Here is a 54374-nt window from a genome sequence, read left to right on the forward strand (position 1 = left end):
GTGCCGAAAGGAGGGGGACCATGCTGCAATCGCGGGGCGACCGGCTGTTCGGCGGGATCAATTATTTCGTGCTTGGCGTTGTCGCCTTGCTGACCTTTTTTCCGATCTATTACGTGCTGGTCATTTCCTTTACGGACTCGACCGAATATTTAACGAAGGATTTTATTCTGTTTCCGGAGAAGCTGTCAGTGGACGCCTATCGCTATCTGCTGTCCACCCCGGCCTTCATTCGCTCGCTGGGCAACAGCGCTTTTCTGGCCGGCGTCGGAACCGTCTGCAGTCTGGCGGTGACCGCATCGCTCGCTTACGCGCTTTCCCGCAAGCGGCTGCGCGGACGCAGGGTGATGCTGCTGCTCATTTTGTTTACGGTTCTGTTCAACCCGGGCATCATCCCGAACTATTTGCTCGTCCGCGAGCTGGGGCTCATCAACAACATTTGGTCGCTCATCTTTCCCGCGCTGGCCAGCGGCTGGAACGTCATTCTGATGAAGGGCTTCTACGACAGCATTCCGGCGGAGCTGGAGGAGTCGGCGGCGATCGACGGCTGCAACGATCTGGGCATCTGGTTCCGCATCATTTTGCCGCTGTCGCTGCCTTCCATCGCGGCGTTCGGCCTGTTCTACGCGGTCGGCTACTGGAACCAGTTTTTCAACGCGCTGCTGTACTTGAACGACGCCGCCAAATGGCCGATTCAGGTGCTGCTGCAAAATCTGCTGATCTCTTCGTCCAACAGCGAGCTGGCCACCTCGTCCTACACGGTGAAGCCGCCGACGGAGATGCTGAAAATGGCGGCGGTCATGATTTCGACGGTTCCGATATTAGGCGTCTACCCGTTCCTGCAAAAATATTTTGCCAAAGGGGCCATGGTCGGCTCGGTGAAAGGGTAACGCGCGATTTTTTCAACTTTCAAAACGGATAAGGAGCGGGGTATACTATGAAAATCGGGAAAACGGGACTGGCGGCGGCATTGGCGTCGCTCGTCCTGCTGTCGGCATGCGGCGGCGGAAACTCGGCGAACGCGCCGAGCGGGACGGCTCAGGGGAGCGCGTCCGCGGACAAGGGAGCCGGGCAGAGCACGGGAGACAAGCCGGCGCCGGTGGAATTCACGGTGATGACCAACTTCTTCAGCCAGCAGCCGATGGCCGACGACAATCCGGTCAAGGCGGCGGTCGAGGAAGCGACGAACTCCCGCATGGACATCCAGTGGGTGTCCTCCAACAATTACACGGACAAATTAAACGTTACGCTCGTCTCGGGGGACATTCCGGATCTGATCTATATCAACGATCCGTTCTCGACCGTCTTCCGCAGCATGACGTCGCAGGGGGCGTTCTGGGATTTGGGGCCGTACATCGGCGAATATCCGAACTTGTCTAGCGGAATCAGCGAGACGGCATGGGAGCTGACGAAGATGGCCGACGGCAAAAATTACGCGGTTCCGCGTCCCCGTCCTTCCGAGGCCGACACCTTCTTCATCGTGCGCAAGGACTGGCTGGACCGGGTCGGCCTGCAGGCGCCGACGACGACCGACGAGCTGTACGCGGTTATGAAAGCGTTTGTAGAACGGGACCCGGACGGCAACGGCAAGCCGGACACCGAAGGCTTCGCCGCTTATATCGAGCCGACGCGAGTCGATCTGCCCTATGGCTCTCTCAGCTATATCGAGCACAGCTTCACCGGCGTGAACGGAAGCTGGAAGTGGGACGGCGAGAAGATGATCCATACCTCGCTGCTTCCGGAGGTGCGCGAATCGCTCGTCTATATTACGAAGGCGTACGCGGAGAAGCTCATTCCCGCCGACTTCGCCTCGCTTAAGCCGACGCAGCTGCGCGACATGTTCCGGGCCGGCCGGCTCGGGCTGATGACCGAGAAGGCGGGCACGCAGCGGGACTACATGGAAGAGCTGAAGAAAATCGATCCGAATGTGAAGGATACCGACTTCTATCCAGTGACGAACCTGAACGGCTACAATCCGAAGGGACCCGGCTACAACGGCGTGATGGCCATTCCGAAGTCGGTTCCGGAGGAGAAAATGAAGCGCATCCTCCAGGTGATGGACACGTGGATGAATCCGGAGGTGTTCAAGCTGAACACGTACGGGCTCGAAGGCATTCACCACAAGCTGGAAAACGGCGAGCCGGTCGTCGACACGGAGAAGATGCTGGCCGACAGCGTGGCCGATCTGAACCAGATTTTGTACGTCGCCGATCCGTACGCCAGCTCGACGAAGCCGTTTTTCTCGCCGGAGTCCAATGAGCTGTACGCGCAGGTGCAGGACGAACGCGCCAAGACAAGCGTCGCCGACATCTCCATCGGGCTGTATTCGGAGACCGCCCAGAAGGCGCTTCCGGAAATCGAGAAGAAAATTATCGACCTGAAGACGAAGGTGATTTTGGGGCTTCAGCCGATCGAAGCCTGGGACGACCTCGCGGCCAAGCTGCGGGACGATCCGGATATGATCAAGATGAGCGGGGAAATGACCGAAGCTTACAAGCGGCGCGCGGGGCTGTAACGTCCAGAACGTCCGCGTTCGCCGCGCCGGCCGCCGCGGCTAACGCGAATCGCGCAGAGAGAGGATGGAGCGGGAATGGGTCTGGGATGGGGGAACCTGGGAAGCGGGTGGATCAGCGGTCTTGCGGCCAGGAAGAAGCGTTCGCGCAGCTTTTATTGGAAAAGCCTCGTGCTTCTTCTTACGGTGACCTCGATTCCCGGACTCGTCACCGGAGGCATCATCTATTGGACGTCTACGAAGCAGATCGCGACCGAGCTTCGGCAGCTTCACGTCAACCGGATTCAGCAGCGGGCCGAGAATATCGGCGACCAGTTCTCGTATTTGGAGATGCTGTTCTCCCGCTGGTCGTTCGACACCCAGTTCGACAACAAGCTGCTGAAGCTCGATTTCGTCTACAACTACGAGCAGATTCACGACATTTACCGCACGCTGCTCATTATGGAAGGCTCGCACCCGCTCGTGTCCGGCGTGGAGCTTTACCTGGACAGGCCGGAGCCGCGCGTGTTCCGCAAGGACATCTATCTCAATCTCGACGCCTCGGAGGCGGACAACCGCTACGCTCCGTGGCTGGAGCACGCGAAGTACGAGTTTTGGACCGACGAGTTTCAGTCGTACAACGGCAAGACGTGGAGCTCGCCCGGCATGACACTCGTGAGCAAGGTGCCCGGAGGCGGCGTCGAATCGTTCGGCTACATCGCGGCGGTCATTAACTACGACTGGCTGAACCGGCTGCTGAACACGCTGACGCCGTACGAGGGCGGAACGACCGTCCTGCTGGGCGGGACCGATTACCGCTTCCTGAACGGGGAAGGGCGGGCGGGGCCGCTGGAGCGGGCTTTGCGCGAAGCATATCTTGGCCGCGAGGATCGGGAAAGCTCGTTCCTGTTCGCTTACGAGGGCGCCGACTACCTGGTGTTCACCGGGACGTTCTCCCGGCTGGGCTCCGACTGGACCTACGTGTCGGCGGCGCCGGTCTCGGCAATTACCGCTCCGCTGCTGTTCGCGTCCCGGCTGATGCTGTGGATCAGCGGCTGCGGGCTCGTGCTGGCGCTGCTGCTGTCGTGGGGCGCTTCGCTGCGCCTCTACTCCCCGATCGGCAGGCTGATGGGCATTCTGTCCAAGGATTCGGCCTATGCGCGGGCCTCCTCGGACAATCGCGACGAATTCGAGCTGATCGAGCGCCAGTGGCGTCATCTGACCAGCGAGCGCGAGGAGCTGACGAACCGGCTCGAGGCGCACGTTCCGCAGATGCGGGAGAGCTTCCTGCTGCAGGTCGTTCAGGGCAGGCTGTTTTCCCGCAACGAGCCGGAGCTGCGCGAGCGGCTGCGGCAGTACGGCTGGGAGGCGGAGGGCAAGCAGCTTGTTGTCGTCGTCGTTCAACTGACGCGCTTCTCCCAGCTGGAGGGGCGCTTCTCGCCCGGAGACGAGGATCTCGTCACCTTCGCGGCGGTCAACATCGTCTCGGAGCTGCTGGAGGCGCAGGCGCTGCCGTTCCAGACGCTGAACTTTCACGACCTGACGCTCGGGCTGCTGCTGGCCTTCCCCGGCGAGCTGGCGGAGAAGGAGCTCAGAGGCGAGCTGAACCGGCTGTCCGGGGAATGGATCGCGGCCGTGGAGAAGGTGCTCAAGCTGCAGATGACCGTCTCGGCCAGCCGGCCGTCCCCACAGGTCAGGCAGCTTCCGATGCTGTTCGAGGAGGCCCGCCGCGTCCAGAACTACGAGGACGTCAGAGGCGGGAGCCAGATCATCCACGCGGGCGACGAAGAGAAGCGCCGTTCGGCGGAAGGCGAATTCCGCTACCCGTTCGCGCTGGAGAAGGAGATTATTCACGCCGTAAGAATCGGCTCGGAGGAAGAAGCCTCGGAGCTGATCGAGCGCTTCCTCGAGACGCTCTCCGAGAGCGGAGCCAAGCTGGTCGTGCAGCAGGGCATGCTTCAGCTGCTGGGCAGTCTGCAGCACGCGATGCTGCATTCCGGCGCCAATCCGATCCGGCTGTTCGGAGGCGGCAATCTGTACGAGCAGCTTGCGGCCTGCGTCAATCCCGAAGGGATTCCGCAATGGTTTCGCCAGAAGGTCGTGGGCCCGTACGTCAAGGAGCTGATCGACAGGCAGGACTATCATATGAAGCAGATGGTGGAGAAAACGCTGCTGCTGATCGGCGACGGCTATATGAGCTTCGAGCTGTCGCTGGAGCGCTGCGCCGACCAGTTCGGCACGAGCGCCTATACGCTGAGCCGGGCGTTCAAGCAGATTACCGGCATCACGTTTATCGATTACTTGACCCATCTGCGGCTGGAGAAGGCGAAGACGGCGCTGCGCGAGACCGACGGGAAAATCAACGATATCGCGATCGGCGTCGGCTACCAGCATACGTATTTCAACCGGATTTTCAAAAAGTACGAGGGGATCACCCCCAGCCAATACAGGGAGATGAACCGCGGCGGGTGACCGCACGGGGCGCGAAGAGAGTCGAGCCGAACCGTTGAGCCGCTCCGGACCGACGGCCGGGGAAGGCGAGCGGGACCGGCTGCTCGTATGTACAACCTGAGGCCGCGTTTTCGGGGCTTGCTCAAACAAACAGTTGTATTCCAAGGCGAATTCCCCTAAAATGAAAGGGCGAACATGTACGTACAAGTAGTTCATTACCATTCCTGTTAGGGGGATTCGCGCAATGTTGAAGCTGCAATCTTATGAATTTTGGTTTGTGACCGGTAGTCAGCACTTGTACGGACCGGAGACGCTGGAGGAGGTCGCCGCGCATTCCCGGGAAATCGCGGAGTCGCTGACCGGAGATGCCGGCATCCCGTATCCGATCGTATTCAAGCCGGTCGTGAAGACGCCGGAGGAAATCCGCCAGCTGTGCGCGGACGCGAACGCGGACGACGCCTGCGCGGGCATCGTAACGTGGATGCACACGTTCTCGCCGGCGAAGATGTGGATCGCCGGGCTGTCGGAGCTGCGCAAGCCGCTGCTTCATCTGCACACGCAGTACAACCGCGACATTCCGTGGGATACGATCGATATGGATTTCATGAATACGAACCAGGCCGCTCACGGGGATCGCGAGTACGGCTTTATCGGAGCGCGCCTGGGCATCTCCCGCAAGGTCGTCGTCGGCCACTGGCAGGACCCGCAGGTGCGGGCGCGGATCGGCGGCTGGGAGCGGACAGCGGTTGCCGGCGTGGAGAGCCGGAAGCTTAAGGTTGCCCGGTTCGGAGACAATATGAGGCAGGTCGCGGTTACGGAAGGCGACAAGGTCGAGGCGCAAATCCGCTTCGGCTGGTCGGTGAACGGCTACGGCGTCGGCGATCTTGTCGAGCGGGTGAACGCGGTGTCCGCGGAAGCGGTCGAACGGCTGCTGGAGGAATACGACGCGGCCTACGAGATCGTCGAGGCGGGGCGCAGGCCGGGACCGGTCAGAGACGCGATCGCCTATCAGGCGAAGCTGGAGATCGCGCTGAAGTCGTTCCTGGAGGAAGGCGGATTCACCGCGTTCACGACGACGTTCGAGGATCTGCACGGGCTGGAGCAGCTTCCGGGCCTCGCCGTGCAGCGGCTGATGGAGCAGGGCTACGGCTTCGCGGGCGAAGGGGACTGGAAGACCGCCGCGCTGACCCGGCTGGTAAAGATTATCGCGGGCGGCGTCGACACGTCCTTCATGGAGGACTACACGTACCATTTCGAGCCCGGCAACGAGTTGGTGCTCGGCGCGCACATGCTGGAGGTATGTCCGACGCTGGCGGCCTCCAAGCCGCGCATCGAAGTGCATCCGCTCGGCATCGGCGGCAAGGCCGACCCGGCCCGGATCGTGTTCGACGGCAAGGGCGGCTCCGCGATCAACGTATCGGTCGTCGACATGGGCAGCCGCTTCCGCATGATCGTGAACGAAGTGGAGGGCGTCGCCGTGAACAAGCCGATGCCGAAGCTTCCGGTCGCCCGCGTGCTTTGGAAGCCGAAGCCTTCGCTGCAGTTGGGCGCCGAAGCCTGGATTTTGGCCGGCGGCGCGCACCACACCGTCTATTCGTTCGCGGCGACGACCGAGCAGATGCTCGATTTCGCCGACCTCTTCGGCATCGAATGCGTCGTCATCGACGAGCAGACGAGCGCCGCCCGGCTCCGCAACGAGCTGCGCTGGAGCCAGGCCGCCTGGAAATAGACCGTTAACGACAGCGGCGGCGAATGCCGCTGCGCCGAAGCGGCGCGGAAAGACTCCTGATTTCTCATACGCGAGGAAACAAGTAGAGGCTTGTCCTGTTAAGGACGGGCCTCTACTTTTGCTTTAAAGGATTTCTTGCGGTTGGCGAAGAGAGGGCGGGAGGACGGGCGTTGATGCCCAAAAGTGAATTCAATTGTATCAACTGTATTATTTTATAGGTTATTATTATTATATTATTGACTTATAACAGCGCTTTAACTAGTATTATCGATATAAAAGTAACACAGTATTTATTATATTGTATCATTTTAGTGATACAATAAAGCCGAAGATTGTAAGCGCTGCCCTTCGGATCGCGCGACGAAGCGGGGCGCTGCAATACATGAAGAGACGCCCAAGGCGTTTCGACGATACCCGTGAACAACGGGTTGATCAGAACGAAACGGGGGAACTGCCAAATGACAAAATCGAACTGGGCCAAACGCATGCTGGCAATCGGCTTGTCCGTCCTGCTCGCCGCCGAAAGCGCGGCGGCATGGGGAGCGTCAACGCCCGCAGCCGCGGCGTCCGCTGACGCCGAAGCCCGGCAGGAGGCCGATTGGAGCAAGCTGCAAAGCGTTATCTCCAGATATTACGGCGAATGGACCGATACTTCTTACGAAGGGTTGTTTGTGCCGACGATGCCGAAGACGGCGCTGCTCGGCAACGGCGATACGGGCGTGACGTCCGGCGGGGATGCGGAATCGAAAACCTTTTACATTTCCAAAGGGGACTTCTGGGCCTACAACGGCTCCCCGCTGCCGATCGGCGGCGTGACGGTTCGGCAGGCGACGTATTCGCCGCCGGATCCGCAGACGACTTCGCTCGCTTATCGGAAAGCGGTTACGGCAAGCGGCGAGCACGGCGGTTATCCCGCCTCGCGCGCCGTGAACGGCGAATGGTCGCAGGGCTACGAGGGCTGGGTTTCGCCGGTCGGCAATCCGCAATGGATGGCGGTCGATTTGGGCGGGGAAACGACGTTTAACCGGTTTGTCATCCGGCACGACGCGGCCGCCCGTCCGAACGAGACGGCCAATGTGACGCAAAGCTTCAAGCTGCAGACGAGCTCCGACGGCGACGCATGGACGGATGTTTATACCGTAACGGGCAATCGGGAGGCGCTGTCGGATATTGTGCTGCCGCTGCCCGTGACGGCGCGTTACGTGCGGCTGTACATTACCCAAGGGACGCAGGAGACGACAAGCGATTCGGCGCAAAATCCGCGCGCGAGAATCGGTCAGTTCGAGGTTTACTACGAGTCCGATCTGGTCGACCAGGGGGAGCTTCCCGACTTTCCGGAGGAGCCGACAGCTTCGCTGACGCTGAACAAACCGGCGACGGCAAGCGGCTCGCACTATACGCTGACGCCGGATCGCGCGGTCAACGGAGCGTGGAGCGAAAATTCCGGCTACGAGGGCTGGACCAGCGGGTATCACGGCGACGGGCAGCCGGGCCCGTGGTGGCTGGAGGTCGATCTCGGTGCGACGGAAACGTTCAACCGTTTCGTCGTGCGGCATGACGGGGCGGGCCGTCCCTCGGAAAGCGAGAACAATACGAAGGATTTCGAGCTGCAGGCGAGAAACGGGCCCGACGAGGAGTGGGAAACGGTGTACGCCGTCGTCGGCAACTCGAGCTCGACGACGGACGTGACTTTGGAGCGGTCTGTCTCGGCCCGCTACGTCAGGCTGTTTATTACCGCGGCAACGCAGGGCAATACCGAGGATTCGCGAGACAATCCGCGGGCCCGCATCGGCCAGTTCGAGCTGTACAACGTCGCCGCCGGGGCGGATGAAGACGAGGACGGCGCAGAGGGCGCGGGAGACGTGTCGAAAATATACGACCTGGGCGGCAGCTTCGACATTTCGCGTTATATCGTGCGGCTGGCCCGGACGCAGGACGTGACGGTGGAGGCGAGCGACGACGGCTTGAGCTGGCGAACCGTCGATGCGACGTCGGCCAATTCGAGCAGGCTGATCGACGTGACGACGGACGCTTTTGCGGCCCGCTACGTCAAAGTGACGGCCGACTCGGCGGACGCGATTTTGCAGCTGTCGCTGTTCGCGGCGCCGGGCCTGGTTCGCCCCAAGCCGCAAGGCAGGCTGCACGAGATCCAGGATATCCTGAACGCCGAAATTCGGACCGCGACGGACATCGCGAAGACGCCGCTGGCTATGCGCACGTGGATGTCGGCGACGAGCAACGTAATGGTCACCGAGCTTGCGTCGGAGGGGGATTCGCCGGTCGCTCTGCAGGCGCAGGTGTGGGCGAAATCCGGCAATCCGCAGCTTCCCGTCGCGGCGTCGGACGAGGGAGAGAGCATCGTCGTCACTCGCGAGACGACCATTGACGGCAGGGATGCCGGAGATCCGCGCGCCCATACGTCCAAAGCGGCGCTGGCGACCCGCTTGATCGGCGCGCCGGACGCGCAGATCGCTGCGGATGGAGGGGACGGAAGCGGAACGTTCGATTTTGTTCTCGTTCCCGGACAGACCGTATATCTCGTCACGGCGATCGGGGGAGGCGGGCGCACCTACGATTATGCCGGAGCGCTGCTGCAGGACGCGGAGCCGGAGACGCAGGCGTTGAGCTTGCTGAGCGATCTGACGGAGCCCGAAGACATTCTGCGCCTGGAGGAAGCGCATCGGGCGTGGTGGAAGGAGTTCTGGACAACGTCCTACGTGCTTATGGATACCGGCGATCCGAAGCTGGACGCGCTGATGAAATATTATTATGCGGCCCAATACATTCTGGGCAGCAGCGTTCGGGAGGGCAAGGTGGCGCCGGGCCTGTACGGCATCTGGCATACGACCGACGGCTCGCAGTGGAGCTCGGATTACCATCTGAACTACAATTTTATTTCCACGTTCTACGGCGTCAATTCCAGCAACCGCGCCTGGATGGGCCTGCCGGCCATCGAAGCGATTCTGGATTACGCCGACGAAGGGGGCGCCAACGCCGGATCGACCGATCATCTGCTGCATATCGGCGAAGGGGCGCAGGGAGCGAAGGTCCGGGAGTTCGTCGAAGCGAAAATCGCCAAGGGCGACATCGACGAGACGAACGGCATCGCCGGCGCGCTGCTGTACCCGGTCAGCATCGGTCCTTGGGGAATGAAGCTGGAACGGGGCTACAGCTATTACGGACAATTGCTGGACGCCATTTTCAGCGCTTATCCGCTGATCGAGTATTACGATTACACGCAGGACGAGAGCTTCCTGCCGGTTTTATACGACTATCTGAAAAAATGCATCGCGCTGTACGAGGCGTGGCTGGAGGAAGAGGACGGCAAGTTTGTGCTGTACAGCGCCTATAACGAAGGCTCGTGGGGCGTCAATTCGGCGGTCGAGCTGGCCTTGCTCAAAAATGCGCTGTCCCATGCCGTCCAAGCCGGCGCCAAGCTGGATGTCGACGCGGACAAGCGGGCGGAATGGCAGCGTATTCTCGACCATCTGGCGCCGCAGCCGACCGCTCAATACGCCGGCAAGACGATCTATTCTCTCGCCGAGAAGCATTGGAGCAACGATCGGTGGGAGGAGCTGTCGCGGCCGATCCCGTGGGACGGCAACATTCTGCCGCTGGAAAGCGTCATTCCCGGCGACCAGCTCGGTTATTATTCGTCGGAGGAGGAGCTGCGGATTGCCCGCGACACGCTGTCCGTCTTCGTCGACGAAGCGATCGGCGGCGGGCGCAACGGGGCTTGGAGCCAGTACAACAATTTCCCGAAAATTTTCGCGCAGGCGGTTAACGTCAGGTATCCGGCGCAGGAAATCGTGGACAACTTCGCGTTGACCATCGAGGAGCAAATGCAGCGCAACTTGACGATCAAGGACGACGCCGATTTCCACGGCTCCGAGAAGAGCGGGGCCACCGAAGCGATTAACGGCATGATGCTGGTGAGCGATCGGGACGTCCTTAAAGTGTTTCCCAACTGGCTCCCGGACAGGGACGCGGAATTTGCCAACCTGCGGGCCAAAGGCGCGTTTGTCGTATCGTCCGCCTATGACGGAGCCGCGCGCAAGGCGGAATATGTCGAAGTGCTCAGCGAAGCCGGACGAACGGCGACCGTCGCTTCGCCCTGGACGGCGGGGATGAAGGTGACGGATGCGAACGGCCGCGTCGTCCCGACCGTACGCGGAACGGCGCCCGATCATCCGGAAGAGCCGACGTATACGTTCGAGACGGTTCCCGGAATGAAGTATCGTCTGACGCCGCCCGATGCCTCAAGCGGCGGCGGGAACGGAGGGAATGGAGGAAACGGTGGAAACGGAGGGAACGCCGGCAGCGGCGGGAATTCCGGGACAACAACGCCGCCCGCCGAGAACGGAGCGCCGAATCGCATCGTAACGCCGACGCCGCAGCCGGATGCGTCGGGGGTTGCGTCCGTTGCAGTCGACATCGACACCTGGAACAGGGCGGCGGCCTACGCGAAAGACGTGCGTATTGAAGTGCCGCACGTGGAAGGGGCGAACGCTTATGTCGTCACCGTTCCGGCACAGGATTTGGCTTCGGGCGAGCCGTCGGCCGGCGTCGAGATCGCAACCGGGCTCGGTACGGTAAAGGCCACCTCGTCCATGCTGGGCGGGACGATCGCACAGGGCGCGCAAACCGTCTCGATCGTCTTCGCGGCGGCGGACAAAAACCGGTTAAGCCCGGCGCTGCGGACGGAAATCGGCGACCGGCCCGCCGTTGAATTCGGATTGCGGGCAGACGGAGCCGACACGCCTTGGAGCAACCCCGACGCGCCGGTCGTGCTGGCGATTCCGTATACGCCGACAGCGGAGGAGTTGGCCGATCCCGAGCATATCGTCGTCCGGCGCATCGACGAAGCGGGCGGCGCGGAGGCGGTAGCTACCGGAAAATACGACGCGGCGAGCGGTCAAGTCGTCTTTACGGCGACCCGATCCGGGCTGTATGCCGTGGCGTACGTTCAAAAAACGTTTAACGACCTTGGCCGGGCGGAATGGGCCAGGAAAGCGATCGAGGTGCTGGCATCCAAAGGCATCGTCTCCGGCACCTCCGCCGATACGTATCGTCCGGGGGCGGACATCAAGCGAGCGGATTTCCTGCTGCTGCTCGTCAGAGCGCTGGGCATCAGCGCGACGGCGGAAGAAAATTTCTCCGACGTCAGCGGGACGGCGTATTACGCGGAAGCGCTGGCTGCAGCCAAAAAGCTGGGCATCGCCGCCGGAACGGGCGATAATCGCTTCCATCCCGACGACCCGATCTCGCGGCAGGATATGATGGTTCTGATCGACAGGGCGATGGCGATTGCCGGCAAGCCTCTGTCGGCCGGGACGGAGGCGGACATCGCTCCGTTCACCGACCGCGGCGGCATCGCCTCCTATGCGGAGCGGAGCGTCGCCGCGCTCGTGAGCAGCGGCATTGTGCAGGGCAGCCATTCGGCCGTCAATCCGCAAGGTCATGCGACGCGAGCGGAAACGGCGGCATTGATTTACCGCATCTACAACAAATAGCGCGGAAGCGCAAGCTTATTGCCGCATCTTCGGCGGCCGGGAATCCGGCTCGTCGCCGGTGCGGCTTTGTTGATTGTAATGGTAGACGCGAAGCGCGACGATCTTGACGATCGCGTACGCCGGGACGACGATGATCATGCCGACCGGACCGACGATGGCCCCGGCGCCGATGATCAGCAGCATGATCGTCAGCGGGTGGACGTTCATCTGCTTGCCCATGATTTTCGGCGCGACGAGATTCGATTCGATCTGATTGGAAATGACGATGACGACGCACACCTCCAGCGCGGCGACGGGAGAGATCGTCAAGGCGACGATGACGGCCGGAATGCCGGCAAGCAGCGGGCCCAGATAGGGGATCACGTTCGTGACGGCGGCGACCAGTCCGAGCAGCAGCGGATAAGGCAGATCGATGATCAAATAGCCGCAGAACGTCAGCGTGCCCATGACGATCGACGTAATCACCTTGCCGAGAATGAACGAGCCGATCGAGGCGTCGATTTCGCTGATCGCCTCCAGCGCTTCCCGATGATAGCGGGCGGGCAGAAGCCGCGTTGCGAGCTTCGGGAACTTGTGGTCCTCCTTGAGCATGTAGTAGATGATGAAAGGCACGAGCCCGAGCAGCAGGAAGAAGTTCATGACGATGTTGAACAGGCTGCGCACGCTTCCGACGATCGAATTCAGCAGATCGCCCAAGGCGTTGGAGAGCTGGGAGGCGAGATTGGCCGTCGAGAACGCTTCGTCCTTCCCGATGTTTTGCAGCCACTGATGCTCCTGGAGCGACATGAGCCAGCGGCGGATTTGCTCCAGAATTTCGGGGAAATTTTCCACGAGCGTAAACGATTGCTGGCGGATAAAAGGCCAGACCAGCCAGGAGAAGAGGAAGATCAGGCCGACCGCGACGAGGTAGACGAGCAGGATCGACAGGGACAGCGGCAGGCGCTTCGCCAGCAGCCTTACCGCCGGTCGCAGCGCGTAATAGAACATGCCCGACAGCACGACCGGCACGAACAGGGCGGCCAGGACGTCGCCGAGGGGATTGAACAGGTAGTCCACTTTCGACGCCAAATAAGCGATGAGCAGGACAACGATGATGCCATAACCGATGCGAAACCATTTTCCTTGCGGCATAGGATGACCTCTTTCTGCGATTTTGAAATGTTCGCTTTCATCTTATTATAAAATTAACTTTTCTCGTTGGAAAATAAACGTCGGCAGGAAACGGACGCGAGGAATGCGAATTATTCAGGAGGCATAAAAATATAGTCCCACGTGGAGATAGAGTCGCGAATTTGTAGAAAATGGGGGTGATTATTGTCAGAATTTTCGTTATAATGGATGTAAATTTCGTGTAAGATGTAAGGAAGTTTTACATTGAGTTAACAAAAGAAAGCCGAAGTTCGTATCGGTTCCGAAAAAGCCGTTGGGGAGGTGACGCAGCATGCAGGCATCGTCGGCTCTTGTGTCATCGGACGACCTGTACTTGTTCAATACCGGCCAGCTGTTTCGAGCCTACCTTACCTTCGGCGCGCATGCGATGGAAGCGGCGGGGCAGAGGGGCGTACGGTTCGTCCTCTGGGCGCCGAACGCGCGCGAAGCGTTCGTCGTCGGAGATTTCTGCGATTGGAGCAGCTTCGACCGGTCCCGCGCGATCGCGCTCGAACGGATCGGAACGACCGGGGTGTGGGCCGGCTTCGGCCGCGGTCTGGACGAAGGCTGCCGCTACAAGTACGAGCTGGTCGACGCCCGCGGAGAGCGCCGCTTGAAGAGCGACCCGTTCGGCTTTCGCTCCGAGCTGCGCCCGAACACGGCCTCCGTCGTAACGTCGCTCTCCCGTTACGAATGGCGGGACGGCGACTGGATGGAACGGAAAAAGCGGAGCGCACCCTACGACAAGCCGATGCTCATCTACGAAGCGCATCTCGGCTCCTGGAGAATGGATGCGCCGGAGCCATTCCGCGGCTACGGACAATTGGCCCGCGAGCTTGTCGACTATGTCCGGGACATGGGCTATACGCATATCGAGGTGCTGCCGCTTGCCGAGCATCCGCTCGACCGCTCGTGGGGCTACCAGACGACGGGCTACTATGCCGCGACCAGCCGTTACGGACCGCCGGAAGGCTTGATGGAGCTTGTCGATTGCGCGCATCGGAGCGGGATCGGCGTGCTGCTCGACTGGGTCGGCGGCCATTTCTGCAAGGACGAGCACGGCCTGAGGCTGTTCGACGGAACGCCGCTGTACGAGCCCGCCGATTACCGCCGCGCGGAGAAGCCGCTGTGGGGGACGCTCGCCTTCGATTTCGGCAAGCCCCAGGTGCAGAGCTTCCTGATCTCCAACGCGCTGTTCTGGCTGGACGCGTACCATATCGACGGCCTGCGCGTGGATGCGGTGGCCAGCATGATCGACCTGAATTTCGATAAACCCGATTCGATGCGCACGGCGAACCGTTACGGCGGTTCCGAGGATATCGAAGCGCTCGCCTTTTTGCGCAAGCTGAACGAAACCGTCTTTCTCTATTATCCCGAGAGCCTGATGATGGCCGAAGATTCTTCCTCCTACCCGGCCGTCACCTCGCCCACTTACTTGGGAGGCCTCGGATTCAACTACAAGTGGAACATGGGCTGGATGAACGATATGCTCCGCTACATGGAGACCGATCCCGCCCGCCGACCCGCCTGCCATTCTCTCGTTACGTTTTCCATGCATTACGCCTATTCCGAAAATTACATTTTGCCTCTGTCGCACGACGAGGTCGTTCACGGCAAACGTTCGCTGCTGAACAAGATGCCGGGAAGCTACGAGGAGAAATTCTCGAATCTCCGGTTGTTTTACGGGTACTGGATGACGCATCCCGGCAAGAAGCTGCTGTTCATGGGCGGCGAATTCGGGCAGTTCGACGAATGGAAGGACGCCGCCGGGCTCGATTGGGACCTGCTGCGCTACCCGCTGCACGACAGCATGCGCCGGTACGTCCGCGACTTGAACCGAATCTACCTGGAGCGGTCCGCGCTGTGGGAGAACGACCACCGGGCCTCCGGCTTCGAGTGGATCGACGTCAACAACGCCGCCCAGTCCGTGCTCTCGTTCCTGCGCGTCGACAAACAGGGCGAACGCTCCGTCGTCGCCGCGTGCAATTTTTCCCGACAAAGCTATCCCGTCTACCGGCTCGGCGTCAGTCGTCCCGGGACGTACCGGCTGCTGCTGAACAGCGATCGCGAAGATTACGGGGGCGCCGGCACGCCGATTCCCGATTGCGTCCATGCTGCAGACGTTCCGATGCACGGCAAAGCTTACAGTATCGAAATCCCGATGCCCGCTCTGGCCGTCCTGCTATGGGCGGCGGACAACGAGGGCCCGGACGCCGGATAGGCGGCGGGCGCGCGAACGTCCGGCTTAACGGGTCAGGGAAGGGTTCCGCTTGGCAACTAACCAGAGGAGGATTGATCGCATGCGCAAGAACGAATGCATCGCCATGCTGCTCGCCGGAGGCGAAGGCCGCCGCCTGGGCGTGCTCACGAAGGATCTGGCCAAACCGGCCGTGCCGTTCGGAGGCAAGTACCGGATTATCGATTTTACGCTCAGCAACTGCGTGCATTCCGGCATCGAGACGGTCGGGGTGCTGACGCAGTACCAGCCGCTCGTGCTGACCCGGCATCTGGGAATCGGTTCTCCTTGGGGGCTCGACCGGCGCGAGGGAGGCATGCACGTCCTGCCGCCTTACGTGCGCCAGAAGGGCGGCACCTGGTACAAGGGCACGGCCAACGCGATCTATCAAAATCTCGGTTTCATCGAAAGCTACGATCCCGAGTATGTGCTGATCATTTCGGGCGATCACATCTATAAAATGGATTACGACCTGCTGCTCGACGCGCACAAGAAAAACAACGCGGACGCGACGATCGCCGTGATCAGCGTGCCGTGGGCGGACGCCAGCCGCTTCGGCATCATGAAGGTGAACGAGGAGGGACGCGTCGTCGAATTTGCGGAGAAGCCGAAGAAGCCGACGAGCAACCTGGCCTCGATGGGCGTCTATATGTTCAACTGGTCGGTGCTGAAGGAATCGCTGATCCGCGACGAAGCGAACGCGCAATCGTCCAACGACTTCGGCAAGGACATCATTCCGACGCTGCTGGCGGAGGACGCGCGGCTGTTCTCCTACCACTTCGACGATTACTGGAAGGACGTCGGCACGATCGACAGCCTGTGGGAGGCGAACATGGATCTGCTGGAGGAGCGTCCGTCGCTGCAGCTGAACGACCGCTCGTGGCGAATTTTCACCGCCAATCCGAACCAGCCGGCGCAGTATGTGGCGCCGTCCGCCAAGGTGCAAAGCTCGCTGATTAACGAAGGCTGCGTCGTCGAAGGCGCGATCAACCGCTCGGTGCTGTTTAACGGCGCGAGAGTCGGAGAGGGCAGCCTCGTCGAGGATTCGATTCTGCTGCCGGGCGCGGTCGTCGGCCGCAACGCGCAAATCATTCGCGCGATCGTCGGCGAAGGCGCGGTGGTGGGAGACGGCTGCCAGGTCGGCAGCTTCGATTCGGAGGACATCGCGGTGGTCGGAAGCGGAGAGACGATCGCGCCGACGACGGAAGACAAGGAGGCTGAAACGGTATGAAGCTGCCGATGATGGGCGTGATCAACCTGATTCACGAAGCGGACGAGATGGAGTCGCTGACGGCCAACCGCTGTCTGGCGTCGGTGCCGTTCGGCGGCCGATACCGTCTGATCGACTTCGCGCTGTCCTCCATGGTCAACTCGGGCATTCCCAATGTCGCCGTGTTCGCGCACCGGAAGTTCCGGCCGCTGATGGACCATCTCGGCTCCGGGGCGAACTGGGATTTGCACCGCAAGATGAGCGGCCTGTTCGTGCTGCCGCCGTCGATGGAGGATCAGACCGATTTCGGCAAGGGCGACCTGTATCACTTCTACCGACATCGCGATTTCTTCACCCGCACGCCGCTGGAATACGTCGTCATCGCGCGCAGCCATATGGTGTGCAACGTCGACTTCGCGAAGGTGCTGGACCAGCACCGGGAGTCCGGGGCGGACGTGACCGTCGTCTGCAAGCGGACGCCGGAGGGCACGCCCGGCCTCGCGCGCAAAGCGAAGCTGGACGACACGGGACGAATCGCGGAAATGCAGGATCATTTCGGCCGTCTGGACAGCGACATCGTGTCGATGGAGATGTACGTCCTGAGCAAGGAGCTGCTGCTGGACCTGGTGGAGACGTCGCTGGCCCAGGGGCGCGATCATTTCGTCAGGCACGCGATTCTGACGCGGCTGCACCAGCTGAACGTTCGCGCCTATATGCACGAAGGGGTGCTGGGCGTCGTCAACAACATCGCCGCTTATTATCAGCACAGCATGGAGCTGCTGCGGCCGGAGGTATGGCGGGAGCTGTTCTTCAAGCCGGGCTCGATCTATACGAAGGTCAAGGACGAACCGCCTACGCATTACAGAAGCGGAGCAGACGTGTCGAATTCGCTGATCGCCAACGGCTGCGACATCGAGGGCGCGGTGACCGGCAGCATCCTGTTCCGCGGAGTGAAGGTCGCCAAGGGCGCGCTTGTGCGCAACAGCATCGTCATGCAGAACGGCATTATCGGAGAGAACGGCGTGCTGGATAACTGCATTCTCGACAAAGAGGTGGAAATCCGGCCGCAGGTGCAGCTCAGAGGCTCGTCGGAAGTGCCGTTTATCGCGCTGAAGCGCAAAGTGATTTAAGCCATTCGGAGCAAACAATGGAGGTAGGCGAATGAGAGTGATGTTCGCGGCGTCGGAGGCGATGCCGCTCGTCAAGACCGGAGGGCTGGCCGACGTCGTCGGCGCCCTCCCCAAGGCGCTCGCCAAGCAGGGGGCGGAGGTGACGGTCGTCCTGCCCAAGTACGGGGCGATCCCGCCGGAGATCGCGGACGCCGCCGAGACGATCGCCGTCACGGAGGTGCGGCTCGGGTGGCGGAGGCAGTATTGCGGCATTCAGGAGGTCGTCGTCGACGGAGTCCGCTTCATTCTGATCGACAACGAATTTTACTTTAAGCGGGGGCAGCTGTACGGCTATGGCGACGAGGCGGAGCGGTTCGTCTTCTTCAGCCTTGCCGTGCTGGAGCTGCTGGACAAGCTGGAGCGAATGCCGGACATTCTGCACTGCCATGACTGGCAGACGGGGCTGATCCCGTTCCTGCTGAAGACCCGCTATGCGAATCGACCGGGATACCGGAACATACGAACGGTGTACACGATTCATAATCTGCAATATCAGGGGGTGTTCTCCCGCGAGCTGCTGCAGGATCTGCTGGCCACCGGCGACGATTCGTTCACGCAGGACAGCCTGGAGTTCTACGGCGCGGCCAGCTGCATGAAGGCGGGGCTGCGCTTCGCGGACAAGCTGTCCACGGTGAGCTTCACATACGCGCACGAAATCCAGACGGAGGAATACGGCGAGAAGCTGGACGGCGTCATCCGCCAGCGCTCGAACGACCTGTGGGGCATCCTGAACGGCATCGACACGGAGGTGTACGATCCGCTGAGCGATCCGAACCTGGCGGTCAATTACCGCGATTCCCTGGAGGACAAGCGCGGGAACAAGCTGGCGCTGCAGCGCGAACTGGGACTTCCCGAGGACGCCGGCGCGCCGTTGATCGGCATCGTGTCGCGATTGACGCAGCAGAAGGGCTTCGATCTGATCGCCGAGGCGCTGCCGGAGCTGATGAAGATGAAGGTGCAGCTCGTCGTTCTCGGCTCCGGCGAGCCGGACATCGAGGCGATGCTGCGGTCGGCGCTGGCGGCCAATCGGGACAAGCTGGCGCTGTGGTTCGGGTTTAACGAAGGCTTGGCGAGGCGCATCTACGCCGCCTCGGACCTGTATTTGATGCCTTCGCGTTTTGAGCCGTGCGGACTCAGCCAATTGCTCGCCTTGCGTTACCGGTCGGTGCCGATCGTGCGCGAGACGGGCGGGCTGAAAGACACGGTCGCGCCGTATAACGAATATACCGGAACGGGGAACGGTTTTACGTTCGGCCCGCCGACGGCGCACGACATGCTGTACACGATCCGCCGCGCCTTGTCGTTCTACGGGGACGACAAGCACTGGGCGCGCATCGTGGCTAACGGCGCGAGCAAGGATTACGGATGGGAGTCATCGGCAAAGCTGTATTGCCAACTATACCGCGAGCTTGTCAGCTAAGAAGGAGAGGATAGCATGGCGCGTCATCTGGTCATCGGAAATGGAAAAATGTTAGTGAATCTGGATCGCAGCTGCTTCATTCGGGACGTTTATTTTCCGTATGTGGGACAGCTGAATCACGTCGGCGGACACGCCTGCCGGTTCGGCGTATGGTGCGACGGAGGGTTCGCCTGGCTGGACGATCCGGAGTGGAAAGTCGAGCTCGGCTACGTCGAAGACTCGCTTGTCACGAACGTCACGGCCCGCCACGAGGGGTTGGGACTGGAGCTGCAGCTGAACGACGGCATCCATCAACGGGAGAGCATCTACTTAAAACGCGTCGTCGTACGGAATTTGCGGGAATACGAACGGGATGTCCGGGTATTTTTCCACCATGACCTGATGATCGACGGCAACGAGGTCGGGGATACGGCCGCTTTTTATCCGGATAACCGCACCGTTTTTCACTACAAGAGATCGTCGTATTTCATGTTTAACGGCAGGTCGGACGAGGGCGGCATCTACCAGTTCTCCACCGGGATCAAAAGATTTCATTCCGCGGAGGGCACGTGGCGGGACGCCGAGGACGGGGAGCTGATGGGCAACGCGATCTCGCAGGGGTCGGTCGACAGCACGATCAGCTTCCGCACGTCGGTGCCCGCGGGCGGCGACCGTTCCGTCTATTACTGGATGTCCGTCGGGGAGAAGATGGAGGAGGTCAAGCGGCTCGATCAGTACGTGCAGGACAGCCACCCGGAGAAGCTGCTCAGCCGCATCGTCATCTACTGGAACCAGTGGCTGTCGCGGGCCGGCGGCAGCTTCGGGGACCTGCCGGCGGAGGTGGTCCGCCAGTTCAAGCACAGCCTGCTCCTCGTCAAGACGCAGACCGACGAACGCGGCGCGATTATCGCGGCGAACGATACGGACATTCTGCAGTACAACCGCGATCACTACAGCTATATGTGGCCGCGCGACGGCGCGCTGATCGCGGACGCGATGTCGCTGGCCGGCTATCACAGGACGATCGCCTCCTTCTTCCGTTTCTGCGATCGCCACCTGTCGCCGGAAGGTTATCTGCATCACAAATACAATCCGGACGGCACGGTCGGGTCGAGCTGGCATCCTTACGTAGTGGAAGGCGTGCCGCGGCTGCCGATTCAGGAGGACGAGACGGCGCTTGTGCTGTACGCGCTCTGGAAAGATTACGCGCGTCACGGAGAGATCGAGCTGGCCCAGTCGCTGTACGGCACGCTCATTCGCAAATCGTCCGCCTTCCTGTGCGACTATATGGAGCCCGAGCTGGGCCTGCCGAAGCCGAGCTACGATCTGTGGGAGGAGCGCTACGGCATCTGGACGTACACGGTGGCGTCGGTATACGGCGGGCTGATGGCGGCCGCCTATTTCGCCGACCTGTTCGGGGATTACGACCGCAGCGACCAATACCGCGAAGTGGCCGAACGCGTCAAGCATGGCATCGAGGAACGGCTGTGGGACGAGGAGGCGGGAAGGTACGCGCGGGGGCTTGTGCAGCAGGACGGCCGCTGGGTGAAGGATATGACGGTGGAGAGCAGCCTGTTCGGCCTGTTCGAGTTCGGCGTGTTCCCGGCGGACGACGAGCGGGTCGCCAAGACGATGAGCGCGATCTCGGAGAAGCTGCGAATCAATACCGATATCGGCGGCATTGCCCGTTATACGAACGACTACTACTTCCGCCAGTCGGACGATATCGAACGGATTCCCGGCAATCCGTGGATTATCTGCACGCTGTGGGTCGCAAGCTTCCAGATCGAGACGGCGCAGCATCCGTCCGCGCTGGAGGCGCCGCGCCGCACGCTGGAGAAGGTCGCCGGCTTTGCGCTTGAGGGCGGCAACCTGCCGGAGCAGCTCCATCCGGAGACGGGCGAGCCGCTGTCGGTCGCTCCGCTCACCTGGTCGCACGCCACCTATGTGGCGACAGTGTGCAAATATGTGCGCAAGCTGGAGCGGCTAAACGCAGCCGTTGCGGGCGTCTAAACGCGGCCGGAGCGGGGGCGGCCTAACCGCCCAAGGGAGGGCATCTTCAAGGACGTGAGCGCGCCGGAGGTTCTTCTGTCCGGATAGTCGCGGAGAATGATTACGAAAAGAAGCCGATTCTTGGTAGAATGGTAGTCGTAAGCTGCCGTTCGCCCGAGGGTCGGTTTTTTCCTGTCCGGAAGGCGTGAACGAGCGGCTAATCTTATCGAACCGTCCATGGAGGAAGCATGATCCCTTTTCTATACGAACTGATTGAGGCGCGGCGGGTGACCGACCGGGAATATCCGCTTCGCGCCTTCCCGCATGCGCTGGCGCTGCTCGTTCCGTCCGAGGCCGTGCAGGTGAAGCTAAACGACCGAACGTGCGAGCTTCGCCGCAAACAGATTATGCTGCTCAGCGATCCCGACTGCGACTTTCGCCTGCTTCCGGCGGCGGAGCCGGGGGAGTCTGGAGAGCCTGGAGAGCTCCAGGCCGTCGTTTTCAGGTGTTACCGGCTGACCGCGAAGGAGGACGATCGGCTGCGGTATTCGGCCGACCGCGAGCATCTGCCCGAGCACGGACGCCTGATGAACTTGACCCGCCATACGGCGGAGCTGCTGCAAAGCGTGCTTCGCTCGGCAGGTCAAGGCGCTTATCCTCCGGATTCCCGTCCTAAACACGAGAATTTGCGCGGCTTTATGGAGGCGCTGCTGGCCAACGACTTGACCGGAGCGGGTTTCCCCGAGCGGGATGTTGCGATTCGGCAGGCGGTCGAGTATATCGAAAGCCGCAGCGACAAGCCGCTCTCCCGTTCGATGGTCGCCGGGATGACCGGCTTTAACGAAAGCTATTTTTCGTCCCTGTTCCGCAAGGAAACGGGATGGAGCTTCGGCGACTATGTCAGCCGGGTGCGAATCGACGAAGCGAAGCGCCGTCTGCTCGGCACGTCGGAGGTTGCCGGGGATGTGGCGTATCGGGTCGGCTTCTCGGACAGCTCGTATTTCGGCAAGGCGTTCAAGAAGTACGCAGGGATGTCGCCCGGGCAGTTCAGGAGGCTGCGGGGAACGACCCGAATAGCGGCCATGCAATTTTACGGAGCGCTGCTGGCGCTTGATATCGTGCCCTTGGCGGGCACGCGGGAGGTGCTGCGCTCGAGTCTCCTGCTGCGCGAGGAATTGGCGGGGATGGCGGTCATGGAGGAGCTGGGGCAGATGGAATCGCTGACGGCTCTGAAGCCGGAGCTTATTCTCGCGCCCTCCTACTATTACAACATGCCCGACGTTCTGCAAGCGCTGGAATCCGTCGCGCCCGTCGTTTCTTTTCCGTGGGGGAAGCGGGACAAGCTTGAGGAAGTGGAGGAGCTCGGAAAGCTGCTGGACAGATCGGCTCAGGCGAAAAGGTGGATCGAGAGGTACCGGAAGCAGGCGAGAAACGCGAAGGAAAGGGTGGGGAGGATCGCGGACGCGGGGGAGACGGTCGGATTATACGAGCTGTGGAACGGAAATCGCTGGATGCTTCCGCATTGGCCCGTCCGCTCGGCGCACAACGTGTATTCGTCGCTCGGACTAAGCCCGCAGACTCGCATCCGCGAGGAAGTGCTGGAGCCGAACGAGCCGGGGCTTATATCGGATAACGAGCTTGCAGGCTATGCCGCCGATCATATGTTTGCCATTGTGCCGTCGGACGAGCCGGAGAGCTGGCGGGAACGGCTCATGCAGCGCGACGTCTGGAGAGAGCTCGTCGAAGGCCGCGGCTGTCGTCTCTACCTGCTAAGCCTAAACGAATTTTGGATGGACGACGGCGTGTCCCTGTCGAAACAATTGGATGCGCTCGTCTCGCTGATGGAGCGACGCGGCGAAATCCAACCATTTTACCATACGGATATCCAATAGAATGACATCGACTTTCCCGAAGCCCAACCGTTACAATGATTTCATTCGAGAATGATTATCATTATTGATGGAGGGTCCAGATTTTGAAACGTTATTCGGGATGGAAATGGATTGCAGGATGGATGTTGGTTGTATTATTCGTTACGGCATGCGGCAACGGCGCGAACGAAGGCCATGCGAAGGCGGACGCATCGGCGCCGGCTCCGGAGCAAGCGGCGACCGCCGCGTCCCCGGCCGCTCCGAGCGAGAGCTCGGCTGCCGAAGCGGCCACGAAGAAGGTGGCCGCGCCTCTGGGCGAGGTCGAAATTCCGACGCACCCGGTAAAAATCGTGACCGACGGCTATTTGCCGGAACTGCTCGTTCTCGGCGTGAAACCGGCAGGAGCCACGCAGTGGGAGCTGGAGAACAAAGTCATTCAAGACCAGATCGACGGAATCGCCAATACGGGAGAACGTTCCCTGGAAGCCATACTGGCGTTGGAGCCGGATTTGATCGTCACGTGGGTGTCCGATAAGGCGATTTTGGAGCAGTACGAGAAAATCGCTCCGACGCTGGCGATTCCGTATGGTCATTTCTCAACCATTCACGAGACGTTGACGTTCCTTGGCGACGCCTTGGGCAAGCAGGAGGAAGCGAAGACGTGGCTGGCCGGACTGGACCAGACCGCGGCGGACGCGCGGGCCAAGCTGGAGAAGGCGATCGATCCCGCCGCAACCTTCTCCTTGATGGGCGTGTTCGTGGTGGACAAAGGGTTTTACGTTTACGGCGACGGCGGGTACCGCGGCGGCGAAGCGATCTACACCCATCTGAAGCTGGAGCCTCCTGCGAAGCAGAAAGAAGAGATGATCGGCAAGGAAGCGTACAGACAAATTTCCTACGAATTGGTCGACGAATACGCCGGCGATTACATTTTCCTGGATCAGGGCGAGATGATCTCGGAGGTTTGGGGAAGCGACGAAGGGTTGTGGAAGTCGCTGGACGCGGTGAAAAACGATCGCGTATTCCAACTGGACCCCGATTTGTTCTGGGGGAACGATCCGATCTCCCTCAAACTGCAAATCGAGGAAATCGCCCGGATGCTGCTGGAGAAAGCCGGCTCGTAAACGGGACGGCGCGGAGGACGGCGTTAGGCTTGCAAACTTGCAGGCTTAACGTCGTTTTTGCGTTGGCGGAATCCTGGACAGACGCTCGAGGGCGCAGGTTGGAAATCGTTTTCCGATCGGCGGCGGTCATTGGGCAAGGCGTATTATTTTTGGTACAATTGGGAACAGATGCGCGATGGACGCGCGTTCATAGATTGAAGGCAAAGGAGAGAGCCTTGGAGATGAAATATCGGCCGCTTGGCAAAACGGGATTAACCGTGAGCGAAATCAGCTTCGGAACGTGGGCGATCGGAGGATCGTGGGGACAGACGGACGAGAAGGAGTCGCTGCGGGCGCTGGACAAGGCGATGGACGAAGGGGTCAACTTCTTCGACACCGCCGACGTGTATGGCGACGGGCGCAGCGAGCGGCTGCTGGCGCAGGCGACGAAGGGCAAGGAGGATCGCATCCATATTGCGACGAAGTTCTGCCGCGCCGGCGACATCCACGACCTTGCTTCCTATTCGGAGGCCCGCGTTCGCGAGTGGTGCGAAGGCAGTCTGAAGCGTCTGGGGCGCGAGACGATCGATCTCTATCAGATTCATTGCCCGCCTCTGGCGATTCTGCAGGAGGGCTCGGTGTTCGAAGTGCTCGACAAGCTGCAGCGGGAAGGAAAAATCCGCGCTTACGGAGTCAGTGTCGAGAGCGTCGAAGAAGGCTTGTTCTGTCTGCGGCAGCCGGGCGTTCAGGCGCTGCAGATCATTTTCAACCTGTTCCGCCGGAAACCGCTGGAGCAATTGCTGCCCCAAGCGGCCGAGCGTGAGGTTGGCCTGCTTGTCCGGCTGCCGCTTGCGAGCGGATTGTTGACGGGCAAATTCACGAACGACAGCCGGTTCGAGAGCGAGGATCACCGGAATTTCAACCGCGACGGCCAGCACTTCAACGTGGGCGAGACTTTCGCGGGACTGCCGTTCGGCAAAGGGGTCGAGCTGGCCAAGGAGCTGGCGTGGATCGCCGAAGGACGCGACAGCATGACCCGCGCTTCGCTGCGCTGGATTCTCGATCAGCCGCAAATCTCGTGCGTCATTCCGGGCTTCAAGAACGTGGCGCAGGTCGAGGACAACCTTGCCGCGCAAGCCGTTCCTTCTTTTACGGAGGAAGAGAAAGCGCGACTGGCGTCGTTCTACGCGGACAAAGTCCACGAACATATTCGCGGCTCCTACTAGAGACTATTCGGGAACGAGGAGGAGGGGGAATGAGGAAAAAGGGCAAACCGCAATTCGCGCCCCGGATCGTCGAGCCGCTGTTTTACGTGCTGGCGGCGACGTCGGTGCTGTGCGCGGCGCTGATCGCCATCAGGGCGCAGCGGATGGAGGATGTGCAGTATCGTTTTCTGCTGTGGAATTTGTTTCTGGCCTGGCTGCCGCTGATCGTCTCGATGGCCGCGATGACGCTCGTTCGCGCCGCCAAGGGAGCGCTCATGGGCGCGGGGCTGGCGCTGCTGGGCGTCGCCTGGCTGCTGCTGTATCCGAACGCGCCTTATTTGACAACTGATTTTATCCACCTTATCTTCGATTCGTTCTACATCCGATACGATCGGGACGGCTTGCTGCTGTGGTACGATCTTGTGCTCTTTTTCCTGTTCTCCTGGTGCGGGCTGCTGCTCGGTTACTTGTCGATGCGGCATTTCCATGAAATTGTGGCCCATTACTTCGGACGGCTGATGGGGTGGGCGTTTATTTTGACGGTGTCCTTCCTCGGCGGCTTCGGCGTCTATTTGGGCAGAGTCGTCCGGTTGAACAGCTGGGACGTGCTGTTCAGCCCGTTCCGTCTGATCGAAGGCGTGCTGGAAGGAATCAACAAGCAGGCGGTCGGATTCACGCTGCTGTTCGGCATGCTCATTCTGATCGTCTACATCTCGTTGTTCCTTATCCGGAACCGGAGCGCCTCCTCCTCGTCCGGCGGGATTGGCGAAGGGCCGTGAAGCCTGCGGTACTGCTCGGGCGTCAGCCCTTCCTTCTGGCGGAAGGTGGCGACAAAATGGCTCGCGTCGCGAAAACCGACCGCCTCCCCGATCCGCCGCACGCTCCAGTCCGGCCGCGAGGGCAGCCATTCCTTCGCTTTGCGCAGGCGCAGCTGGATCAAATACGCGTAGGCGGTCTGTCCGAACGACTGCCGGAAGCGCTCGTTGAGCTGCCGCTGGCCGATCCCCAATATTTCCGCCATCGCCGCCAGCCCCAGATCGGGGTTGGCGTATTCTTTTTCCAGCCATTGCAGCAGCTCCTGCATTCTCTCCAAACGGCGGTTAAGGGACGGCAGGTGGTTGCGCCTGCCGTTCGTCCTCAGCAGCGTCAGAAAACGGTACAATTCCGCGGAGCTTTGCCACCCCGACGCATCCGTCCCGACCTCCGCAAGCCTCAGCATTTTTTCCAACTGGTCCGTAATCGCATCGTCGCCGTCATCCCAGTGAAGCTTGCCGGGCAGCGCTCCGACCAGCTCTGCGGCGAGCGCGGCGGCCGAGGTTCCCGTGAAGGTAACGTAATAGGTTTTCCAGACCGGACTTCTGGCAAAATACGCATGGCGCGACGTCGGGGGCAGCAGAACGCCGGAGCGCTCCGGAAGTCGGAAGCTCAGGCCGTCCGCAAGCAGCTCGCCTTCTCCCTCGATCGTCTGCAGCCAGTGAAAGCAGGGATAGCCCTCCGGCCGCCGGATCGGCTCCTGCTCCGGGTTGAGGCCGATCGTCTCCATCTGCAGCGGCAGAGCTTCCGCCGGAACGGGGTGCACGACTCTCCTCAGCATTTCGAAAACCTCCGTTTTCTTATATCGTTTGTCATTTATATTATATGGGACAAGGGGCGGATCGGCTATATAATCGGATTAGAAACGACATTTTACGATACGATGAGGTGTGCCTTCGATGATTAACGCACGCAAGCCGAAAATCTGGTACGGCGGGGACTACAACCCGGATCAGTGGGAAAAGCCGGTCTGGGACGAGGATCTGAGAATGTTTAAGCTGGCCGGCATCGATGTCGCGACGCTGAACGTGTTCGCATGGGCGCGCAACCAGCCGGACGAGGAGACGTACGAATTCGGCTGGCTGGACGAGATGATGGACAGGCTGCACGCAGACGGCGTCGGCGTATGCCTGGCGACGAGCACGGCGGCTCATCCGGCCTGGATGGCCAGGAAATATCCGGACGTGCTGAGGGTCGATTTCGACGGGCGCAAGCGCAAGTTCGGCGGCCGCCATAACTCCTGTCCGAACAGCCCGACGTATCGGAAATACGCGGTGCGGATGGCGGAGAAGCTGACCGAGCGTTACAAGGATCACCCGGGGCTGCTCATCTGGCATATTTCCAACGAATACGGCGGTTACTGCTACTGCGACAATTGCGCGGAAGCGTTCCGGGAGTGGCTGCGCAGCCGCTACGGAACGATCGAGGAGGTGAACCGGGCCTGGAACGCGGCGTTCTGGGGGCATACGTTCTACGACTGGGAGGATATCGTGCCTCCGAGCGCGCTGAGCGAGGAGTGGCGCGGACCGAACGGCCGGACGGCGTCCAACTTCCAGGGCATCTCCCTCGATTATTGCCGCTTCCAATCGGATAGCCTGCTGGAGTGCTACAAGCTGGAATACGCGGCGGTGAAGAAGCATACGCCGGACATCCCGGTGACGACGAACCTGATGGGCGCTTTTAAACAGCTGGATTACCAGAAGTGGGCCAAGGAGCTGGACGTCGTTTCATGGGACAACTATCCCGGCCTCGATACGCCGCACAGCTATACGGCGATGATGCACGATCTGATGCGCGGACTGAAGGACGGCCAGCCGTTCATGCTGATGGAGCAGACGCCGAGCCAGCAAAATTGGCAGCCGTACAATTCGCTTAAGCGTCCCGGCGTGATGCGGCTGTGGAGCTACCAGGCGGTGGCGCGCGGCGCGGACACGGTTATGTTCTTCCAGCTGCGCCGCTCGATCGGGGCGTGCGAGAAGTATCACGGCGCGGTTATCGAACACGTCGGCCACGAGCATACGCGGGTATTCCGGGAGTGCGCCGCGCTGGGGCAGGAGCTGCATGGGCTGGGAGATTCCTTGCTGGACGCGCGCGTGCAGGCGAAGGTCGCCATCCTGTTCGACTGGGAGAACTGGTGGGCGGTCGAACTGTCCAGCGGTCCGACCGTCGCCTTGAGCTACGTCGCGGAAGCGCATAAAATATATGACGCGCTGTACCAGGCGAATATCGCGGCGGACGTCGTATCCGTGGAAGCGGATCTGAGCAGCTACGATCTGGTCATCGCTCCGGTTCTTTATATGGTCAAGCCTGGGGTTGCTCGGAGGCTGGAAGAGTATGTGGAGGCGGGCGGGGCTTTCGTTACGACGTTCTTCAGCGGCATCGTGAACGAGAGCGATCTCGTCACGCCCGGGGGATATCCGGGAGAGCTGCGCAAGCTGCTCGGCATCTGGGCCGAGGAGATCGACGCGCTGCTGCCGAGCCAGAGCAATAGGCTCATCGTGCGGGCTCCGGGAGACGGGCTGAAAGAGAGCTACGCCTGCGGGATGCTCTGCGACCTCGTTCATTCGGAAGGAGCCGAGGTTGTCGCCGAATACGGCGAGGATTTCTACGCGGGGATGCCGGCGCTGACGGTCAACCGGTTCGGAGCCGGGGAGGCCTGGTACTTGGCGACAAGTCCGGAGGCGGCGTTCCTGCAGGACTGGCTGCCGAAGCTGTGCGCATCCCAAGGCATCGCGCCGCTGGTCGCCGCCGCTCCGGAAGGCGTCGAGACGACGTTGCGGGAGAAGGATGGAACGAGCTATTTGTTCGTTCTGAACCATAACGCGGAGGCCGCTTCCGTATCGCTGGGAGCGCGAACGGGCACGGACGTGCTGAGCGGCCGCAAGCTGGGCGGAGCAGCCGAGCTGCCGGGCCGGGACTTGTGGATCGTACGGCTGGACGGCTAGGCGTATGGATCGGTACTGCTGGGCTTTATAAGTAGCGGTAGTGTTGGCAGTCGGTAGTGTCGGCGGCGCTCGTTGTACCGATCATGTCGATCGTGTTGGCGGTGCGGGTGGAGTCGGTGGTGTTTCTAAGTTGCCCGATAGTGAGAGGGACCTGGAAGTTGCGGGGAGCGGTCTGCGCCCCTTCCGGTTGGAGCATGGGGGTTTCCCGTCTTTTGGCGGTGGAAAACCCATGCTCTTTTCCTATTTTTCACGGATGCTGGCGAATTTGAATAAGCGGTTGGAACCATGTGAAATTGTCGACGTATGAGATAATATATAGATTAACCGTCCTTTCGGAAGGGAACGAGCTTCTTCGTTCACAGGGTTCAATTTATGCGAGCATAGAGAGGAGAGTTCGGATGAGCTTTTTCAAAAAAATTACGGATTCGGTCAGCAAAGGGGTAACGACGGCAACCGAGAAGGCGCAGCAGACCGTGGAAATCACCAAGTTGAACAATCAAATCTCCGGCAAACGCAAGGATATCGATAAATTGTACGCCGCCATCGGCGAAGCCGTCTATGACGCTCACTTGGCGAACGATCTGTCCACCGCGGAAGCGTTAGTGACGCCGAAGTGCGAGGAGATTACCGCGATCCGCGAGGAAATCGCCGTGCTGGACGCCAGAATCAAGGCGATTCGCAACGAGAAGGACTGCGAAGCGTGCGGCAAGCGGGTGCCCGAGGATACGAGATTCTGCCCGTCCTGCGGCTACGCCTTCCCGGCGCCTGTCGTCGAGAAGGAACCGATCCAAGTCGATCTTCATGTGCCGGAGGAATCGGAAGAGGAATCGGGCGCTCGGCAAGAGGCGGATGGAGCGATCGAAGCGGAACAGGCGGAGGCCGAATCGGCCCGCGTCGATCTGCGTCAAATCTGCAACAGCTGCGGTACTCCGCTGTACGCGGACAGTCATTTCTGCCCGGCCTGCGGACAATCGACCCGCGCGTAAGCTCTCATCGCATGTGCGTTGGCACCAGCGGCCGGCGCGGGAGAGAGAGCGTAACCTGAATCGGCTCACGATACTCGAAAAAATCGAACATCGTGCCCGCGAATGGCCTGAATCGGCTCGCAATACTCGAAAAAATCGAACATTGCGCTCACAAATGCCCCAAATTGGCTCACGATACTCGAAAAAATCGAACATTGCGCCAGCAAAGGGCCCAAATCGGCTCGCAATACTCGAAAAAATCGAACATCGCGCCCACAGATGGCCCAAATCGGCTCGCGATACTCGAAAAAATCGAATATTGCGCCAGCAAATGGCCCAAATTGACTCGCGATACTCGAAAAATCGAATATTGCGCTCATAAAAAGTCGGCAGCTGGCCGGTTTTCGCAGAAACAAGTCTCCGTCGGAGTTGATCCGGACGCGGACTTGTTTTTTTATTGGGGCCGCCTCGGGCCATAAAGAGAAGAGAACTGTCCGCCCAGCCAACGAACTCCTCATACGTCAACTAATGTAACCTTGACGAACGATGCCTGCCTGAAATGGTCAAGCATATCCCGAAACCTCCAGCCTTTTAATCAAATTCGCTAAAGACATTTCAATAATTATGTTATAATATATAACATATAAAGTCATTCGAGCTGTCGGGAGATAGGTTTCGGGTATATTCCGGGTATATTCTGAGTGTATATATTACATGGTTGGCGGTTTTGCATAGAAGGAGGCAAGTTTCATGACCATCATGCCGCGCGAAGAAACGCATATCGATTCTCCTGAGGAAGAGGCGCTGTTTACGGTAGCCGATTTGCTGTTATTGCCGATCATGAAGTCCGCGAGACTGCTTGCCGGCGAACGCAGCGCGCAAAGTCGGCCGATCGCGCGAGTGCATGCCTCGGAGTCCATAGAAGCCTTTGCCAGGGCGAAGGCCGATGATTTGCTTGTCGTCGCGGGAAGCGAGTTCCGCAAGAAAGCCGATGCGTTCAAGCGGATTATCCCCGAATTGGCGAAGCGCGGGATCGCGGGTCTGGTCATTTACGATTTTCCCGCCGAATCTCGCGGAGGCTTGCTTCCCGAAATGCTGGCGGAAGCGGAGAAATACGGCGTGCCCCTGATCCGTTTTTCCGGGGAGCTGCGCGTGTCCGAACTGTCGTCCGTCGTTACGGAACGGACGGTATTGCGGGAGAACGCGATGTTGGCCGAGCTTAACGGCCGTTTGAAAAAGCTGACGGCGCTGCTGCTGGAAGGACGAGGATTGTACGCGATATTGGACGAGATGGAGACGATGCTCGGCAATCCGGTCGCCGTCGTCCGCGAGCGTGACAACGCCTGGCTATCCCAAAGCCTCAGAGACAAGGAAACGGCGGAAATATGGCCGCTGCTGCAATCGCTGACTTATCGGCAGATCGACCGGGGGGCGAGCGACGGGTACGTTCCGCTGCCGAATGCTTCCTGCCGCGTCTATGTCAAATCGATTCCGGAGCAGAAGACGAAGCAGTCGTATTTGGCGGCGCTCGAGCATCGCCGGAAGCTGAGAACGCTCGACAAGCTCAGCATCGACAGGCTGTCGCTGCTGGTCGGCTTGGAATTGGCCAACGTCGAAGCGGTGCGTGAGGTGGAAGACGAATATCTGGACCGGTTTCTGCACGACTGGCTGACGGGGAAAATCGTCTCGGATGCGGATTGGAGGCTGAGGGCCGATGTGTGCGGCTGCCTGATTCCGGACGGGACGGCGCTCGTTGCCGCGTTGATCGGATTGCCCGCAAGCGGAGGCTCGCCGGATCGTCTCCGGGAGGCGTGCCGGCTTCTTCGTTCGGAACGGGGGCGCGCGGGCGAAGGGCTGCTTGTCGCACAAGTCGGCGAGGATCTGGCCGCCGTGCTGCCGATTTCGCCGGAGAAGCTCGCCGGTGACGAACGGGATTCCGCGCTGACCGCCGCGTTAACCGAGCTGTCGGAGCAATTAAGGGAGCATCTGGGCGAGCCCGGGCTGAAGCTGTACGCGGGAAGAGCGGTTCAGCGCCCGAGCGGGCTGCAGAGCAGCTGGACGCAGGCCAAGTATGCCCGCCAGGTGGCCGAAGTGTGCGGGCTGCCGGGAGAGATTGTCGCTTACGATAAGCTGGGGGTGTATTCCCTGCTGTACTTGATTCCTTCCGGAGAGGAGCGGGAGCAGTTCTTGAACCGTTATTCCCTGCCGCTCCAGTTGGCGGACCGCAAGGGAGGCGGAAGGCTGACGGAGACGCTGGAAATGTTCTTTCGCTGCAACGGGAATATCAAGCTCACCTCCGAAAAGCTGTTCGCCCACTACAACACGGTCGTCTACCGCCTGGAGAGAATTCAAACGATACTGGGCGTTTCGTTCGACGATCCCGAGGATCGGCTGCAGCTTCATTTGGCGTTAAAGCTGGGCCAGATTACGCCGGGTTCCGCGCAGGATTGAGCGATTGGGCGGCAATCAAAACACGTCTCCGCATCTTTGCGGAGACGTGTTTGGGTTTGGCGATTGCCGAGGCCGGATTAGTAGCCTGCACGCAGGATGATGACCAGCAAAATAAACAGAACGAGGGCGAACGCAGCCGTTCCGAAGTAACCTCCGCCTGTCGGTCCGTAACCGCAACCGGCCGCGCCGGCCGCACCTGCTACCGGATAACCCATAGTTGAAAACCTCCCGTATTCATGTGTTTGTGACGGCGAATCACAATCCCAGCATATGACGGGGGGCGGGCGAAATCCTGTACGTTTGTACCCTTAGGGGGATTCATCCCCGTTTTTCAGCGGATACCCGGGTTGATTGAAATGGCGGATATGCTTGATCCGGGAGACGCCTTCAACCGGGCCGCTGCATCCGACGCGAAGGGTGGAGGAGCTGGAGACGCCGAGCGATCGAACGCAGCCGACGTGCTGGGTGGGCCAAGGCGATTCGCTCTTGAAGCTGACGGGGACTTCGGCCGCCGGAACAAGCTTCGGCAGATAGAAGATCGGATAAGATTCGAAAAAAAACTCGTCATCCTCGAAGTTCGCGACCGCTCGCTGCACCGCGATTGCCCACGACGACATTTCGGTGTTCCCTCCGTCGCCGAGCTGTACGATGCCCGACGAACTGACGGTGTTTACGAACAGACGGAGCAGCGTCGTGTTTCTGCAGTCATAGCTCATTTTCTTCGGCCTCGCCTTCGTTTGGGGTCTCGCTTTCGTTCACGGCTCCGACTTCGTTTGGGGCTTCGCTTTCGCTTGCGGCCTGCGGCAGAGGCAGCGGAGCCAGCGGCGAGACGAGCACCGACTCGGGCGGCGTGTCGAAGTAGGAGAACAGCGTAATCGATTCGGTATCGCCGAGCAGCAGCGCCGACGAGCTGGACACGCCGAGCAGATCGATGCAGCCGACCGACACGGGTCCGTTCGTTACGTTCAGAGACAATGGAGCTGTCATGTTTCGCTTACCCCCTTTCCGCGGTCTTTCGAATTTGCTGCTGTTTGCTCAAATAAGCGACGAAGGCGCCTTGAACGTCGCGCATCGTTTTCTCCTTGATCGCTTCCCGCCATTTGCGCTGCTCCTCCCTCGTTCCTTGGACCGGGTAAGCTTCGGAGCGAACGTAGTAATGAACCCGCTCGTTCAGCTGCCGCTTGACGTCGGAGACAATCTGACTGCGAAGCTCTTCGCCGAGAGAAATGCCGAACTGCCGCTCGAGTCCGATCAGCGCCTCGTACGCTTCCCCGTCCATATATGCCGCCATTTCCTGCTGCAGCTCGCGCATCGGCTCGCGCGCGTCGTCGTTGCTGTCGGGAGCGGCCTTCCAGCCGGCAAATCCGGGCGTCTCCAGGGATTCGATATCCGGAGCGCCCTGGGGGGCAATGCCTACGTTCAGCGTTCCTTCCAGACGGTTCACCTTCAATTGATCGAAATGGTATTCGACGTGCAAGGGAGGCTTGCTCTTTATTTCATCCAATTGCTGCTGCAGGGACGTAAGCTGGTCCGTCATCTGTTTGAGCCGGTTTTCCGCAAGGCACAGACGCTGCGTCATCTCGCTCCAGGAATTCGGGGCCGGGCCAGTCGGCGCGGCGTTCGGATACGTACCGGGCTGGGGCGACTGGTAGACGCCGCTCCACATGTTGGGCTGCGGGGACTGCCGCATCTTCATTGCCCCTTTCTTAGGTCGGATTGGGCAAAGGCACAAGCGAGAGGGCGGAGAGCTCTTCGCCCAGCTCGGGAGCCGGCTCCGTGAAACCGCCGGTATTGTACAGCTGGGACAGAGACTGGATGCTGCCCGCGCTGCCGATCTGCAGAACGGAGGAATTCGTAATGCCGTCGATTCGGAGCTGGCCGATCGTTATCGTTTGCTGCACGTTCCAGGTCATGTCAGACAACCCCCGAGTTTCCGACGTTGTTTTCGCTGGAATCCTGCACGTCGGGATCGTTCGTATTCGTGGCGCTGATTGCGTTGTTGCTGCGGGACAGATCGCCCGTCAGGAATGAGCCGGCGCCGGCATAGGTTTTGTTCGTGCTTGAAGGAGAGATCTGAATCGCATCGCCGAACTGGACGACGCCGCTGCTGCCGATGCTGAGGATTTTGACATTGCCGATGATGGAGGGCATGGGCATGACGACTCCTTCCGGGTAAGCTCATAGACAGTGTATGAAGGCATCAGCCCAGAGGTTCTCCGCGGCGGCGGGAACGGCGGGGACGCCGGGTTCATAGAATGAAGGGAAGGTGTCTGGGCGGGCGGCCCGGTTATCGGACTTATCAGGCGGGGAGGAGACGGCGTTGGTTTCTTTTTTTGACAGCGGGCCGCTTCCGGATTGGAAGGAGCTCCGGAAATGGCTCGGCAAGGATATTCCGTGGGAGATGGCGGAGAACTGGGACCGGACGGGAGACTCCGGCTGGATGAACGATTATGTAAAGAAGATTCTGCAGAGCGCCAAGGTCGGCACGCATACCGCGGACCGTCCGGTGGTCCGGGCAGAAACGAAACAGGGCGAGAAATACGTCAACGTCGAGATTCGGCTCGCCCCGGAGGTCGACGTCCGTACGCTGCAGCTGCTGGCAACGTCGGAGCGGCTAAAAATAGCCGGGCTCCCGGAGGGCAAGAAGCGGATCGTCCGGTTTCCTTGCCGCGTCTATCCGCGCAGCGGGAAGGCCGTAATGAAGAAGGAACGCCAGCTCGTCGTGCGCTTTAAACGGAAGCCTGCGGAAAAGTCCGAATACGAATTGTTTATCCAGACGTAAAACGTTATAATGCTAGTGGAAACGAACATTCGGAAATTCGGATCAGGCATTCGTTAAGGGGGCAAGGGCAGTGGAAATTACGGACGTATCCCAAGTGTCGCTCGGTCTGTTCATCGCAGGAGTCATCTTCATTATGTTGATCGGATCGTTCCTGAGCATGGGCGTGCTGCGCTTTTTCCAATTGAAGAAGCGTCAAGGGGGCATTTACCTGGGGCTGTCGGCGGTTTCTTTCGTTACGATGGTGCTCGTGGTAAACACGTGGTTTTCTTGAACGGAAAGCCGGAGGGCCGCTCGCGCGGGTAGATCGGATGCGAGGCGGCTTCTTTGGTGTGCCGTGTTGTGCAAGCGGTTTCCCGCGAGGGGAAGAGGAGGAGAAGGCAATCGCCGTGAAAAAAAGGCGCCGTCCCCGGCTGCGGGCCAGGGACGGCGATCGGAGAGCTTAGGCTGGCGCGCGCGTCTTAGCGGCGTTTGTTTCTCCAGCTTGACGTGCGGACGCCGCCCTCGCAGCCTTCCGCGCCTTCGAAATCCCCGCAGTATACGTCTTTAACGGATACGCTGGTCTTATGATGATACACCGGGACGCAGTGATGCCGCCGAATCACTTGAACCTGATGAACGACATCGACGTGCTGCGGATGATAGTAATCTTCGAATACGGTTTGCGGCGGATCGAAAACGGCTTTGCTGTTGCATTTCGGATGATCGGACACGTAGATCATTCTCCTTCCTTGGGATGTTGTACATTATACGGCGGCCGATCCCCATTGCCTGTTCGATGGCCTAAGAGCTCGCCCACATGTTGGCGGCGTTTGACGCGGGCTCGGCTTTGCTGCATAGTAAAAAGAATAAAAGTTTTGCGGGAGGGATCTCGTGAGAACAGCGGAAGGCATCAGACAGAGAATGTCCCGGCATGGGCTTCGCATTACCGGGCGGCACCATCACCACTCTATCATCGGCCTGCAAGGCGGGAAGACGCTCCCGACCCGCTTCCGTCCGGCGACGGGGGCAGACGTTCAGGGAGAGTTCGAGGTCGAAGCGTTCGGCGGTTGCAAGGAGGCGGCAGCAGCGGGCATGCCGGAAGTCCAATGAAGATCGCCCGTCGCACTTTGCAGGCGCCCATCCGCGTGTATCGCAAGTTCATTTCGCCGCTGAAGCCGCCGACCTGCCGTTTCGTGCCGACCTGCTCGGCTTACGCGCTGGAGGCGATCGAGGTTCACGGGGCGGCCAAAGGCTCGTACCTGGCGTTCAAACGAATCTGCAAATGTCACCCTTTCCATCCGGGTGGCTTCGACCCGGTGCCGGAGCGCAAAACCGGGAATGAGCTTGCATGAGCCCGGAGGGGGATTTGTCGTGAAAAAGGCGCTGTTGGCGCTCGGTCTCGTATTGCTGTTGTCCGCCTGCGCCTCCGGCGGGAAGGGCTCGAAGGCGGAGTATATCCCGGAGGATGCGTACGCGGGAGACGAGCTGGACATCGTCCGACTGATCAATCAAAGAATCAAGTATTCGCAGGATGACAACGAAAGCGAGTACCTGAAGCTGTTTTATGCCGACAGCCCGATCAACGGATTGCCGAACTTCAAGCTGAGGACCGTCAGGCTGACAGAGGATATCGGCATACAGGAACAAAAGCAGGCGGTGGTTGCCGTGGTTTTGGCCGAGGATGTCGTATCGACGGGAGAGAGCTTCACCAGCCAGTACGTTTTTATTAAATCCCGACTTACCGACGACGTTTGGAAAATATGGGATATCGATTGACCTTGATGACGTCTGGCTGCTCGAGTCGGCAACGGCGGACTCGCTGAACGCGGCGGGTTTCGAGGCGACGAATAGACAGGCCGCGACACAGCGGCGGCGCCATGACTTGACACGGGCCGTTCGTTCGGCTATATTGCGGAAAGAAGGTCATATTGTTCCAGCGAAGGGATAAGTACGAGGAAGCGAACTATCGCAGAGAGCCGGGGAAGCTGAGAACCGGCATAGGGCGGCCTTGGAAGATGGTCCTGGAGGAATCGTTAACGAGCCTGGCGCGGTTGGATCGCACCGGTAAGAGACGACGCGGAGATCGGCGTTAAAGATCGACTTAATGAGCTTTCGCGGGGGATCGACGCCGCGGGAGGAATTTGGGTGGTACCGCGTGAGCGCAGCTCTCGTCCCATACGGACGGGAGCTTTATGTTTTTTAAACCGCGAAGGAGATGAGCACGATGACGGAAAAGGCAAAGACATTCTACATTACGACGCCGATCTATTATCCCAGCGACAAGCTGCATATCGGCCATGCGTACACGACGGTGGCGGGAGACGCGATGGCGCGCTACAAAAGATTGCGCGGCTACGACGTGCGCTACTTGACGGGAACGGACGAACACGGGCAGAAGATCGAACGGAAGGCGCAGGAAGCGGGCAAGACGCCGCAGCAATTCGTCGACGATATCGTCGTCGGCATCAAGGAGCTGTGGCGAAAGCTGGAAATTTCCAACGACGATTTTATCCGCACGACGGAACCGCGCCATACGAAGGTCGTTCAGGATATTTTCGCGCAGCTGCTGGAGCAGGGGGATATCTATAAGGGCGAGTACGAAGGCTGGTACAGCATCCCCGACGAAACGTATTATACGGAGTCGCAGCTCGTCGACGCGGAGCGCAATGCCGACGGCGTCGTCGTAGGCGGAAAAAGCCCCGACAGCGGGCATCCGGTCGAGCTGGTCAAGGAAGAGAGCTATTTCTTCCGGATGAGCAAATACGCCGATCGTCTGCTGCAATATTACGAGGACCATCCCGACTTCATCCAGCCGGAGTCGCGCAAGACGGAGATGATCAACAATTTTATCAAGCCCGGTCTGGAGGATTTGGCCGTGTCGCGGACGACGTTTAATTGGGGCATCCCCGTTCCGGGAGATCCGAAGCACGTCATCTACGTCTGGATCGATGCGCTGTCCAACTATATTACGGCGCTCGGATACGGGGCGGATGCCGGCGAGGCTTATCGGAAATACTGGCCGGCCGACGTGCACCTCGTAGGCAAGGAGATCGTCCGCTTCCATACGATCTATTGGCCGATCATGCTGATGGCGCTTGGCGTGCCGCTGCCGAAGAAGGTGTTCGCCCACGGCTGGCTGCTCATGAAGGACGGCAAAATGTCGAAATCGAAAGGCAACGTCGTCGACCCGGTAAGACTGATCGATCATTTCGGCCTGGACGCCGTGCGGTATTACTTGCTGCGGGAAGTGCCTTTCGGAGCGGACGGCGCGTTCACGCCGGAAAATTTCGTGGAGCGGATCAACTACGATCTGGCCAACGACCTGGGCAACCTGCTCAACCGGACGGTGGCGATGATCGACAAGTATTTCGGCGGCGAGGTTCCGCCATTCGAGCTTGGCGTGACGGAATTCGACGGAGACTTGGAGCGCACGGCGCTGTCTACGGTGGAAAAGGTGGAGGCAGCCATGGAGAACATGGAGTTCTCCGTGGCGCTCTCCGCGATCTGGACGCTGGTCGGGCGGACGAACAAATACATCGACGAGACGAAGCCGTGGACGCTGGCCAAGGAGGAGACGGATCGGGCGGCGCTCGCTTCGGTCATGGGGCACTTGGCGGAAAGCCTGCGGATCGTCTCGATTCTGATCCAGCCGTTCCTGACGCATGCGCCCCGCCTGATCTGGCGGCAGCTGGGGCTGTCGGAGGGCGCTCTGACCGAATGGGATAGTCTTCGCGAGTTCGAGACGAAGCTGGCCGGCACGAGAATCAGCAAAGGCGATCCGCTCTTCCCGCGGCTGGAGCTGGCCGATGAAGTGGCGTGGATCTCCGGCTCGATGGGCGGTGCCGCGGCTGCGGCGGGCGCAAGCGCGGAGGCGGCAGCTCCTTCGGGAGCGGGGGCGGCTGCGCCGGCGAACGGCGAGGAAGCTCCGGAAATTACGATCGACGACTTTATGAAGGTCGAGCTGCGGGTCGCGCAGGTCGTGGCCTGCGAGCCGGTTCCGAAAGCCGACAAGCTGCTTAAGCTGCAGCTCGATCTCGGCTTCGAGCGGCGTCAGGTCGTATCCGGCATCGCCAAGTTCTACAAGCCGGAGGATCTGGTCGGGCGCAAGGTGATCTGCGTAACGAACCTGAAGCCCGTCAAGCTGAGGGGCGAAATGTCCCAGGGCATGATCCTCGCCGCGTCGCAGGACGATCAGCTGACGCTCGCGACAGTTCCGGACGGCATGCCTAACGGCGCGATCGTGAAGTAGGACGGGGCTCGGAGAACTCGCGAAGGAATCCTGCGGGAGAACCTATGGGAGACCTTGTGGGAGAACCTTCGGAAGAACCTTAATGAGAACCTATGGGAGACTTTGTGGGAGAACCTTCGGAAGAACCTTGGGGCCCCCCATTCTGCTGGCTTTATGTATTAAAGGATACTCAGGCATCCTGGTCTTTATCGCCGCTCTAAGCGCGGTGAGGGACGGGATGCCTTTTTCTTTTGCTTCACCGATCTTTCGTCATTTAGCCCGGAGGAGGAGAGGGCGAGCAGGGTGCGAGGGAGCACGTCTGGAGGGCTTATGGTCGATGGCCGGGGCTTCGGGAGCGCGATAAGCTCCTGTGACGATCTAAAGTGACGGAATCTAGATAGTTTGCGGGGGTTAAGCACGTCTGGAGGGCTTATAGTCAATGGTCGGGGCTTAGGCAGCGCGATAAGCTCCTGTGACGATCTAAAGTGACGGAATCTAGATAGTTTGCGCGGGTTAAGCACGTCTGGAGGGCTTATGGTCGATGGCCGGGGCTTCGGGAGCGCGATAAGCTCCCGTGACGGTCTAATGTGACGGAATCTAGATAGTTTGCGGGGGTTAAGCACGTCTGGAGGGCTTATGGTCGATGGCCGGAGCTTCGGGAGCGCGATAAGCTCCCGTGACGGTCTAAAGTGACGGAATCTAGATAGTTTGCTCGGGTTAAGCACATCTGGATGGCTTATAGTCAATGGTCGGGGCTTAGGCAGCGCAATAAGCTCCCGTGACGGTCTAATGTGACGGAATCTAGATAGTTTGCGGGGGTTAAGCACGTCTGGAGGGCTTATGGTCGATGGCCGGGGCTTCGGGAGGGGCATAAAATGCAGAGAGCTTCCTCTATTCCACTATGGCCACTAAACCACTCTGCCTTTAACACAGATCCGGGGAGTTCGCCAAGAGTTCGTCCCTATCTCCTGATACCCTGGTTAAACTATGTGATTCAAGAGACATAGAAATCTGCGAATAGATGAGTATGCGTGAGATAACCCACTATTATCTGAGGGAGTTCGCGGCACGGGGCTAAAGGGCCGGTTCGACCCCGGAGGCGAGTGATAAGCCCCGCGGCACGGCGCTAAAAGGCCAGTTCGGCCTCAGTGGCGAGCAATCAGCCTGCGGCAGCACGGTGCTAATGGTCTGAGGGGGGACTGCCCCGGGAATCCGAAGTTGACAGCGGATGGACGGGGGCCTATAATCGGATCTGTTAATAAAAATGATTACGATTAAGGGGAGCGTCATGAATTCATTAGCAGTTACGAAGATATCCTTTAAAAAGATGTTGATTATAGTGTTGGCAGCGGTGGTTACAGCGATAATGAGCGGCTGCGGCAAGAGCGATACGCATTCGCAAGCGGACGGCAAGGTAAATGTGGTTACCAGTTTCTATCCGCTGTATTTCTTCGCCAAGGAGATTGGCGGAGAGCATGCGCATGTCGTGAATCTGATTGCTGCGGGGGTCGAGCCGCACGAGTGGACGCCGAAAAGCCGCGATCTCGACGCGGCCTCCAAAGCGCAGCTGTTTCTCTACAACGGCGCGGGTCTGGAAGGCTGGGTCGACAATTTCCTGAACGGGCTCGGGTCCGGAAGCCAGGTGCTGACTGTGGAGGCGAGTAAAGGCATAGAGCTCATCCAGGGCAATCCGGAGCATGATCACGACCATGAGGGGGCCGCGGAGGAGGCAGACGACCACGATCATGATAGCGAAGAAGGGGGCGAAGCCGATCACAGTCACTCCGATCTGGACGTCGACCCGCATACGTGGACCAGTCCGCGGTCGGCGCTGGTGATGGCCGCCAACATTCGGGATGCGTTCGTGCAGGCCGATCCGGCGAACAAGGCTGCGTACGAGAGCAATTACGCCGGGCTGGAGAGCAGGCTTCGGGAGCTGGACGACAAGTTTACGCAGGGGCTGGCCGGCTTCGAGCGCCGCGATATTGTGGTGTCGCACCAGGCGTTCGGTTATTTGTGCCGGGATTACAATTTGAACCAGATCGCGATTATGGGCCTGTCCCCGGAGGCGGAGCCGAGGGCGCAGGATTTGCTGGAGATCGCCAAGTTCGTGAAGGAGAACGGCATTCCGTACATTTTCTTCGAGGAGCTCGTGTCCGAGCAACTGGCCAACACGCTGGCAAGCGAGGCGAAGGTGGACACACTTGTGCTGAATCCGCTGGAAGGGCTCACCCCCGAGCAGGAAAAAGCGGGAGAGGATTATTTTACGCTGATGGAACGCAATCTGGAAAACTTGCAGAAGGCGCTCGGGTAATCTAACATATAAGGATTAGGAGCATTGTCAGCGCAGGGGAGGAGAGCTTCGCATGAACGCAGCGGCAACGGATGCAAGGACGGCAGCGGGAACAACGGCGGGAACGACTGCAGGGGGAACGGCGGAGGGAACGGCTGCAGCGGACGCCGCGGCTGGAACACTTGCAGGGGTACCCATCGCAACGGAAACCGCGGCAGCAGGAGCGGCAGAAAAGACGCCGATGACGGCGGCGCAGGTGAGCTGTCATCAGGAGATCGTGAAGCTGAGCGGGGTGTCGTTCTCGTACGATAACCAGACCATCCTGCAGGACGTGAGCTTCCGGATCATGGAGCGGGATTTCGTCGGCCTGATCGGCTCCAACGGAGCCGGCAAAACGACGCTCCTGCGAATGATCGTCGGCCTCACCCGCCCCCAGACGGGGACGATCTCGCTGTTCGGAACGCCCGCCGCGCGGTTCAAGGATTGGAATCAGATCGGCTACGTTCCGCAGAGAAGCCATTTCAACCCGCTTTTTCCGGCTACGGTAAGGGAAGTCGTCCTGTCGGGATTGTACGGCAGAAAGAAGCTGTTTCGCCGCATATCCAAGGAGGATGCGAGCCGCTGCGAGGACGCTTTGGCCGCGCTGAAGATCGAGGATCTCGGCGACAAGCGGATCGGAGCGTTGTCCGGAGGGCAGCAGCAGAGGGTGTTCCTGGCGCGGGCGCTGATCAACAACCCGAAGCTGCTCATCTTGGACGAGCCGCTCACCGGCATCGACATCGAGACGCAGCAGAACTTTTTCCATATGATCAAGCACATGCATCAACGACACAACATTACGTTCCTGATGGTATCCCACGACATGGATATGGTGCGCTCCTACCTGGGCGAGGAGCCGAAGGAGCGCAGCGGCAAGCTCAGCTTCTACGTTCGCCACTCCCACGACCTGGAAGATTGCCAAGGCACGGATTTGCTGCACTCGTTGCGGAAAGAAGGGTAACCGGGATTGGAACTTTTATCGGCTGAATTTTTCCAGAGGGCTCTGATCGGAGGCGCCTTGATCGCGATAACCGCTCCGCTGTTGGGGCTGTTTCTCGTGCTCAGGCGCTTGGCCATGATCGGGGACACGCTGGCCCATGTGAGCATCGCAGGCGTTGCGCTGGGTTTTCTGATCGGCGTGTATCCGGTGGCGGTCGGCCTGCTGTTTGCGATTGCGGCTTCGTTCGGGATTGAGTGGCTACGCAAGGCGTATCGCACGTACGCGGAGCTGTCGCTGTCCATCGTCATGTCAGGTGGGGTCGCGCTCGCCTCGCTGCTGTTTACGATGGGGAAGAGTTTTAACCAGAACGCCAACTCCTTTTGGTTCGGAAGCATCTATACGCTCGATTATATGGATATTTACGTCATTATGAGCGTGACTGTTGTCGTGCTGTCGATGGTGCTGATCCATAAAAAGGAGCTGTTCCTGCTGACCTTCGACGAAGACGCGGCAGCGGTGAGCGGTTTGCCTATGAAGTATTTTAATATTATGCTTAGTATATTAACCGCTCTTGTCGTCAGCGCGGCGATCAAGATCGTCGGGGCGCTGCTCGTGTCCGCTCTGCTCACGATTCCGGCGGCGTGCAGCCTGGCGCTGTCCCGCAGCTTTAAGCAGGCCGTCATTCTCGTCGTCGTGATCGGAGAAGCGGCGGTGCTTGCCGGGCTATGGATCGCCGGCGTCGCCAATCTCGCTCCGGGCGGGACGATCGTGCTGCTGCTCATCGCCATTCTGGCGGTGTCCGTCGCTTCGACGCGGCTAATCAGAACGTAGTCCAGGAGGTATCGCAATGGCGGACTTAAACGTCGGAATCGCCTTCGCCGCAGGCTTGGCCTCTTTTATTTCTCCCTGCTGCCTGCCGCTGTATCCGGCGTATCTATCGTACATAACCGGGGTGTCCGTCAACCAGATCAAGACGGATACGAGCCGGAGCATGCGAATCAAGACGATGAGCCATACGTTTTTCTTCATTCTCGGCTTTTCCGTCGTTTTCTTCGCGCTGGCTTATGGCGCCAACGCGTTTACCGACACTTTCCGGGATTATCAGGATACGATTCGCAAAATCTCGGCCATTTTCATCGTGTTGATGGGACTGTTCCTGATGGGCATTTTCCAGCCGCAGATGCTCATGAAGGAGCGCAAGCTGAACCTGAAATGGAAGCCGGGCGGTTATCTGGGCTCGTTCGTGTTCGGCATCGGCTTTTCCGCCGGATGGTCGCCCTGCGTCGGTCCGATTCTCGGCTCGATTCTGCTGCTCGCGGCCAGCAATCCCGGCACCTGGATCAGCCTGACGACGGCGTATTCGCTCGGCTTCGCCTTGCCGTTCTTCGTTCTCGCCTTTTTCCTGGGCACCGCGAGATGGATTCTGAAGTATTCGAACGCGATGATGAAGGTCGGCGGAGCGATGATGATTCTGATGGGCGTGCTGCTGTTCACCGACAGGATGACGCAAATTACGATCTGGCTGCAAAGCGTTACGCCGCAGTGGCTGTTCGATATTATGTGAAGTATTCGATGCGGGCGTCCGGAAAACGCTCGAAGATGCGCTCCGTGATCCATTCGCGGAGCGCTTCCGCTTGCTCGTCGGGATACACGTATTTGTGCTGGCCCCAGCGTCCCCACTTTTTTTTGCGTTTGGCCTCGTCCATCTCCAGCTTCGACTTCGGGTATCTTTTCTCGATGACCGTCTTGGCCGTCTTCGTAAAGCGATGCTGAATGAGCTCGAACGTCAGGTCCTGCGTCGCTTCCGCGGGCAGCGCCTCCGCGAGCTTGGCGAACAGCTCGCTGTAGCCATCCTGCCAGCCGTCGTACCAGATGATCGGCGCGACGATGAACCCGAGCGGGTAGCCGGCCTTGCCGATCCGGCCCGCGGCTTCTATGCGTTCGTGAAAACGGGAGGTGCCCGGCTCGAAGCTGCGGATGACGTAGTCCGCGTTGACGCTGAAGCGAATGCGGGTATGGCCGTTGTGGCGCAGCGGCAGCAGCGAATCGACATGATGGTATTTGGTCACGAACCGGAGTCTGCCGAGCGGCTGATCGGCCATGAACTCGATCGCTTCGGCAAGCGAGCCGCTCAGGTGCTCCAGTCCGACGGGATCGGACGTGCACGCCGCTTCGAACCGGGTAAGCTCGGGCGCGCGCTCCTCGATGTACGAACGGGCGGCCGCAAAGATGTCCTCCGTGTTCACGTAAACCCGGATATAGGGCTTGGCGCCCAGCGTCGTCTGCAAATAGCAATAATGGCAGTGGCCCATGCAACCGGTGGCCAGAGGCAGGGCGTATTCGGCGGACGGCTTGGACGTATCGAATTTGAGCGTTTTGCGCAGGCCGACGACCAGGGTGCGCTTGGCCGTCTTGTACTGCTCCAGCTCGGTGTCGCCGGGCAGATTCGTAATCCGGTTGTGGGACGCCGTCATTTGGTACGGCAAGCCTCGCTGCTTGACCCAGTCGAGGATGCGTTGGCCTTTCGGATAGTCGAGCGCCGCCGGCTCGAAGTACACGAGCTCGGGCATGAACAGGGCGGTTTCTTTTGCGCGTCGGGAAGACGTATCGGCAGGGGACATTGTACAAGCCTCCGTTTCCGGCCAAAAAGGTCCGTACGGCTTATTATGCAATGGGGAAGACGTCTTGATACTTTCCCTGTCGGGGAGCGAGTTCGGGCTTGCCCGGGCCGCGTTAAACAGTGTATGATATGGAAGGAAAGGGGGACTAGCGTTGCCTACCCCAAGTATGGAAGATTATTTGGAGCGGATCTACCGTTTGATCGACGAGAAGGGCTACGCGCGCGTCTCCGACATCGCCGAAGGACTGGAAGTGCATCCTTCCTCGGTAACGAAGATGATCCAGAAGCTGGACAAGGACAATTACTTGATTTACGAGAAATACAGAGGACTCGTTCTGACGAACAAAGGCAAGAAGATCGGCAAAAGGCTGGTCGACCGCCATCATCTGCTGGAAACCTTCCTGACGATCATCGGGGTTCAGGAGGATAAAATCTATGGCGACGTGGAAGGAATCGAGCATCATCTTAGCTGGGATTCCATCACGTGCATCGAATCGCTTGTCGAATACTTCGTCCGCGACCCGTCCCGCGCGGAGGAGCTGGGGAAGATCCGGTCCGAGATGGACAGCGAGTAAGCGAAGAGACGGATTGCGATTATCGTCCGACCGAGCGGTCGTACCCTTGAAAGGGTGCGGCCGTTTTTTGCGTTTATTCGAAAAATTTGCCCTCCGGCGGACAGTCGTCCCCGGTATTAGGTTTTGAGACCGCCGCATATGGATGGAAGCAGGGGCCGCGGCTGCGGCCTTATTCGCGAAAGTCCGCGGGAGGCGAAGCATGGGTGGAGACGACTCGGGTAAATGCGGTGTTCGAAGGCGGCGGCGTGCGCGGGATCTCGCTGACGGGGGCCGTCCGCGCCGCGGAGGAGCACGGCATCGTGTTCGACCGGGTCGCCGGCACGTCGTCGGGCAGCATTATCGCCGCGCTGCTGGCGGCCGGGTATACGGCCGACGAGATGAAGGCGGCAATCGAGCGGACTCCGCCGAGCTCTCTGCTGACACGCAGCGCGTTCTTTAATCTGAAGCCGATCGGTCCGGCGCTGCGCCTCTTCCTGCGCAAGGGCCTCTATTCCGGCAAAAGGCTGGAGCAATGGATCGCGGAGCTGCTTGCGGTCAAAGGGGTGTGCGCATTCGGAGATTTGCCGGAGGGCAAGCTGCGGATCATCGCGTCGGACATTACGAACGGCAAGCTGCTCGTGCTCCCCGGAGACATTGCGCAATACGGAATTTCGCCCGAGCGGCTGTCCGTCGCCAGAGCCGTGCGGATGAGCACGAGCATTCCGTATTTTTTCGATCCGGTCCTTTTGCGGCAGCCGTATAAGGAACGCAAAAAACGGGCGGTTGCGTCGAAATTTTCCTATGTCGTCGACGGAGGCTTGCTGAGCAACTTTCCGTTATGGCTGTTCCGGCACGACGAATCGTCGGAAGAGACGGCGCCCGTCATCGGCTTTCAGATGGTCGGACGTTCCGATGCGCAGCCCCACCGGATCGACGGACCGATCTCGATGTTTCAGGCGATGTTCGAAACGATGCTCAGCGCCCACGACGAGAGATATATCGAGAAAAACAAAGAGATTCGCACAATTAAAATTCCGACCTTGGGCATCGGCGGCACGGAGTTCCATCTGTCTCCGGAGAAGAGCGAGGCGCTGTATCGTTCGGGGCTGGAGGCGGGGGAGAAGTTTTTCCGCAATTGGGATCGCAAGCTGGGGATGCTGAAAGTGACGATAGCCAAACGAACCTAGCGTTTGGCGCGCGGCAAGCCGCTGCGCAAAGCCGCCGCCGCAACCGGAGAACGAGATCTCCGGCCGCGGCGGCGGCTTGTTCGCAATATAGGGCGGTTACCTTTAATGATAGCGGGGCGGCTCGTCGTCCCGATTTTTCCGTCCTTCGATGACGGTAAACGGAGAAGCCCGCTTCCGGTCCGGCTTGGGAGCGGCGCCGCGGAAATCCGGCCGCGCCCTCTTGGCGGACGGGCGGCTGTTCCCGGCCGGTTTGCCCCACCTGTTCGGCGGAAACTTGTACAGCAGGAACACAATCGCCACAAGTCCGAGCGGAATCGCCCAGGATTCGACGGAACCTTGCAGCAGCGTGGTAAGCACTCCGATCGCCATGAAGGCGAGCACGACGGCGAACCAGGGCTGGATTCGTTTTTTCATGCCGCATCCTCCTTCGGTTCCTTTAATGTCTGACACACCCGATTCAGATCAGGCCTGCTTGGCAAGCGCAACGCGGGGATTGCCGATCTCGTCGTCCAGCTCTCTCATCCGGTTAAAGGAGGCGATTGATACCGCTACCTGCTCGTCGTTCGGTTCCTTGGTCGTCAGCAGCTGGAGCCATAAGCCCGGCGCACCGAGCCACTTCAGCACCGGAATGTCCCGCAGCGCGTTCGTCCATCTGAGCACCTCGTACGAGACGCCCAGCACGACCGGCAGCAGCAGAATGCGCTGGAGAATCCGTTCGGCCATCGTGTCCCACGTGAAAAAGGAATAAATGACGACGCCGACGATGACGGTGAAAATAATAAAGCTGCTTCCGCATCTGTAGTGCAGCCGGCTGTATTTCTGAACCGCTTCGACGGTAAGCTCCGAGCCCGCTTCGTACGCGCTGATCACTTTATGCTCGGCGCCGTGATACTGGAACAGCCGCTTGATTATCGGCGTCTGCGAAATAAACCACAGATAAGCAAGCAGGAGAATGATCTTGATGACGCCTTCAAGCAGGTTGTGCATTATTTTATTCTCGAAGACTTGGTTAAAGATCAACCCTTCCACAAAAGCGGGCACAAGGGTAAAAATTAATTTTCCGACGACGAAAGATAGTATGCCCACGACCGCGACTCCTAAAATCATCGTTAAATTCCAGCGGTCCTTGTCTTTGTCCTTCTCTTTCTCCTTGGCGGCTTCTTCCGGTCCGGTCTCGTCTTCGGCGTAGGCTTCGGCGGAATAAGTCAGATGCTGCGAGCCCTTGGCGGCGGATTCGACAATGCCGACGATGCCGCGAATAAACGGGATTTTCTTGATCTTGCTTAAGACGGGAGTAGGCTTCTTGGGCACCTCAAGGAAGGTGATCTGCTGATCCTTGCGGCGCACCGCGGTTACGTTGACGTGTCTGCCCGCGAACATGACGCCTTCTATTACGGCCTGTCCTCCATAGATCGAGGTCGATTGATTTGACATGACGGTCACCTGCTTTACGAATAACTCTGGGACGGGCGAGCCGATGCCCCAAGTAACTCTATTTTACAGGATCGGGGAGGAGAAAGCCACTGGGAATGGGGCTGCGGGCTCGGAAGCGAGTAGCGCGTCGGGGCGGAGGCTATACTAGCATCGGAAAGAGTTCACTCGCAGACGAAGGGCGGGATAACGTGACATCCGCATCGAGACATGAAGATCGTCGCAAGAATAGGGAAGGCGAGCCCGCTCCGACCCGTCCGATTTTGTTCAGTCTGAAAATCGGCTTTTTCGCCGGTCTCATATGGGGGCTGGTCCGTTGGCTGGCGACGGGGCTTCATTTTACGAGCGTATCGCAAGGCTTTGTGCTGGACCCGTTCGTCCCGCGGGCATGGCTGACCGGGGTTTTCTGGCAGTTCGGCGGACTGGCCGCGTTCATCGCGATGTCGATGCTGGCGGCGCTCGTCTACGTCGCGCTGCTCGGCAGGCTGCCGGGCCCGTGGCCCGGGCTGATTTTCGGAGCGGCCTGGTGGACGCTGGGCTACGCGCTGGCGGGTCCTTACGTCGGGGCGCTGCCGCCGCTGAAACGGATCGGATGGGGCAGCATCGTGACGGATTTCTGCTTGTTTCTTCTATGGGGCCTGTTCATCGGGTACAGCATCGCTTTCGAGCTTCACAACGAAGCCGCGCGAGAGCCGGATCGCGAAGGTTCCCAAGGTTCGCCGCAGCCGTCGTCCTGACGAAAAAGAACGGAATCGGCCGATTCCGCCGTTTTCCTGGGAGCCCCGCGTATGTTACAATGTCTGTTGTACTCGGCCCGGTCGGAAGATCGGCCGAAGACGGCTGCGGAGCGGAAGGAGCAGGAGAATGGCAAGCATACTGGTATTGAACGGACCAAACTTGAACATGCTCGGAATCCGTGAGCCGGGCATCTACGGCACGGTTACGCTGGCCGAGATCGAGGCGACGCTGAAGAAGTCGGCCGACGCTCTGGGCGCGGAGCTCGGCTTTCTTCAGTCGAACCACGAAGGGGTTCTGCTGGATGCCATTCATGCGGCGTACGGCACGCGGGACGGCATTCTGATCAATCCCGGAGCGCTGACGCATTCGAGCTACGCTTTGAGGGACGGGTTGGCCTCGGTCGGGCTTCCCGTCGTCGAGGTTCACCTCTCGAACATTCACAAGCGGGAAGCTTTCCGCCACACTTCGGTGACGGCGGCGGTGGCGCTCGGACAGATCGCCGGATTCGGAGTGGACAGCTACGTGCTGGGCCTGCAAGCGCTGTGCCGGCACATACGGGGAGGAATCGCGAATGCCTAATCGACGGGTCGTCCGGCTGCGCGAAGCGATCGCGGTGACGGAGGGCGAGGCGCTGCTCGTCACCAATCTGCACAACGTCCGCTATCTGACCGGGTTCACCGGAACGGCGGGAGCGGCGCTGATCTCCGCGGACAAAGCGGCGTTCCTTACCGATTTCCGCTATACCGAGCAGGCGGCGGAGCAGGTGCGGGGCTTCGACATCGTGAAGCACGGCGCGGACCGGAACGCGACGATCGCCGAGCTGCTCAAGGAATGGAACGCGGGCAAGCTGCTCATCGAGGAGCAGGACGTGACGTATGCGGCGTACCTGAAAATGGAGGCGGCGTTCCGCCCCGCGGAGCTGCTGCAGTCGGAAGGGCTTGTGGAGAAGCTGCGGATGACGAAGGACGAGGACGAGCTGGCCGTTCTGCAGGAAGCGGCCGACTTGGCCGATCGGACCTTCGATCATATTCTGGCGTATCTGAAGCCCGGGGCGACCGAGGTGTCGATCGCTCTGGAGATGGAGTTCTTCATGCGCTCCCAGGGCGCGACGAGTTCCTCCTTCGACACGATTGTCGCTTCGGGAGAGCGTTCGGCGCTGCCGCACGGCGTCGCAAGCGGCAAAACGATCGGCGCGGGCGAATTCGTCACGCTTGACTTCGGCGCCTACTACAAAGGCTACTGCTCGGATATTACGCGCACCGTTGTCGTCGGCAAAGCGAGCGACAAGCACAAGGAAATCTACGCGATCGTGCAGGAGGCCCAGCAGTACGCGCTGGATCATCTGCGCCCGGGAATGACCGGCAAGGAAGGCGACGCCTTGACGAGAGATATCATCGCACGGTATGGTTATGGAGAAAATTTCGGTCACGGTACGGGACATGGAATCGGATTGGAGATTCACGAATCGCCGAGGCTGTCGCCCGCTTCGGATGTCGTGTTGACCCCCGGAATGGTCGTAACGGTCGAACCGGGCATTTATCTTCCCGGCTTCGGCGGGGTTCGGATCGAGGACGACGTCGTGATGACCGATCGCGGAATTCGCGTCCTGACGAGCTCGCCCAAGCAATTGATCGAGTTGGACTAATCAAGAGCAACGTCTCTACAGGAGGAGTATCGAAGTGATTTCTGTCAACGAATTTAAAACAGGCCTGACCATCGAATTGGACGGAGCTCCTTGCACCGTCATCGATTTCCAGCACGTTAAACCGGGCAAAGGCGCCGCGTTCGTGCGTTCGAAGCTCAAAAACCTGCGCAACGGCAACGTTATCGAGAAGACGTTCCGCGCCGGCGAATCCGTCGTCCGCGCCCATGTCGAAAACCGCACGGTGCAATACCTGTACAACTCCGGGAACGAGTACACGTTCATGGACAACGAGACGTTCGACCAATTCGAGCTGTCCAAGAAGCAGCTGGAATGGGAGATCAACTTCCTGATCGAAAATATGACCGTCAACATTTCCAACTATCAGGGCGAGATGATCGGCATTTCGCTTCCGAACAGCGTCGACCTGAAGGTCGTGGAGACCGAGCCGGGCATCAAAGGAAATACGGCGACCGGCGCTACGAAGAGCGCGAAGCTGGAAACCGGCTACAACGTTCAAGTTCCGCTGTTCATCAACGAAGGCGACGTGCTGACGATCGACACGCGCGAAGGCAGATACGTCTCCCGCGCCTAAGCTTCGTACACGTCCGAAACGGGATGTCTCAAAGGTCGAAAATGCGGCCTGGGGGACATTCCCTTTTTTTTGTGCCTTGAAATCTGAACAGGCAACCCCGTCGCAAGGAGATTACACGTCGGCAAAGGCAAGCGCTTCGCTTCTCCGGGAAATCATACATAACCTCTTTCTCCTCGCTTGCGGGACAGCCGCTTGAAATGTCGGCATTATTTTTATTCTTTTTGGGCCAATGGACTTATGCTATAATATAATGCTGTATGCAGGGGTTCATTAATAGCATGGAAAGTTGACTGGGGGAGTGGCTACCGGTGTCATTGACGGTGATGAAATTCGGCGGAAGTTCCGTAGGCACGACTGAACGGATGGGCCGGGTGGCGCAGCGGATCGTGGACAAGAAGCTGCAGGGCGACCGGGTGGTTGTCGTCGTGTCGGCGATGGGAGATACAACGGACGATTTGATCGATAAAGCGAACGAAATCAACGCCAATCCGCCCGCGCGCGAGATGGATATGCTGCTGACGACGGGAGAGCAAATCTCCGTCGCGTTGTTGTCCATGGCGATCCATAAGCTGGGACACGACGCCAAGTCCTACACGGGCTGGCAGGCCGGCATCGTGACGGAGCCGACGCACGGCAGGGCGAAGATCGGCGATATTTCGCCGGAGCGCATTTTGTCTTCGCTGGACGAGGGCAACATCGTGATCGTCGCCGGGTTCCAGGGCATGACCGAGGCCGGAGAGATTACGACGCTCGGACGGGGCGGCTCGGATACGACCGCCGTCGCGCTGGCCGCGGCGCTGAAAGCCGACGTATGCGAAATTTACACGGACGTGGACGGCATTTATTCGACGGACCCGCGCGTTGTCAAATGCGCGAGGAAGCTGAATGAAATTTCGTACGACGAAATGCTGGAGCTGGCCCATCTGGGAGCCGCGGTGCTGCATCCGCGCGCGGTAGAGTACGCGAAGCATTACAAGGTCAATCTGGTCGTACGCTCGAGCTTTACGAATAACGCAGGCACGCTCGTGAGGGAGGAAGCGCAAATGGAGCAAGGAATCGTCGTAAGAGGAATCGCATCGGATAAAAACGTGGCCCGCATCAGCGTCCTGGGCGTCGAAGACGAGCCGGGCGTGCTGGCTACCATGTTCGGAGCATTGGCGGAGCACGGCATCGACGTCGACATTATCGTGCAGAGCGGGGTGCAGGGCGGCAAGGCCGACTTCTCGTTCACGGTGTCGATGAACGATCGCGCGAAGGCGCTGGACGTTCTCGCCGGCCTCAAGCCGAAGGTGCCGTACCTCGAGACAACGTACGAGGAAGGCCTCGTTAAAGTGTCGATCGTGGGAGCGGGCATGGTGTCGAATCCGGGCGTGGCCGCGCGGATGTTCGAAGCGATCTCGAGCGTCGGCGTCAGCATCAAGATGGTCAGCACATCGGAGATCAAAGTATCGTGCGTAATCGCCGCCGAGCCGCTGCAGGAGGTCGTTCGGGCGCTTCATACCGCGTACGGACTGGACACGGCGGACACCGCGTTCGTGGGCGGACCATCCGAGCGTCGGTAGTGTATAAAGGGACTGAACTGTAAAAGTCAAGAGCAGCCATTGATTGATCGATGAATATTTCCATTTCGATCCTTCAAATGGTCCGACTTACAGTTCAGTCCCTTTTATTTTCCGATAAGCAATTGGACCAGCTTGACGATGACGGCGGTAATGCCGGCCGCCATGAGCGGACCGACGGGGATGCCCCGCAGCAGCACGACGCCCGCGATCGAGCCGATGACGATGCCGACGATCAGTTGAGGGTCGGCTTTCAGCGTGTCGAGACCTCTGCTGTTCAGATAAGCGCCGGTCGCTCCGCCGATCAAGGCGACCCAGCCGATCCAGCCGGAGAAGGCGGCCAGGATGTCCTTGGGCTGCACGCGTCCGGAGGCGAAGGGCACGAGAACGGCCAACGTCAGGAAAAGCAGGCCCAGCTCGATGCCCCTCCTCTCGATGGAGGGCAGGTAGCGGTCGAGGTGGGCGAGCTTGACGATCAGCAGAATGCACGCGGCGGTTGCAATAATCGACGATCTGCCGATCAGTCCGATCACGATGAGCGCGACCAGCACCAATTCTCCGTACAGCACCCGCGTCACACTCCCGAAATTCCAGATGGTACACGATATGGAACAAGCCCCGCGTTTAGAACGCGAGGCTTGTTTTCGTCTGCGATTCGGAAGCATAAATCCGCGAGGGATGCTCGACAGAACCAGTGTCTTCCCCATCGAAAACCGGCAGCTCCGTTGGACGGATGCAAGGAAGTGAACGGATGCAAGGAAGTGAACGGATGCGAAGGGGGAGAACGGATGCAAGGGAATGAACGGATGCGAAGAGGGCAGATGAACGGGGAGTGGACGGATGCAAGTAAATGGATCAAGCGAATGCTTAGATATTCACCACACTTAAAAAAAACGTCAGGGAGATTGACGGTTTTTTTGCTGCGGCTGACCAATTTGACGTACATGACGCTCGCCAGAATCTTTTGCCCGAATTGGCCAGCGTAACGGCCTCCCAGAAGCTGTCGATTAACTGTGGAAAAGGCATGGTCATTGCGACCGTGCTTTTTCTCCCCCTCCCCGCCGCTAACCTTGGTATAATTTCTATATCAAATTGTCC

48 protein-coding genes are annotated in these 54374 nt (G+C 59.7%); 34 read left to right on the plus strand and 14 right to left on the minus strand.

What is annotated here, in order from left to right; genetic code table 11:
- Positions 1–20: 20 nt before the first annotated feature.
- The 5 genes from ACFFT4_RS23005 (at position 21) to ACFFT4_RS23025 (ending at position 12181) form a co-directional block, all read left to right on the plus strand.
- A complete protein-coding gene (locus tag ACFFT4_RS23005) occupies positions 21–887 on the plus strand; it encodes a carbohydrate ABC transporter permease (RefSeq protein ID WP_378051212.1) in 867 nt (288 codons plus the stop codon).
- A gap of 47 nt (positions 888–934) precedes the next feature.
- Entirely contained in the window at positions 935–2512 is a 1578-nt protein-coding gene (locus tag ACFFT4_RS23010) for a type 2 periplasmic-binding domain-containing protein (RefSeq protein ID WP_378051214.1), read from the plus strand.
- 75 nt (positions 2513–2587) lie between these two features.
- Positions 2588–4960: a helix-turn-helix domain-containing protein gene (locus ACFFT4_RS23015; RefSeq protein ID WP_378051215.1), complete on the plus strand. Its 2373-nt coding sequence runs from the start codon at positions 2588–2590 to the stop codon at positions 4958–4960.
- Positions 4961–5183: 223 nt separating this feature from the next.
- Positions 5184–6668, plus strand: coding sequence for an L-arabinose isomerase (gene araA / locus ACFFT4_RS23020; RefSeq protein WP_378051216.1), 1485 nt, complete (start codon positions 5184–5186; stop codon positions 6666–6668).
- Positions 6669–7126: 458 nt separating this feature from the next.
- A complete protein-coding gene (locus tag ACFFT4_RS23025) occupies positions 7127–12181 on the plus strand; it encodes a discoidin domain-containing protein (protein ID WP_378051217.1) in 5055 nt (1684 codons plus the stop codon).
- Positions 12182–12196: 15 nt separating this feature from the next.
- Here ACFFT4_RS23025 and ACFFT4_RS23030 read toward each other — a convergent pair whose 3' ends face one another.
- Positions 12197–13312, minus strand: a complete 1116-nt coding sequence (locus tag ACFFT4_RS23030) for an AI-2E family transporter (RefSeq protein WP_378051218.1) — start codon at positions 13310–13312, stop codon at positions 12197–12199.
- A 310-nt stretch (positions 13313–13622) separates the two neighbouring features.
- On the opposite strand from ACFFT4_RS23030, the gene glgB reads away from it, so the two are divergent.
- From glgB to ACFFT4_RS23075, 9 genes are all read left to right on the plus strand, one after another.
- Positions 13623–15551, plus strand: a complete 1929-nt coding sequence (glgB, locus tag ACFFT4_RS23035; protein ID WP_378051219.1) for a 1,4-alpha-glucan branching protein GlgB — start codon at positions 13623–13625, stop codon at positions 15549–15551.
- A gap of 79 nt (positions 15552–15630) precedes the next feature.
- Complete coding sequence (locus ACFFT4_RS23040) at positions 15631–16797, plus strand: glucose-1-phosphate adenylyltransferase (protein WP_378051220.1); 1167 nt, start codon at positions 15631–15633, stop codon at positions 16795–16797.
- Positions 16794–17906 carry a glucose-1-phosphate adenylyltransferase subunit GlgD gene (gene glgD, locus ACFFT4_RS23045; RefSeq protein WP_378051221.1) on the plus strand — a complete coding sequence of 371 codons (1113 nt, stop codon included), beginning with the start codon at positions 16794–16796 and terminating at the stop codon, positions 17904–17906. The genes ACFFT4_RS23040 and glgD overlap by 4 nt, the downstream gene beginning before the upstream one ends.
- Before the next feature lie 31 nt (positions 17907–17937).
- Positions 17938–19365 carry a glycogen synthase GlgA gene (gene glgA / locus ACFFT4_RS23050; protein ID WP_378051222.1) on the plus strand — a complete coding sequence of 476 codons (1428 nt, stop codon included), beginning with the start codon at positions 17938–17940 and terminating at the stop codon, positions 19363–19365.
- 15 nt (positions 19366–19380) lie between these two features.
- Positions 19381–21357: a glycoside hydrolase family 15 protein gene (locus ACFFT4_RS23055; protein ID WP_378051223.1), complete on the plus strand. Its 1977-nt coding sequence runs from the start codon at positions 19381–19383 to the stop codon at positions 21355–21357.
- A 227-nt stretch (positions 21358–21584) separates the two neighbouring features.
- Positions 21585–23228 carry a helix-turn-helix domain-containing protein gene (locus ACFFT4_RS23060; protein WP_378051224.1) on the plus strand — a complete coding sequence of 548 codons (1644 nt, stop codon included), beginning with the start codon at positions 21585–21587 and terminating at the stop codon, positions 23226–23228.
- Between the two features lie 83 nt (positions 23229–23311).
- Positions 23312–24331 (plus strand): ABC transporter substrate-binding protein, encoded by a 1020-nt coding sequence (locus ACFFT4_RS23065; protein ID WP_378051225.1) that lies wholly within the window; start codon positions 23312–23314, stop codon positions 24329–24331.
- A 221-nt stretch (positions 24332–24552) separates the two neighbouring features.
- Positions 24553–25536 (plus strand): aldo/keto reductase, encoded by a 984-nt coding sequence (locus ACFFT4_RS23070; protein WP_378051226.1) that lies wholly within the window; start codon positions 24553–24555, stop codon positions 25534–25536.
- Between the two features lie 29 nt (positions 25537–25565).
- Positions 25566–26294 (plus strand): DUF1361 domain-containing protein, encoded by a 729-nt coding sequence (locus ACFFT4_RS23075; protein ID WP_378051227.1) that lies wholly within the window; start codon positions 25566–25568, stop codon positions 26292–26294.
- Here the strand turns inward: ACFFT4_RS23075 and ACFFT4_RS23080 are convergent.
- Entirely contained in the window at positions 26222–27109 is an 888-nt protein-coding gene (locus tag ACFFT4_RS23080; RefSeq protein ID WP_378051228.1) for a helix-turn-helix transcriptional regulator, read from the minus strand. The two genes, ACFFT4_RS23075 and ACFFT4_RS23080, sit on opposite strands and share 73 nt — an antisense overlap.
- Positions 27110–27227: 118 nt before the next feature.
- Here ACFFT4_RS23080 and ACFFT4_RS23085 point away from each other — a divergent pair, with 118 nt between their 5' ends.
- The 3 genes from ACFFT4_RS23085 (at position 27228) to ACFFT4_RS23095 (ending at position 32689) form a co-directional block, all read left to right on the plus strand.
- Positions 27228–29273 carry a beta-galactosidase gene (locus ACFFT4_RS23085; protein WP_378051229.1) on the plus strand — a complete coding sequence of 682 codons (2046 nt, stop codon included), beginning with the start codon at positions 27228–27230 and terminating at the stop codon, positions 29271–29273.
- A 398-nt stretch (positions 29274–29671) separates the two neighbouring features.
- Positions 29672–30259, plus strand: a complete 588-nt coding sequence (locus ACFFT4_RS23090; RefSeq protein WP_378051230.1) for a zinc-ribbon domain-containing protein — start codon at positions 29672–29674, stop codon at positions 30257–30259.
- A 729-nt stretch (positions 30260–30988) separates the two neighbouring features.
- Positions 30989–32689: a PucR family transcriptional regulator gene (locus tag ACFFT4_RS23095; RefSeq protein WP_378051231.1), complete on the plus strand. Its 1701-nt coding sequence runs from the start codon at positions 30989–30991 to the stop codon at positions 32687–32689.
- Between the two features lie 77 nt (positions 32690–32766).
- On the opposite strand, the gene ACFFT4_RS23100 is transcribed toward ACFFT4_RS23095, so the two are convergent.
- The 6 genes from ACFFT4_RS23100 to ACFFT4_RS23125 form a co-directional block, all read right to left on the minus strand.
- Positions 32767–32904, minus strand: a complete 138-nt coding sequence (locus ACFFT4_RS23100) for a sporulation protein YjcZ (RefSeq protein ID WP_378051232.1) — start codon at positions 32902–32904, stop codon at positions 32767–32769.
- Between the two features lie 93 nt (positions 32905–32997).
- On the minus strand, positions 32998–33405 hold the full coding sequence (locus tag ACFFT4_RS23105; protein WP_378051234.1) for a spore germination protein GerPE: 408 nt from the start codon (positions 33403–33405) through the stop codon (positions 32998–33000).
- Positions 33395–33676 (minus strand): spore germination protein GerPD, encoded by a 282-nt coding sequence (locus tag ACFFT4_RS23110; protein ID WP_378051235.1) that lies wholly within the window; start codon positions 33674–33676, stop codon positions 33395–33397. The genes ACFFT4_RS23105 and ACFFT4_RS23110 overlap by 11 nt, the downstream gene beginning before the upstream one ends.
- A gap of 7 nt (positions 33677–33683) precedes the next feature.
- Complete coding sequence (gene gerPC, locus ACFFT4_RS23115) at positions 33684–34379, minus strand: spore germination protein GerPC (RefSeq protein ID WP_378051236.1); 696 nt, start codon at positions 34377–34379, stop codon at positions 33684–33686.
- A gap of 16 nt (positions 34380–34395) precedes the next feature.
- Positions 34396–34602 (minus strand): spore germination protein GerPB, encoded by a 207-nt coding sequence (locus ACFFT4_RS23120; RefSeq protein WP_378051238.1) that lies wholly within the window; start codon positions 34600–34602, stop codon positions 34396–34398.
- A 1-nt stretch (position 34603) separates the two neighbouring features.
- Positions 34604–34840 carry a spore germination protein gene (locus ACFFT4_RS23125; protein WP_378051239.1) on the minus strand — a complete coding sequence of 79 codons (237 nt, stop codon included), beginning with the start codon at positions 34838–34840 and terminating at the stop codon, positions 34604–34606.
- 169 nt (positions 34841–35009) lie between these two features.
- Here ACFFT4_RS23125 and ACFFT4_RS23130 point away from each other — a divergent pair, with 169 nt between their 5' ends.
- Both ACFFT4_RS23130 and ACFFT4_RS23135 read left to right on the plus strand, forming a co-directional pair.
- The gene (locus ACFFT4_RS23130; RefSeq protein ID WP_378051241.1) at positions 35010–35471 is read left to right on the plus strand and encodes a hypothetical protein; all 462 of its coding nucleotides are present in this window, start codon (positions 35010–35012) and stop codon (positions 35469–35471) included.
- Positions 35472–35541: 70 nt separating this feature from the next.
- On the plus strand, positions 35542–35742 hold the full coding sequence (locus ACFFT4_RS23135; RefSeq protein WP_378051242.1) for a hypothetical protein: 201 nt from the start codon (positions 35542–35544) through the stop codon (positions 35740–35742).
- A gap of 187 nt (positions 35743–35929) precedes the next feature.
- On the opposite strand, the gene ACFFT4_RS23140 is transcribed toward ACFFT4_RS23135, so the two are convergent.
- Positions 35930–36190 carry a hypothetical protein gene (locus ACFFT4_RS23140; protein WP_378051243.1) on the minus strand — a complete coding sequence of 87 codons (261 nt, stop codon included), beginning with the start codon at positions 36188–36190 and terminating at the stop codon, positions 35930–35932.
- A 151-nt stretch (positions 36191–36341) separates the two neighbouring features.
- Between ACFFT4_RS23140 and ACFFT4_RS23145 the strand changes: the two genes are divergently transcribed.
- From ACFFT4_RS23145 to ACFFT4_RS23180, 8 genes are all read left to right on the plus strand, one after another.
- Positions 36342–36560 carry a hypothetical protein gene (locus tag ACFFT4_RS23145; protein WP_378051244.1) on the plus strand — a complete coding sequence of 73 codons (219 nt, stop codon included), beginning with the start codon at positions 36342–36344 and terminating at the stop codon, positions 36558–36560.
- Positions 36557–36802 carry a membrane protein insertion efficiency factor YidD gene (gene yidD / locus ACFFT4_RS23150; RefSeq protein ID WP_378051245.1) on the plus strand — a complete coding sequence of 82 codons (246 nt, stop codon included), beginning with the start codon at positions 36557–36559 and terminating at the stop codon, positions 36800–36802. The genes ACFFT4_RS23145 and yidD overlap by 4 nt, the downstream gene beginning before the upstream one ends.
- A gap of 19 nt (positions 36803–36821) precedes the next feature.
- Complete coding sequence (locus ACFFT4_RS23155; RefSeq protein ID WP_378051246.1) at positions 36822–37226, plus strand: hypothetical protein; 405 nt, start codon at positions 36822–36824, stop codon at positions 37224–37226.
- A gap of 448 nt (positions 37227–37674) precedes the next feature.
- Positions 37675–39699 (plus strand): methionine--tRNA ligase, encoded by a 2025-nt coding sequence (gene metG / locus ACFFT4_RS23160; protein ID WP_378051247.1) that lies wholly within the window; start codon positions 37675–37677, stop codon positions 39697–39699.
- 1306 nt (positions 39700–41005) lie between these two features.
- Positions 41006–41992, plus strand: coding sequence for a metal ABC transporter substrate-binding protein (locus ACFFT4_RS23165; protein WP_378051248.1), 987 nt, complete (start codon positions 41006–41008; stop codon positions 41990–41992).
- Between the two features lie 220 nt (positions 41993–42212).
- Positions 42213–42971, plus strand: a complete 759-nt coding sequence (locus tag ACFFT4_RS23170; RefSeq protein ID WP_378051269.1) for a metal ABC transporter ATP-binding protein — start codon at positions 42213–42215, stop codon at positions 42969–42971.
- 6 nt (positions 42972–42977) lie between these two features.
- Positions 42978–43781, plus strand: a complete 804-nt coding sequence (locus ACFFT4_RS23175) for a metal ABC transporter permease (RefSeq protein WP_378051249.1) — start codon at positions 42978–42980, stop codon at positions 43779–43781.
- Positions 43782–43797: 16 nt separating this feature from the next.
- Positions 43798–44514 carry a cytochrome c biogenesis CcdA family protein gene (locus tag ACFFT4_RS23180; protein WP_378051250.1) on the plus strand — a complete coding sequence of 239 codons (717 nt, stop codon included), beginning with the start codon at positions 43798–43800 and terminating at the stop codon, positions 44512–44514.
- Here the strand turns inward: ACFFT4_RS23180 and splB are convergent.
- The gene (gene splB / locus ACFFT4_RS23185) at positions 44507–45571 is read right to left on the minus strand and encodes a spore photoproduct lyase (protein WP_378051251.1); all 1065 of its coding nucleotides are present in this window, start codon (positions 45569–45571) and stop codon (positions 44507–44509) included. The genes ACFFT4_RS23180 and splB overlap by 8 nt on opposite strands.
- 151 nt (positions 45572–45722) lie before the next feature.
- Between splB and mntR the strand changes: the two genes are divergently transcribed.
- Positions 45723–46145, plus strand: coding sequence for a transcriptional regulator MntR (gene mntR, locus ACFFT4_RS23190; protein ID WP_378051252.1), 423 nt, complete (start codon positions 45723–45725; stop codon positions 46143–46145).
- A gap of 203 nt (positions 46146–46348) precedes the next feature.
- Positions 46349–47311, plus strand: coding sequence for a patatin-like phospholipase family protein (locus tag ACFFT4_RS23195; RefSeq protein WP_378051254.1), 963 nt, complete (start codon positions 46349–46351; stop codon positions 47309–47311).
- Positions 47312–47413: 102 nt separating this feature from the next.
- Here the strand turns inward: ACFFT4_RS23195 and ACFFT4_RS23200 are convergent, their stop codons facing one another.
- Both ACFFT4_RS23200 and ACFFT4_RS23205 read right to left on the minus strand, forming a co-directional pair.
- Entirely contained in the window at positions 47414–47725 is a 312-nt protein-coding gene (locus ACFFT4_RS23200; protein ID WP_378051255.1) for a hypothetical protein, read from the minus strand.
- Positions 47726–47773: 48 nt separating this feature from the next.
- A complete protein-coding gene (locus ACFFT4_RS23205; protein ID WP_378051256.1) occupies positions 47774–48745 on the minus strand; it encodes a DUF1385 domain-containing protein in 972 nt (323 codons plus the stop codon).
- Positions 48746–48933: 188 nt separating this feature from the next.
- On the opposite strand from ACFFT4_RS23205, the gene ACFFT4_RS23210 reads away from it, so the two are divergent.
- From ACFFT4_RS23210 to ACFFT4_RS23230, 5 genes are all read left to right on the plus strand, one after another.
- The gene (locus ACFFT4_RS23210) at positions 48934–49479 is read left to right on the plus strand and encodes a YqhR family membrane protein (RefSeq protein ID WP_378051258.1); all 546 of its coding nucleotides are present in this window, start codon (positions 48934–48936) and stop codon (positions 49477–49479) included.
- 127 nt (positions 49480–49606) lie between these two features.
- Positions 49607–50059: a type II 3-dehydroquinate dehydratase gene (gene aroQ / locus ACFFT4_RS23215; protein WP_378051259.1), complete on the plus strand. Its 453-nt coding sequence runs from the start codon at positions 49607–49609 to the stop codon at positions 50057–50059.
- Positions 50052–51125: a M24 family metallopeptidase gene (locus ACFFT4_RS23220; protein WP_378051260.1), complete on the plus strand. Its 1074-nt coding sequence runs from the start codon at positions 50052–50054 to the stop codon at positions 51123–51125. Before aroQ ends, ACFFT4_RS23220 begins: the two co-directional genes overlap by 8 nt.
- 34 nt (positions 51126–51159) lie before the next feature.
- A complete protein-coding gene (efp, locus tag ACFFT4_RS23225) occupies positions 51160–51717 on the plus strand; it encodes an elongation factor P (RefSeq protein ID WP_378051261.1) in 558 nt (185 codons plus the stop codon).
- Between the two features lie 308 nt (positions 51718–52025).
- Positions 52026–53279, plus strand: a complete 1254-nt coding sequence (locus ACFFT4_RS23230; RefSeq protein WP_378051262.1) for an aspartate kinase — start codon at positions 52026–52028, stop codon at positions 53277–53279.
- A 104-nt stretch (positions 53280–53383) separates the two neighbouring features.
- On the opposite strand, the gene ACFFT4_RS23235 is transcribed toward ACFFT4_RS23230, so the two are convergent.
- Together ACFFT4_RS23235 and ACFFT4_RS23240 are read right to left on the minus strand one after the other, a co-directional pair.
- Entirely contained in the window at positions 53384–53842 is a 459-nt protein-coding gene (locus ACFFT4_RS23235) for a DUF441 domain-containing protein (RefSeq protein ID WP_378051270.1), read from the minus strand.
- A gap of 301 nt (positions 53843–54143) precedes the next feature.
- On the minus strand, positions 54144–54374 hold a 231-nt coding region (locus ACFFT4_RS23240), incomplete at its 5' end, for a hypothetical protein (RefSeq protein WP_378051264.1).

This window comes from Cohnella cellulosilytica, from assembly GCF_042431195.1.
Lineage (GTDB): Bacteria > Bacillota > Bacilli > Paenibacillales > Paenibacillaceae > Cohnella > Cohnella cellulosilytica.

Excerpts from the sequence above, each read along its gene's own strand:
- ACFFT4_RS23005 (WP_378051212.1), top strand. The coding sequence starts at position 21 with ATGCTGCAATCGCGGGGCGACCGGCTGTTCGGCGGGATCAATTATTTC.
- ACFFT4_RS23010 (WP_378051214.1), top strand. The coding sequence starts at position 935 with ATGAAAATCGGGAAAACGGGACTGGCGGCGGCATTGGCGTCGCTCGTC.
- ACFFT4_RS23015 (WP_378051215.1), top strand. The coding sequence starts at position 2,588 with ATGGGTCTGGGATGGGGGAACCTGGGAAGCGGGTGGATCAGCGGTCTT.
- araA (WP_378051216.1), top strand. The coding sequence starts at position 5,184 with ATGTTGAAGCTGCAATCTTATGAATTTTGGTTTGTGACCGGTAGTCAG.
- ACFFT4_RS23025 (WP_378051217.1), top strand. The coding sequence starts at position 7,127 with ATGACAAAATCGAACTGGGCCAAACGCATGCTGGCAATCGGCTTGTCC.
- ACFFT4_RS23030 (WP_378051218.1), bottom strand. The coding sequence starts at position 13,312 with ATGCCGCAAGGAAAATGGTTTCGCATCGGTTATGGCATCATCGTTGTC.
- glgB (WP_378051219.1), top strand. The coding sequence starts at position 13,623 with ATGCAGGCATCGTCGGCTCTTGTGTCATCGGACGACCTGTACTTGTTC.
- ACFFT4_RS23040 (WP_378051220.1), top strand. The coding sequence starts at position 15,631 with ATGCGCAAGAACGAATGCATCGCCATGCTGCTCGCCGGAGGCGAAGGC.
- glgD (WP_378051221.1), top strand. The coding sequence starts at position 16,794 with ATGAAGCTGCCGATGATGGGCGTGATCAACCTGATTCACGAAGCGGAC.
- glgA (WP_378051222.1), top strand. The coding sequence starts at position 17,938 with ATGAGAGTGATGTTCGCGGCGTCGGAGGCGATGCCGCTCGTCAAGACC.
- ACFFT4_RS23055 (WP_378051223.1), top strand. The coding sequence starts at position 19,381 with ATGGCGCGTCATCTGGTCATCGGAAATGGAAAAATGTTAGTGAATCTG.
- ACFFT4_RS23060 (WP_378051224.1), top strand. The coding sequence starts at position 21,585 with ATGATCCCTTTTCTATACGAACTGATTGAGGCGCGGCGGGTGACCGAC.
- ACFFT4_RS23070 (WP_378051226.1), top strand. The coding sequence starts at position 24,553 with ATGAAATATCGGCCGCTTGGCAAAACGGGATTAACCGTGAGCGAAATC.
- ACFFT4_RS23075 (WP_378051227.1), top strand. The coding sequence starts at position 25,566 with ATGAGGAAAAAGGGCAAACCGCAATTCGCGCCCCGGATCGTCGAGCCG.
- ACFFT4_RS23080 (WP_378051228.1), bottom strand. The coding sequence starts at position 27,109 with ATGCTGAGGAGAGTCGTGCACCCCGTTCCGGCGGAAGCTCTGCCGCTG.
- ACFFT4_RS23085 (WP_378051229.1), top strand. The coding sequence starts at position 27,228 with ATGATTAACGCACGCAAGCCGAAAATCTGGTACGGCGGGGACTACAAC.
- ACFFT4_RS23090 (WP_378051230.1), top strand. The coding sequence starts at position 29,672 with ATGAGCTTTTTCAAAAAAATTACGGATTCGGTCAGCAAAGGGGTAACG.
- ACFFT4_RS23095 (WP_378051231.1), top strand. The coding sequence starts at position 30,989 with ATGACCATCATGCCGCGCGAAGAAACGCATATCGATTCTCCTGAGGAA.
- ACFFT4_RS23100 (WP_378051232.1), bottom strand. The coding sequence starts at position 32,904 with ATGGGTTATCCGGTAGCAGGTGCGGCCGGCGCGGCCGGTTGCGGTTAC.
- ACFFT4_RS23105 (WP_378051234.1), bottom strand. The coding sequence starts at position 33,405 with ATGAGCTATGACTGCAGAAACACGACGCTGCTCCGTCTGTTCGTAAAC.
- ACFFT4_RS23110 (WP_378051235.1), bottom strand. The coding sequence starts at position 33,676 with ATGACAGCTCCATTGTCTCTGAACGTAACGAACGGACCCGTGTCGGTC.
- gerPC (WP_378051236.1), bottom strand. The coding sequence starts at position 34,379 with ATGCGGCAGTCCCCGCAGCCCAACATGTGGAGCGGCGTCTACCAGTCG.
- ACFFT4_RS23120 (WP_378051238.1), bottom strand. The coding sequence starts at position 34,602 with ATGACCTGGAACGTGCAGCAAACGATAACGATCGGCCAGCTCCGAATC.
- ACFFT4_RS23125 (WP_378051239.1), bottom strand. The coding sequence starts at position 34,840 with ATGCCCTCCATCATCGGCAATGTCAAAATCCTCAGCATCGGCAGCAGC.
- ACFFT4_RS23140 (WP_378051243.1), bottom strand. The coding sequence starts at position 36,190 with ATGATCTACGTGTCCGATCATCCGAAATGCAACAGCAAAGCCGTTTTC.
- yidD (WP_378051245.1), top strand. The coding sequence starts at position 36,557 with ATGAAGATCGCCCGTCGCACTTTGCAGGCGCCCATCCGCGTGTATCGC.
- metG (WP_378051247.1), top strand. The coding sequence starts at position 37,675 with ATGACGGAAAAGGCAAAGACATTCTACATTACGACGCCGATCTATTAT.
- ACFFT4_RS23165 (WP_378051248.1), top strand. The coding sequence starts at position 41,006 with ATGTTGATTATAGTGTTGGCAGCGGTGGTTACAGCGATAATGAGCGGC.
- ACFFT4_RS23170 (WP_378051269.1), top strand. The coding sequence starts at position 42,213 with ATGACGGCGGCGCAGGTGAGCTGTCATCAGGAGATCGTGAAGCTGAGC.
- ACFFT4_RS23180 (WP_378051250.1), top strand. The coding sequence starts at position 43,798 with ATGGCGGACTTAAACGTCGGAATCGCCTTCGCCGCAGGCTTGGCCTCT.
- splB (WP_378051251.1), bottom strand. The coding sequence starts at position 45,571 with ATGTCCCCTGCCGATACGTCTTCCCGACGCGCAAAAGAAACCGCCCTG.
- ACFFT4_RS23200 (WP_378051255.1), bottom strand. The coding sequence starts at position 47,725 with ATGAAAAAACGAATCCAGCCCTGGTTCGCCGTCGTGCTCGCCTTCATG.
- ACFFT4_RS23205 (WP_378051256.1), bottom strand. The coding sequence starts at position 48,745 with ATGTCAAATCAATCGACCTCGATCTATGGAGGACAGGCCGTAATAGAA.
- aroQ (WP_378051259.1), top strand. The coding sequence starts at position 49,607 with ATGGCAAGCATACTGGTATTGAACGGACCAAACTTGAACATGCTCGGA.
- ACFFT4_RS23220 (WP_378051260.1), top strand. The coding sequence starts at position 50,052 with ATGCCTAATCGACGGGTCGTCCGGCTGCGCGAAGCGATCGCGGTGACG.